Origin of the sequence: Bradyrhizobium sp. BR13661 (assembly GCF_029892425.1) — a bacterium.
GTDB lineage: Bacteria > Pseudomonadota > Alphaproteobacteria > Rhizobiales > Xanthobacteraceae > Bradyrhizobium.
This window is the reverse complement of sequence record NZ_JARXWB010000029.1, coordinates 55,286-105,516: the sequence shown is the minus strand read 5'-3', so window position 1 is coordinate 105,516 and position 50,231 is coordinate 55,286. Positions and strand designations below refer to the sequence as shown.

The window sequence follows — 50,231 nt, the reverse complement described above, 5'->3', positions numbered from 1 at the left end:
GTTCGGCTCCTGCTCGAACTTCACCAACTGATTGTCGACGGTGTCCAGGCTCTCGCTGGTCTCCGTCAGAAACTCCCGCAACAGATCATCCATGAGCTACCCCTTGCATGAGCTACGCCTTGACTGTGCTGGACCTCGACGCCTGCGCCGCGCTTGGGATCGGCGGAAGTCCGCTCCTAAATCGTTAGACAAGCCATTTCACGGTCCCGTTAATTTCATCCTCCGTGCTAATACGGATATTGAAGAGAAGTTTGCCGTTCGCACACACGGGTCCCTCGGTTTTCGGCAAATCCGCTGCGAGACGCGAGGCCGGACGCGCGACAGGTAAACGCACGGATAACGGCGCTACGATGGGCGTAAAAAAATCCCGCCGATCTCGGGGGATTTGCACGGCTCGAGCGAATTGAATCAAATCACGCGCAATCGGCGGTGTCCACGCGTGGTCTCTCGCGTCTGACGCGCCGCATGCGTGCAAGCCCCACGCAGCGTAAACGAATGCTTACGCGGGGGCCGTGACTGTCACGATCACCTAACGCAAGCCCACAACCAAGCGACCTCTGCGGCAGGCGTCGCGTTCGCGCAGGCATTCGTTGATGGTGGCGAGCAGGGTGTCAGGCGTGAACGGCTTGCGCAGGCAACGCGCGGCGCCGAGCTCGAGCGCCATGCGCAGGAAGTCCGGCGCCGAACCGTCGTGGTCCGCGAAGACGTAGCCGGACATCGCGATCAACGGCACGTCCGGCGCGGTCTCGTGAAACACGCGGATCGATTCGAAGCCGCGCATGTGTGGCATGAAGATGTCGACCAGCATCAGGTCGAAGTGATGTCGCTCCAGTGCGCGACGCCCGGTTTCTCCGCCCGAAGCAATCGTCACCTTGAAATTGCTTCGCTGAAGCGATGCCTCGATGGCCATGCACATCATCGCGTCGTCGTCGATGACGAGAATATGGTGCTGGTCTGACGCCCGCGGTTGAGCTTTCAGTATCGGCGATTCAAGGATCGGACCCTGGGACACGCCGGTCTCCTGTGATCTGGATCGAAATATTGATCGGTGCAAATGCGTACGACGGCGTGAGGGAATGCGCGCGCAGGGAACAGGACATCCGCGCCGTGTTGCACCATGACGCCAAGCGGTTGATCAATGCGCGTGCGACGCGCGAAGCCTCGGCAATCCACGGGCGGGAGCAACGGTTCCGGCTCATAGGCGTCCCTCTTGCCACTCCTTCCCGGTTGATGACGCAGGACCAGCTCGCCGGGCTCGCGCGCGAATCAGCGTGCGCTTTCTTATTTCCGCCGCAAATGTGGCTGGCTGTCTGCCTCCCAACGGGTATATGGACAGCAACACAACCAATACAATATGATCTTGAATTCGCACAACTGGACCACGAGCGCATAAATCTCACGTCTCATTGATGCTCACAGGTCTCATTGAACGCGCTGGATTGATCCCGCATGACCGCGAGCAGCCCACCGCCCAACCAGTTGCTTCGGATGCTCGACCCGGCAGACTTCGAACTGTTGCGGCCTCATCTCATGACGATTGAATTGGTCAGAGAGACTGTCTTGAGTGAAGCGGGGTCGGCGCTGCGGCAGGTGTACTTCCCGCACGACGGAACCGTTTCGATCACGGTGGGCCTCTCTGAAGGACAGACCATCGAAGTGGCAATGCTCGGACGCGACAGCATCGTCGGCGGCGGCGCGGCACTCGCCGACGGAATCGCGGCGTCAGACGCCATTGTGCTGTTTTCCGGCTCCGCATCCGCAATTGAAATTTCGGCCTTTCGAGATGTGGCTGCTGCCAGCGGCCCGTTCCGCAGCCTGGTGATCAGGCATGAGCAAGCCCTGTTCGCACGTGCGCAACAGTCCCTGCTCTGCAACACGCTGCATCCCGTCGAGGCGCGGCTGGCGCGCTGGCTGCTACGGGCCCGGGAGCTCTCCGACACGGAAACCCTCGCACTGACGCAGGAGACTTTGGCCCAGATGATGGGCGTCCGGCGCAACGCCGTTTCGCTGGTCGCGCATGCGCTGCAACGCGCCGGTATCATCCGCTACAGCCGGGGCCAGATCGAGATCACCGACCTGCGCGCGCTGGAAGCGACCGCATGCGAGTGCCATTCGACCGTCAAGGCGCACTACGCGCGTCTGCTGGCGCGACGGCCCTGATGTGAGCGCTACCATCGCCGGTGGTCGTCCCGAATGCGCGCGAGGCGAGATCAAAAAAGGGCGAAAGTCGAGGCGATCCGTAAAGTCCGCAATTGCCAACTTATCCTGCCGGCAACAAGATGGAACTCATTGCACCTGAAAGGAATGGATTCATCGCCGAGATCTATTCATTGACGAGACGGGAGGCAGCTTTGGAAACGATCGTACGGCCATCCAACGGTTTCCTGTCGGCGCTGTCGACAGACGATTATGAATTGCTCCGTCCACATCTGCGCACGGTCGATCTGCCGCATGACGCGGTGTTGGTCGAGGCCGGCGAGACACTCAGGCGCGCTTACTTCCCACATCGCGGTGTGATCTCGCTGGTCGTGAAACTCGCCAAGGGCGAGCATGTGCAGGTCGCCATGATCGGCCGCGACAGCCTGCTCGGGGCATTCTCCACCATGGGCGATGCTTGCGCGCTGAACACCGCGGTCGTGCTGGTTCCCGGCGTCGCATCGGTGATCGACCTCGAGCGGCTGCGCATCGCGGCCGAGCAGAGCTCCACCCTGCGGACGTTGCTGACGCGCCACGGGCTTGCGGTCTATGCGCAGGTTCAGCAGACCGCGGGCTGCAATGCGGCGCATCCAGTGGAGTCGCGGCTGTCCCGCTGCTTGCTGCACACCCATGATCTGTCGGGCGACTATAGGCTGCTGCTGACGCAGGAGGCCATGGCGCAAATGATCGGGGCGAGGCGCAACAGCGTGTCGCTGGTCGCCAATACCTTGCAGCAAGCCAATTTCATCCACTACAGCCGCGGACACATCCAGATCCTCAATCTGGACGGTCTGCGCCAGGCGGCGTGCGAATGCTACGCAACGGTTAAGGCCCAGTGCGACCGGCTGCTCGGGCCCTGACGGCGCATGCACGGCACCGCATGGTAAAGCAAGTGCTGACGGCGGCCTGCAAACACCGCACGTCTCGCGACCAGAACTGAAATCGGAATGGCATAGACGTTCCCGGAGGCCTCGCCCGCCAGGGCCGGGGCATGCAACGGGGAACGGGACAATCATGGCCGACGCCGCTTTCGCGCCCGCGCAGGGAGCGCCCGATACCGCAGCGCTGCGCGAGCCTGGCGCCTTCGGCCTGCTGGTGCGCGAGATCGGCGAGGATGGCGCGAGCGAAGTGCGCGCGGTGTTCTGGACCGAGACCAGCGCGCGGCTCGCACTGTTTCGCACGCTCGCGCTCAACCAGCACCGGGCCAGGATCGCCCGCGAGGCGCATTCGCTGAAGAGCACGGCCAAGACGTTCGGCTATGCCAGGCTCGCGGGGCTGGCCTTGCTGCTGGAAAGTACGGCCGACGCCCTCGGGGATGCCGAATTTGACGATCTGCTGCAGCGGATGGATGCGGCCTTCGCTGCTGCAAAGGCGCAGGAATCGCAGGATTGACGGTCCCGCGAGGGCCCCGCCGTACTTATACGGTTTCCAATTTTCACAGATGACTAATCATAGGTGGCGATAGTCGCCGGAAACCAGGAGGGTTTCCATGTTCACCTATGAGACTGCGGACCAGAAAGAGGTCCGTCGCTTCCGCATCGCCCAGTTCAACGGCCGGATGGCTACGGTGAAGGCGGGTGAGTCCACGGTGACGGGTTTTGTCCGCTCGGTACTGGAGCAGGAATCGACCATTCCGCCGCGCTGGACCATCACCATCATCCCCAACGCACCGAAGGACGAGCCGAAAGCACTGCGGCCCAATTCGCGCGTGCGCCCCTTCGCTGAAGACTATTTCTAGAGCGCGTCCTGGCCGCGAGCGCACCGCCCGCGAAGGCGGCGCAACACGAAGGCCTCAATCGATTGAATGCAGCAGCGCTGCGCGGACGAGGTCGGCGGTGTTGCGCGCACCGAGCTTGCGCATCGCTTCGGCCCGATGGCTCTCGAAAGTGCGCGGGCTGATCTGCATCCGCAACGCACCCTGCTTGTTCGAAAATCCCTCGCTGATCAGCCGCAGCACTTCACGCTCGCGCTTGGTCAGCCGCTTGCCCGACAGGCTCGAAAGTTCGGAGGCGCCCTCGCGCGGCGCCGGCAATGCCCGGCCGGCCTTCTGTTCGGCATCCTCGGTCGTGGACGGCGTGGGCAGGCCGCCCCTCTGCGTCCCGGCGAGCTGCTTCACGAGACCGCAGACGCGCTCGGTCTGCGCCAGCGCATTCTCCACGACCTGCTGCAAATAGGCACGGTCCGCAGTCACGGGCGCGAGCTGGTCGCTGTGATGCTTGATCTCGCCCATGTAGAGCAGCAGCGCAGTCAGGGGGCCATTGAGCTCGCGGGCGATGGCCGCAGCCATCTCGTCAGCCGTCTTGGCGCGGGCGGCATTCAGACGGGCGAAATCGAGCTCTTCAGGCGCAGAAGCGCTGCTTTCGAACCATTCCGACGGCCGCGAATCAGCAGCCGTATCGTTCTGTGACCCCATGTGACTCGTTTAGCGGAACCCGGGGGGGTCTGTAGTTAACTTTTCGCTCCGTAAGACTACGGTGATTTTGTCAGTTATATGTGGAAATATCGACTTCGGCACAATTTGTGCTTGCACATATCCACTCCGGACCACGCAAGGGTTGACGAATCCGCCTGAATCTCGGGCAGGCCTCCAAAAGCATGCTTAACGAGAGGCGCCGCAGCCGATCTCAAGATTCCCCATCTTACGGATATATTAACGGCGCCTTGCTTCTCTGTGTGACAATTGAGAGCGCGCAAATGCCTCCATGCATTGGACCGACAGGCCCGCTGGAAACGTTGCAAGAGACTGCGTGCCATGGACGAGATCGACGAGTTGACGGAGTTCCTGCAGAAGCTGACGCCTTTGTCGCGCAGCTGTCTGCTCAGCGAACTCGAACGGCTCGAACTGTGCGGCATCGACATGCCGGGCTCGGCCAGCGTCCAGGCCAAGCTGCGGGCCGAGTTTCGCAAGGACGGATCGACCCAGGCGCGCGCCACCAATCCCTCCCGCTATTTCTTCGCACCGCTCGAACTGCTGCTGATCGACGGCGCGCCCGAGCACGCCAATGCGGGACGGATCTCGCGCAATACGCTCACCCCGATCTGGGAGTGGATCTGCCGTGACCTGCTGCCGACCATGGCGCGTGACTATATCAAGGCGATCAACGACCAGGTCACGGCCAACAATCCGAAGGAAGTGCAGAAGATCGCGACGACCTTCCAGGTCAAGGTCCTCAAGGTGCTCGAAAATACGCTGGCATCGGCGGAGAGTGCCGAGCTCGCGCGCAGCAAGCTTGCGCAATACACGGCCTCGCGCAACGCCTTCGAGGACGTGAAGAAGATGCAGCAGGTCCTGCGCGCCGGCGATAAGCTATCGACGTTCAACGAGAAGCTGCCCGCCACGATCGCGAAATTCGACGACGGCCAGGTCGCGCAGGTCACCGCGCAGCTCGACGGCTTCAAGAAGGCCAATCCCGAGGCGCTCCCCTTTGCGCTGGCACTCGTGGCCCGGCGCCTGAAAAGCTCGTGGCAACTCGTGCGCCTCGCCACCAAGGCGGCGCCGAGCAAGAGCGCGGCCGATGTCGCCGCAACGCCTTACGCCGGCGTCGTCCACATGGTCCTCGACCGGCTCGACGACAAGCGCCTCGCTCTCCGGATTGCGCTCCGGCACAACCGCGTGCTGGTCGCACGCGACCTGCTCGCCGAAATCTACGATACCGAATATGCGCTCAAGGTCCGCATCGACGGCATCGAAAGTTGCGAATGGGGCGTCCGGCTTCAGCAACTGATGGACGCGATCGCGGCGCTGGTCTCGGCCGAGGTCAGCCGCTTCCCCGCCAATGTCGGTCACATCCTCGGCTCGCGACGGCTACGCAGTCAGGACACGCTGGGCGGCAAGCTGACCTATCTGGCCTGGAAGGGCCGCGACGCGGTGCAGGACGGCGCCGCGGCGTTTCGGAAATTGATCGGGGCGACGTGATTCTTGCGAATCTTGCGCGCTCTATTCGGGCGCATTCGGCATGTACAGGAAGCGATCGAGAAATCGCCCTGACATCACGATCCAGAACCACCAATAGATCAATCGCCGCGTCGTCATAGCTGTAATCCCTGACAGCCCACCACCGGCTCCGCCGAGCAATAGCGCAGGTGCAGCAATCCTCGTGTGAAGTGCTTCACACTTGTCTGCCCGGCTGACCGACGCGTTGTCGCAGAACCGTCACGCGCGATGCAGGAATATGCGTGCATCGCGCGGAAATGAATTCGTGGACCGGACGTAACGCAGCTATTCTCCGATGCATAGCATGCTGCATTGGAAGGACATGGCGTTGGAAGGACATGGCGATGGAAGGACATGGGCGATGAGATCGATCGGAATGACTTTGACGGTGATGGCGTGGCTCGCGGGCGCGTGCTTTGTGACGTCGGCAACGATGGCGCAGACCGCACCGCCGCCCGGCAGCGCCGCACCGACCGGTGACAACGCCGTGCTGCTCACCGTGTTCTTCAAGCACGACCAGTCGCGTCCTCTCAGCGAGCTCAACGCGCAGCTCGACAAGCAGGGCTTTCGCAAGGCGTTTCCGCCCGCGGGCGTGGAGGTCGTGAGCTGGTACGTGGTGATGGGCATCGGCCAGGTCGTCACGCTGCGGCTGCCGGCTTCGCGGCTGCGCGAGGTCAACCGCATCATCGAGGACACCGCGTGGGGCCCGTACCGCACCGAGTTCTATCCGACCTATGACTACAAGGCGGTCGGCATGGCCGAACACGACAAAGCCACAAGCAATTGAGGCGCCGTTATTCAATTGGGCGAAGCGCGAAACGCTTCGTCCAATTGCAGGACACCGCGCACAGGCGCCTGCAAGGCGGTCCGGCGCAAATCCTCGCGGGATTGGCGCGTATGACAGCGCCAGTCGCGGACGAGCGTGAAGACTTTACGAAGGCGATCCGTACAATTTTACGAATGATGGGGGCTTTAAGGTTATCAGGACAATTCAACAATCGCGTTGAAGCTCTCCATATTTGAAGCCTCTCCCATCGCTAACACACCGTCACGGAACGGGAGTGGTTTGCGATGGACGATGGAATTGGTGAGCTCGCCGGACGGAGGCCCAGGACCTTCGGACGGCGGAAGATGATGCCGCGCGCATGCGTGGCTGACGGCAAGCGGCATCTGCGCGCCTTCATGAGCGAAGTGCTCGAGGATCTCGGCTTCGTCACCAGCGAATGCAGCGGTGCGAGCGAGCTGCAGACCGTGCTCGCGACTGAACTGCCCGACCTGATCCTGCTCGGCATCGCCGCCGACGGCATCGAGCCCGGCCATTTCCTGGAGATTCTGGTGCGCGAGGGCTTCGACGGCAAGGTGCTCGCCGTCGGTGCGCGCGACTCGATCATCGTCAAGGCGGTGCAGCAGGTCGGCGAGGAATACGGGCTCGCGATGCTGCCGCCGCTGACGACGCCTTTTGCGGCGGAGACGCTGCGCGAGCGCGTCGCGATGCTGCTGCCGGACGAGCCGGCCCCGAGCCCGGCCGTGCATGTCGGCGAGGCCCTGCATGCGGGCTGGCTCGAGCTCTGGTACCAGTCGAAAATCGACGCGCGCTCGCTGGTCCGCCGCGGCGCCGAGGCGCTGGTGCGGATGCGCCACCCGACCTGGGGCGTGGTGCCGCCGGCCTATTTCATCCCTGATACAAACGATCCGCATTTCCGCGACCTGTCGGAGTTCGTGATCGAGCGCGCCTTGCAGGACTGGCATTATCTGCTGGAGCGGCAGAGCGCGGTCGATCTGTCGATCAACCTGCCCGCGCCCTATCTGAAGGAGCCGCAGGCCGTGCGCGATCTCTGCCGCCGGATGCCTGTCCATCCGGCCTTCGGTGGGCTGACGATCGAGATCGCCAGCAATGAGGCGATCCACGAGCTCGATTTCCTGGCCGAGATCGCGCGCGAAATGAGCTTCCACAATATTGGGCTGTCGATCGACAATCTCGGTGCCAATTGGCCCGAGCTGATGGGGCTCGACAGGATCCCCTTCATCAAGCTGAAGGCCGACCGGCAATTCGTCACCGGCTGTGGCAGTGATCGCCTGAAGCGCACGGTGTGCCGTCACATCGTCGAGCTCGCGCAAGGCTACGGCGCCCGCGCCGTCGCGGAAGGCGTCGAGAGCCGCGCCGATCTGTTGGCCGCGAGCGAGCTCGGCTTCGACCTCGTCCAGGGCTATCTGTTCGGCAAGCCGATGCCGTTGAAGAAGTTTGCCAGAAGCGCGCTGACGCGAACGGTGATGGGACAGCCATGAGGATCCAACCCCTCACGCAAATCGAGCGCGAAAACAACCCCATGCACAGTAGAAATGAGACGCAAGATCAATGACTTGCGCGATCGACGGATCGCGCGAAGAACACGCAGGCGACGACCACAGCGGTCGCGGCGATCATGCTCCAGGCGACCGGCTCGTGCAGAAGGAAGCCGGCGAGCGCAAGGCCGAAGAACGGCTGCAGTTGCTGCAACTGACCGATGCGCGCGATGCCGCCGATCGCAAGGCCGCGATACCAGAAGATGAAGCCGACGAACATGCTGAAGATTGAGACATAAGCGAGTCCTATCCAGGCCGGCAGACTGACGCCGCTCCAGGCCGACGGCCAGGTCCAGATCATCACAGGCAGCATCAGCGGCAGCGCCAGCAGCAGCGCCCAGGAGATCACCTGCCAGCCGCCGAGCCGGCGCGACAGTGCAGCCCCCTCGGCATAGCCGAGCCCGCACAGCACGATCGCGGCCACCATCAGCAGATCGCCGGTGACCGACGCTGTGCCGTCATTCGACAGCGCGAAGGCCACAACGGTGGCGCTGCCGAGAACGGCAAACAGCCAGAACAGCGCTTGCGGCCGCTCGCCGCCGCGCAGCACGGCGAAGATCGCGGTCGATAGCGGCAACAGGCCGATGAAGACGATCGAGTGCGCCGAGCTGATGTGCTGGAGCGCCAGTGCCGTCAGCAGCGGGAAGCCGATCACGACGCCGAGCGAGACGATGGTGAGCGAGATGAGATCCTTCCGCTCCGGCCACGCCTGACGCAGCAGGCTGAGCACGGCCGCGCCGATCAGCGCCGCGATGATCGCGCGTGCCGAGGTCAGGAATAGCGCCGAGAAGCCGCCGACCGCGACGCGCGTCGCCGGCAACGAGCCGCTGAAGATGATGACGCCGAGAAGCCCGTTGCCCCAGCCGCTGCTCGCAGATTGCATGGCCATCCCACTTTTCTTGAGGCGCGATCCTCGGCGCTCTGCTGTAGCAAGACCAGTCACAATCCAGTACAATCCGGACAAACTGTATGGGTTCGGAAGGCAATACACCTTGGCCATCGAAGCGCAGACGAGGGGTCGCGGCGCGACGCGGACCATCGACGTGATGAGCGCGGTCCGCGCCAAGCTCGCCGCGCGCACGCTCAGCGCCGGCGACCGGCTGCCATCGATCCGCAGCCTTGCCACCACGATGGGAGTTTCGCCCTCCACGGTGGTCGACGCCTATGATCGCCTCGCCGCTGAAGGGCTGATCCGCGCCCGCCGCGGCTCGGGCTTCTACGTCTCGCCAACCGCAGCGCCGCCGCTTGCGTTGACCGAGGTCGAGCCACGCCGCGATCGGGCGGTCGATCCGTTCTGGGTCTCCAGGCAATCGCTCGATGCCGACGATGCCGTGTCCAAACCCGGCTGCGGCTGGCTGCCGCCGGCGTGGATGCCTGAAGCGGCACTGCGGCGCGCCACCCGCGCGCTTGCCCGCGCTGATGCCAGCGTGCTGACGAATTACGGTTCGACCTCGGGCTCCCTCGCGCTGCGCCGGCTGCTGCTCGCGCGCCTTGCGGAAGACGAGATCGAGGCCACGATCAATCAGCTGATGCTGACGGGTTCGGGGACGCAGGCAACCGACCTGATTTGCCGCTTCCTGCTTCGTCCCGGCGACACCGTGCTGGTCGACGATCCCTGCTACTTCAATTTCCGTGCGCTGCTGCGCGCGCATCAGGTGAAAATCGTCAGCGTGCCCTACACACCGTCGGGCCCCGACATCGCGCGCTTCGAGCAGGTGCTCGCCGGCGAGCGGCCCCGGCTCTACATCACCAATTCAGCGCTGCACAATCCGACCGGCGCGACGCTCTCGCTACAGACCGCGCACCGGCTGCTGACCTTGGCTGCGGCGCACGACCTCACCATCATCGAGGACGACATTTTTGGCGACTTCGAGCCGGAGCGATCGCCGCGCCTTGCCGCGCTCGACGGATTGAACCGCGTGATCCGCATCGGCAGCTTCTCCAAGACGCTTTCCGCCTCGGTGCGCTGCGGCTACATCGCCGGCCGCGCCGACTGGGTCGAGCATCTCGTCGACCTCCAGGTCGCAACCAGCTTTGGCGGCCCGAGCCCGGTCGCGACCGAGATCGTCGCAAAGGTTTTGGCCGGCGGCAGCTATCGCAAGCATATGGACGAACTCCGGCAAAAGCTCACGCGGACGCGCCGCGATGTCGCGCGAAAGCTCGGGGCGCTCGGCATCGAGCCCTGGCTGATGCCGCGTGGCGGCTTCTTCCTGTGGTGCCGCCTCGCCGATGGACAGGATGCCACCGCTGTCGCCCGCGCCGCGCTCGACGAGGATGTGGTGCTCGCACCCGGCAACGTGTTCAGCGTGGCGCAGACCGCACAAAGCTTCCTGCGCTTCAACGTGGCACACATGAATGACCCTGGGATGTGGGACGTGCTGCGGCGGGCATTGAAGACTCAGCGCTAGAGCATGATGGGGTTAGGTTGAATTGAGTTCGGCCGATGGCAGCGCTCTCTCCGTTCCCTCCCCCCTTGTGGGGGAGGGAACGCACCTCAGTCGGAGGCCTAGTCGAATCTCATCCCATTACGCTCTAGTACAACGGCTCCTCGTACACGGGCTCGCCGTCGAGCAGCAGCCGCTTGATCGCGGCGCGGCCGGAGGGGAGCACGGCGGCGACGACGCGGAGTTTCCGCTCGTTGCGAAGCTGCTCGAGTTTTCTCCCCTCGCCTTCCGGCACGAAATAGCTTTCCAGACCGTATCTGATCGTCAGCCTGTCGCAGAAAATGCGGTCGTTTGCACCACAGGAATAGGTCACGCGGCCGCGGATCAGGACCTCTAGCCCGGTGACCGCGACGGGTGCGGCATGCACCGAGACGGCCTCGTAGACGCCGTCAGCCTTGGGCGCGAGCTTAACGAACACGACCGGATTGCGCTCGGCGGAGGGCTGACCGGCGAGCGCACCCGCCGGCAGCTGCGTGATGTCGTAGCCGAGCACGACATAGTCGCCGCGCAGGAGATCGCGCGGATCGACCGGCCGTGTCTGCAAGGTCACCTCGCGGCCTTCGCGCAGGATCTGCACGCGATCGGCAACCATCAGGACCAGCAATGCGCATTGCACCAGGATGGCGGCGCCAAACAGCACGGCCTTCGGGATGCGCTGCCAGAATGTTGTGAGAGTCTCGATCATCGCTCAGCCCTCGGCAGCATGCGATTAAGCGCGGATGCAAACACGACGGCAATGATTCCTGCGGCCGCAAGGAAGGCCGAACGCCGCAGCAGCGAGCCTTTCACCGCCCAGGTGATGCCGCCGATGACGCCGGCGATGCCGAGCCAGCCGGCGACGATGCGCGGGCGCACGTCATCGAGCACGCCCGAGACGACGAGGCAAAGCATGGCGCAGAGCAGCGCGGCATAGGCGAACCAGGATTCGTCGGCCGCGGAGGCCGGCCAGATCGGCGCCGCGACCAGCACGAGGCCGATCGCGCAGGCCGCCAGGATTTCGCCTGGACGTTTGGTGATGCCGGCAGACGCAAGCGCGAGGAGGACACCGGCAATCCCGCACAGGATCGCCCACAGCGGCTGCGCCGGCACGGCGGTGCGCAGACGAATGAGATCGTCGACCGTGATCACCTCCAGGAACGCGACCATGGCCAGCGACAGCGCGCCATAGATCGACAGCACGCCGCCAAGCAGGCGCGCGCGCGGCGATGGACTAGCCGCGATCGCAAGCCCGGCGCCGAACAGCAGCGCCGCGCCGTTGGCGAGCACGAAGGACGGCTGGGCCCCCGCGATGTCGAAGCGAACCGACGTCGCGACCCACCATGGCAGCACCGCGACGGCAACGAGGTGGGCGGCGACGCGGGAATTCCAGACGAACGCAAGCAGAGCGGCGATCAGCCAGACCGCCACGAACGGAAGATGAAGGTTGTCAGGCGCATCATAGACGCGCGTGCAGGACCAGATGCAGGCGGCGGCAAGGCCGACCGCGAGCGCGCCGCGCGAGCTGGTCAGAGCCGCGGCAGCGAATGCGCCGATCGCCCACAGCAGCATGCCGCCGGCAAAATCGTCGCCGAGATGATACATCTGCCCGACCAGCGCTATCCCTGAGCCAAAGATGAGGGCGCCGATGCCGGCGCAGAGATCGGCCAGCACAAGGCGGCGCGTTGTCGCGAACCACGCCCCGAGACCGCCGGCGACGACCATGCCGGCCAGCAGGATCGCAAACCGCGCCAGGCGCGCGATCTCCATCCAGTGCGCGGCGACAAAGGCCAGGAAAGCCGCCGCAATCAACAGGCCGCCGACGATGCCGACGACCACTGATATGTTGATGCCAGGCGAGAGCGGCGGCAGCGCATTGCGGATCGCGCCGGCCGCCGCCGGCGCGATCACGCCATCGGCTTCCCATTGCGCAAGGTCAGCCTCGAGGCGCTGGCGGTAGGTCTTGTCGAACATGGTCGTGGATCAAGGCTCGCTGTCGGATGCGAGGTATTGGTCGGACCGCGGCGGCGACAGGTTCAACTTATCACCGCTACGCGAGCTGATGGAGGAGTGGGCACAATATCGCGAGCGGCCCAGTGGAAACATTGTGCCCATCAGGAAGCAAAAATACCCAACATCGTAACGGGCAATTTGCTCTCGAAAGCGGTTAAGAGCGTCGGACGCTCAACTTTGCCGACTTGTCTGAACGCTTCGAAAACTTGTTCAGAATCTTTTTCGTATCCGGCAGTTTCGGCATTTCTGGACCGCCGGGGACCGAGCCTGGAAGCCTAATTTTCTTGAGCCGTTCCCCCTTGATGTCCTTACGCTTCGCAACGATGCGGTATGAGAACTTCAGCTTGCTTTTCCCTCCTTGCTGTTCGCGTACCTCAAATAGCTTGTCTGTCTTTCTCTTGACGTAGAGGCCCCGCGAGTCGCCGTTAGGCGTCAGAAAAACATGGTAGTTCCTGGATTTTATGAGAGCAGCGAATTCGGGGTCCAAAGTTATCTCCGCTGCGCCGTCAACGAGAGAGCCTTCGCCGAAATCTTCGAACCAGCTTTCTGGCGACTCCACTGCGTATAAGAGGCGATGAAAACCATCAGCGTGGGGCACGGCAGCACTTTTGGCTCCCGAAACAATCTGGTCTCCAACAACGACCACTTGTCCAATGAAGTATCCCGCTGCCGAAAAAAACCCGCTCGCGGGCCCTTGGGCTACTATTCCAAAGCCAGCCGCAGAGGTGGCGCGAACGCCAATGAATCCAGAACCAGAAACGCCGGTCCCTACTTTACCCGACGTGGCCCCCACAACTCCGGTATCACCGACAGCAAGTAAGCCAACACCTCCGGGAATATCGGCTATGGCCAAGGTTCCTACCTGGCTCCCTCTGGATCGAACGCCAAGCTGCCCGCCAGATCCATCCAGAGCAATCAATCCACTCGTACCCTGAACGCCAATTTTTTCTCCCTGTCCTTGAACGCCGATCGAGCCCTCGCCGAACACACCCGTATCGCCGCCGTGACCGGACACCCCAAAGAGGCCGGCAATTCCGCGGATGGCTCCAACACGTGGGGAAACAGCTTCGTGCTTGACCTGCAGAATGTAATCGTTGGCGTTGCCGAGTTCGACTTGATCGACAACTAACTCGGTACCGCTCTGCGCTTTATTGGTTTGTCCAGCAGTTAAATCGTCGCCGTCCACGTCGGAGCTCATGATCCAATTCCTTCCAGTTTACCCCCGCGAGAGGTGGGGCTGAATGAATTTACAAACCGACTTGCAGCGCGAGACATAACAATGCGCCATTGCGGCTTCTTGGCGGCGGCTTCCACCCAAGGTAGATCGATCTGACGCTGGCGACGTGCAATGATCGCGATGTCGAGGGGCTGGAGGCGAGGGTGATCAATCCGCTTGGGGGCGGCGGAGATGGGAATTGATCTTGGTCTCGTATCCGCTCAGGCGAATTGAGAATAGCGGGACAGCTGAAAGAAGGGTTCTGCCTGGTAGGACGGATCGGTGGCGAGGCGAGCAAGCCTTTGCCCGATGGCGGGCGCGAACTTCGCACCATGGCCTGAACAGGCGGAGCAGACGATCAGGCGGGACTCCGGCCAGCGATCGATGATGAATTCCTCGCCCGCATCGGGCCTGATGTCGGCGGGCGCGGTGTTGGTGTAGAGGCAGACGTCGCGATCGATGATCGGCCCGGCCGCGCCCGGGACGAGGGCGGCCAACGCTTCGCTCACGGTGCGGAGTTCGGCATCGGTGGCGGGCGGACCCCAGTCGTCGGGGCCGACCACGGGGCCGTGGTTGTGAGGTGCAGCTTTGACGCCGCGCTGTTCGAAGTCCGGAAAGCCGTAGACCGTGTTATCAGGACCTCGGTCCAGAATGAAGATCGGGAAACGACCTGAAACCACGGTGTTGGGGCTGACAGGCTTGAACCAGCCGACCGCCTGCCGGGTGACGTTCAGCAGCGCGCCGAGTTGCGGGAGTGCGCGACCAAGCCATGGGCCCAGCGCCAGAATCGCGCGCTCGGCGAAGAACTCTTCGCTCGCCGTGCGGATCGACACGCCGTCCCGGCGCGGCGTAAAGCTCGCGCGTTCGGCAATCACGCGCGCGCCGGCGCGTTCGCGCATCAGTCTCATGACGATTTCGGTGTGCAGGATCGCGCCACCGTCCTGCACGACGACGTCCCAGTCGTCGGGCAGGTTGAAAGCCGGAAATTCCTTGTTCGCTTCGGCCGCGGTCATCTTCGGATCCGGGCGCCCTTTCGCGATCGCGGCCGCGCGCGAGGACGCCACCATGGCGGAGCCGGGGCGGCCGGCCTCCAAAACGGGGGTTTCCGTCAGAACCGTTTGACGGCTTTCGGTCTGCAGCCGGATCCAGCCGGCATGAGCCTCGTCGCTCAGGCTGGTGTAGTTGGGGTTTTCGAAATTGAAGCGACGGAAAATGCGACATGAGCCATGTGACGAGCCGCGATCCGAACCTGCTGCGACAGGGTCGAAGCCGAGCGCATCGACGCCCGCATCCAGCAATGCGCCCAGCGCTGCTCCGCCCATGAGCCCCAGACCCAGCACGGCGACTTCGCATTTTCGCATGAAGGCCTCGCGAGCGATGCTACGACGCGCCGATCATCGGGAGGATTTCGCGGGTTTGCAAGGTCTGCGGGAGGGCCGCCTCCGGCGGCCCTCCAAATGCGAACGATGAATCTAAGCCGCTTCCTGGTTCATTAGCTCATTGAAGCCTTTGATCTTACTCCCGAGAGTGCGTCGGATCTGGCTGCACATCCAGTAGCGCTGCATTACAACCGTCGTCAGCGCCTCTCGCGACACCGCTCGCTCAAAATCATCCACATTCCAGTGCTGGCGGTGACGGAGAGACAGAGCTCCCGCGACGCACTCGATCAATACTTGTTCGAACGCCTCCTTCACCACATCTTCGATCACTTTCAGCAGTTCCGGCATGTCTTGGTGGTGCTTCGAAAAATGCGTGATCAGATCGCGCAATCCCTGGAAGTTCTTATTTGCCACGATCAGGTTGTCTGACGGAAGAAATTCCGCCGCCCGATCTCGGAGCGACTCGGTTTCTTCCGACCACTTACACTGTGGGAACGGATCAGGGGAAACTGCATCGACGGTCACGCCGCTGTCGTCTTCTACTAATTCGCTCAGGAGTGACGTCGCCAGCCCACCTGGTCGCGCTCCCTTGCCTGCCTTTTCGGAAGACAAGCCTTGCCCTCCGCTTTTCGTATGACCCGTGCCGAGTGGCATTTCGCTGTCGGGATTTGCCAAAAGTGCGCCGGTCGGAGAACGACGATATCGACTTATGCGAAACAATTCTCTCAAGGACTTCAATCGCTCGCGGATGGTATCCGAATGGGAATCCTTTGAATTCTCATTGATCAGTTTGTCTAGGAACTCTCGCAATACTGGCGGCATATTCTGCCGGAATTCGTCTTGCCAGACGTCCCACTTTAACGGAGAGCCATCCGGGCGCACCAAACCCGTCCTAGACGTGTTCTGTTCTGCGTTGGAAGGTTCAACATAGATGACAACGCGATCACGGCCGAAAATGACGCCGAAGTAGGCCAGTCGATTTGAGCGGGCGTCGCTAATGTCGAAGATCTCGTCTTCGTGCAGCAGAGCAGAGTGGCCTTTAACCAGCTCTCTTCCATGCCCATCCGCGCCTTGCGGCATGATCCACCAATAGATCTTAGCTCCCGTGACTGCAAGTTCGCCGGAGCTCTCTGCCCAGCTGTCCAGAACTGCCTTTTGGCCTATCACCTGAAGGAGATAGTTATGCTTGGTGTTCGCAATATCGCGGTAATATCCAATCCGACCAAAAAGCTCGACGCCTTCAGGAATCCTAAAAAATCGGGTGTTAAGGTAGCGAATGATCCAAGATTCGCGGATGCCGCCGATGCCCTCAGGGGGTAGCATCGTGTCTTGATCAGGCAGCATACCCAGTAGGGTCACCCGCGTGCCGTGTTCACTTACGATTTTCGGGCGTTTTGCGTTGGAAATCTTGGGAGCGTATTCAGTTTTGCCACTGGAATGCACAACCCCTTGAAGACCATAAACGTCTTCATCCTCATTAAAGCGGATTGCCGCGGTGTGTCCGACGCTGTCGCGCCAGGACTCATACAGAATCCCTTCGTGATTACGTGTCAGCGCACTGATCTTTGCACCAACGCCATAGTTTTTGTGATGGTTTGTTGCACCAGTTGCCGAGAGATTATTGAGGAGACTGACCATCTGGTCAGAAGTCATCCCATCTCCACTGTCGGTGAAGGTTATTTTGTAATGGCCGGTTGACGCATAGATCGCATCGTTGAAATCGACCTCAACCCTGCCCCCACCGACCCGTTGGCAGGCCTCGAATCCGTTTTTGACGAACTCTCGAATGAACTGGGTAGGTGTGCAGTCCCGTCCAAGATTCTGGATCAGGGCCGTCAGGCCGCTTGAATTTACACCGGTAGGTTGGAAGCTATTTGACATGGAGACCTCATTACATTGAAGAATGAGGATCCCGGCCCAAAAGTCAGGCGAGCTAAGGCGCTAGATTTGCGCCAAAGAAAATGACCATTGACCTTTCAGGGGACAGAATCCGCGGAAAGTTGCCCCCGAAGCAATTGGTTTGTGTGAGGCAAGGGCCTGGGACTCACCAATTGCACCGTAAGCATTCACAGCCTAGGCACGAAGTTTGACTGACGCAAGCCCATCCAACGCGGCTGACTAGCGAAGTCTGCTATCAGCACAAATCTTGAAAATTAGATCCGCCTGCGAAATGGGGTAATGCCTCCCTTCGGAGGTGTCTCGGTCTTCGTTGCAGACTCTTCGGTCGGCGACGAAAGCTTCGCCAACTCACCGAGCGTTAGATCGGCGATCTTGATGTTGCTGATCATCTTCTTTTGGAGCGCGTCGGAGACGGTGAAACCTTAGTCGTCCAGGAAGACGCACCAGTGAGGCGGAATTGGTCGAGCCCTATCTTATGTCACGCGCGCGGGGATGAAGGTGGAGACACCGGCCGTGAGGCCGTAGGTATCAATGGCTCAAGGCAAAATGGCGGAGAGGGAGGGATTCGAACCCCCGATAGGCTTGCACCTATGCCGCATTTCGAGTGCGGTGCATTCAACCACTCTGCCACCTCTCCTGAAGGCGCCATATAGAGGCAGGGCCCCTGTGGTTGGGGGCGTTCATAAGCGAGGATGGCGGGCCAGACAAGGCGCGAAAGGGGAAAATCCGCTGCCTGTTTCAGCCCCGCACCAGCCACATTCTCGTTTGACGGGGTTTCCATGGCCCGTTTTCCTGGCGCGAACCGGTCGCCACTTCGCTTGAAAACCCTTCTCAGCAAGGAACTGCCATGGAGCACCTGACAATCTCGGCCAATGGCGCCAAATTCCACGTCGTCCGCGCCGGACACGGACAACCGCTGCTTTTGCTGCATGGTTGGCCGGAGATCTGGCTGACCTGGGAGCCGGTGATCTCGCGGCTTTCGGACCGATTCGCGCTTGTTACGCCCGATTTGCGCGGCTTTGGCGACAGCGACAAGCCTGAGGGACCTTACGGGCCTGATGGCCATGCGGCCGATATGCTGGCCCTGATGGACGCGCTCGGCATCAGCCGATTCGGCGTGGTCGGCCATGACGTCGGCGGCGCCGTGATGCAGCAGCTCGGCCGGCTGGCGCCCGAGCGGCTCGCCGGGCTGTTCTTGTTCGATTTCGTCTATCCCGGCATCGGGCCGCGGATGGCGGCGCCTGAGCGGCTCAATCACATCTGGTATCAGTCGTTTCACCAGATGGAGATGGCGCCGCGGCTGGTCGGCGCGAGCCGCGAGAGCTGCCGGCTCTATATCAGCCACTTCCTGAAGGGCTGGGCGCATCGCAAGGACGCCTTCGACGATGTGCTCGATCTCATCAGTGACACCTATTTCAGGGACGGCAACCTCGCCGGCGGCTTTGCGCATTATCGGGGCTCGCATGAAGGGCGCGTCGCGATGATGAAGGGCGAAGTGTCGCTGCTGCCGCCGATCGACGTGCCGACCTGCGTGCGCTGGGCCGAGCACGATCCGCTGTTTCCCTATGAATGGACTGACAGGCTGGGGGAGACGTTTCGCGATCTCGATCTGGCGATGTTTCCAGGCGTCGGGCACTTCCCGCATCGGGAGGATCCGGATCGCGCGGCGGAGGAGATCGCGGGGTTTTTTCGGCGGGTTGGATGGGGGTGAATGGCGGGAGCCGCACTCTCTCCGTTCCCTCCCCCCTTGCGGGGGTCCGAGGCGAGCGAAGCTCGCTCTCGAGGTCAGGGAGGGGGGTACCACACGGGGATTCTTTCCGTCGCGCGCGTGCCGCCGCGCTATCAACCACCGACACCTTTTCCTGGGCCACCCCTCTCCCTAACCCTCCCCCGCAAGGGGGGAGGGAACGCACCTTCGTCGGGGTACGTGTCGAGTCTCGTTACAGGGTGTTTTGAAAAAAGGGTGGGACCGCCAGACGCGGTAAACACTGGCGGTCCCGTGCCGCTCATCGAAATGCGGGCCAGGAAGGGCGGCTTCGCAGGCCTGCGTGAGACGACGTCTCGACCGTAGCGTGCAGGCAGCGTCCCGCAACGCAATCCGGCCCTTAACCTAACCAGTCAAGGTTACTCCTTGTCGCCTTTACCATTGTCCTTGTTGTTTTCTTTGGCCTTCTTCTTTCCATCCGCAGAATCCCGGTCCTTGCCGTTGGCCCCTTCCTTGCGCCTGTTCGTGAAGCGCGCGTTGCCGAGGCCGGTGCCGATGGTGAGCACGCCCCAGCGCTCGACGTCCTGCATGAACGGCACCTCGGAGAGGCCCTGAACCACGCCGTCATTGTGCATCAGGATCGCGGTGTCGTGCTCGCCGATGACGGGGATGCCCTCGATCAAGCTCGCCGGCAGGTTGAACTTGCTGCTCTCCCAATTGCCCGGCAGGTTCTGCGCACCCTTCTCGATCGACCCGTCCGCGTTGATCACGCCGGGACAGGCGATGCCGATGAAGGGCGCGAGCTTGAAGCCTTCGGCTTCGGCTTCGCTGATCAGCCCCTTCAGCATCTTGGTCAGACGTTTCACCGCGCCTTCGCGTGTCGGCTCGTCGTCGGCATGACGCCACAGCTCGGACTTCGCCACCTTGGCTTTCGACAGGTCTTTCGCCTTCTTCCAGCCCGTCTCCACCAGGCCGCAGCGGATGTTGGTGCCGCCGATATCAACGGCGAGAATGCTGTCATAGGCCTCGAAGATCCATGACGGCGCCAGATGCAGCGCGCCGATCAGGCCCGCCTCGTCGGGGTGATGCCGGATCGGCACCATGTCGATCTTGAAGTCCTCGGCTTTCAGGATGATCTCGGTGCGCGCGATCGCGAGTTCGCCGAGCCTGGAATCGCGAAAGCCGCCGCCGACCACGATGCGCTCGGTCCTGGCCCAGGCCTTGGTCTTCAGAAACCGACGCGTGACGTAGGCGAGTTCCTGGGCGAATTCCTCGATGGCGCTGTGCACCACGGCGGAAGCTTCGACGTCGTCGCTGATCAGGATCGAATCCAGCGTTTTCTTGCTGATGCTTTCCGACGGCTCCTTGCCGAACGGATCCTCCCCCGTTTTGCGCAGCGGCTTGCGCCAGCGGTCGAGGATCTCGCGGAACGCGCCCTTGCTGGCACGGTCGCCGAGAAAGCCGTCGTCGTCCTTCATCTCGATGTTGAAGCTGTCGACATCCACCGACGGCAGCCGCTCGGCGCCGTGATGGGCGATGCCCGTCGTCTTGACCAGTTCGTCCGTTGCCATGAGAGCCCTTGCCCGAGTGCCAATTCGGGAGGACTAACTGCGCGGGAACCCGTTGGTTGCAGCGCAGGGCCGAGATTCCGCGAGCGCCGGACACGGCCCAAATCCTTCAAATCCGGGCTGTTTTTGCCGGTTTTCCTTGACTCCTGAGCCTCGGCGGCTATAAGTCCGCACAACCGGCGCGGGGCGTTTCTCGCGCCGCTTGTTTTTGCGTGGGGTTTCAAAGGGATAACTCCCGCCCGCGCAAAACTCGCATAAACCCATAGCGACTGATCAAAAAGCCGGCCCGGACGATTTTTCGTCGCGAGGCCGGGATTGAACACGGAGAAAAAACGATGTTCGCAGTCATCAAAACCGGCGGCAAGCAATACCGCGTCGTGCCGGATGATGTTCTCGAAGTTGGCAAGATCGAAGGCGAAGTCGGCTCGATCGTGCAGTTGAATGAAGTTCTGGTCGTCGGCGGTGACACGCCGGTGCTGGGCGTTCCGACGGTGGCCGGTGCCTCCGTTGCGGTGGAGATCCTCGACCACAAGCGTGGTCCGAAGGTCATCGCGTTCAAGAAGCGCCGCCGCAAGAATTCGCGCCGCAAGCGTGGCTATCGCGACGAGATCACGGTGCTGCGCGTCAGCGAGATCCTGACCGACAACGCCAAGCCGACCAAGGGCCCGCGCCCGAAGAAGGCGAAGGTCGAGAAGGAAGAAGCAGCCGCCGCATGATTTGATCACGCCAATTCAAAGAATTGATGCGTGAGAAATCGTGAAATGATTCCGTCAAGGAATTGATCTAGAGATACGCAGGATTTCGGAGACGAGCCATGGCTCACAAAAAAGCAGGCGGTTCATCGCGCAACGGTCGCGATTCAAAGGGCAAGCGCCTTGGCGTCAAGGTGTTCGGCGGGGAACGCGTGATTCCCGGCAACATCATTGCGCGTCAGCGCGGCACCACCTGGCATCCCGGCCTTAATGTCGGCATGGGCACGGACCACACTCTGTTCGCCAAGATCGAGGGTCACGTTGAATTCCAGGCCAAAGCCAACGGACGCACCTTCGTAGCGGTACTCCCGCTTGCAGAGGCAGCTGAATAACGGTGGATCTTATTTGGAGTCCGCCGGGTCCTTGACCGAACCGGCGGAGTTCCAGAGATCGAAAGATCAAAGGCTCCAGGGGAGGCAGGGAAACCGGCCTCCCCTTTCGTTTGTCGTGTTCACTTTTTCCCTTAGTGACTTTGACGGAGCCGGACATGTTGCAGGATTTTTCGAGCGTGACCTTGCGGGAGGCGAGACCCAGCGTCGTCGCCACCGAGCGGCTGACCTTGCGGCGGCCGACGCTTGCCGACGTCAAGACCATCGCTCACCTCGCCAATGACCGCCGTGTCGCGGAAAACACCCGCCGCCTCCCCCATCCCTATTCGCAGGACGACGCCGTCGAATTCATCCGCGCCACATCAGCGCTCGGAGCTGAGAGCGTGTTCCTGATCGAGCACGACAGCGGGCCGGTCGGCATGGTCGGCATCGATCGCTCCACGCCTGGCAATGCCGAGCTCGGCTATTGGCTCGGCGTCGCGCATTGGGGCCGGGGCTTTGCCACCGAGGCCGCGCGCGGCGCCATCGACTTCTTCTTCGAGGAGTTCGAGGACGACCATCTCTATGCGGGCGCGCGTGTCACCAATCCGGCCTCGCGCAACGTGCTGGAGAAGTGCGGCTTCCAGTGGAGCGGCGTCCAGCTGCACCGTTTCCTGGCACTGGGCTCGTCGACGCCGGTCGACTGCTTCCGCCTCTCGCGCGGGGTGTGGTCGTCGCTGAAGAGCTGGAGCAGCGCGCGGCGGATGAAGTGACTTACCCTCCCCTGGAGGGGGAGGGTCGATCGCGCGCAGCGCGAGCGGGGTGGGGTGACAGTCCCTCCACATCGAACGCTGCCCGATTGGAGAGATCACCCCACCCCGGCGCGTTGCGCCGACCCTCCCCCTCCAGGGGAGGGTAAGCCTCACGCCGGCGGATTGACTTCCACGCTGGCGCGGCCGAGATCGCGCTCGCGAAGAAAGATGTAGAACCCGGCGCCGATGATGATCGCGGCGCCGACGAGGGTGGCCATGGACGGCACGTCGCCGAACACGACGAAGCCGAAGATCACGGCCCAGACGATCATCGAATATTGGTAGGGCACCACCACACTCGCCGGCGCGAGCTTGAGCGAGCGGTTGACGCAGAACAGCGCCGTCACCGAGATGCATCCGGCCAGCGCGAAGAACACCAGGCTGCGAGGCGTCGGCGGCACCCAGTGGAACGCCGACAGCACCGCGCCCAGCGAGAACGTGCCGATGAATTGCGAGGACGCCATCACGATGTCGGGCGTCTTGCGCAGGCTGCGCGTGATCAGCATCAAGGTTGCGAAGGAGAGACTGCCGCCGAGCGCAATCAGCGCAGGCAGGCTCACCGTCTGCGCCGACGGCCGCAGCGCAATCAGCACGCCGCAGAAGCCGATCAGGATCGCGGTCCAGCGCCGCCAGCCGACCTTCTCGCCCAGGAAGATCGCCGACATCGCGGTGACGAAAATCGGACCGGCGAGATAATAGGTGACGACGTCGGCGAGCGGCAGATAGACCGCCGCGAGGAAGAAGGCAGCGACTTCCAGCGTCGACAGCACGACGCGAAACAGCTGCAATCGCGGCCGCTCCAGATGCAGGAACTGGTGACGCTGCCGCCAGATCATCGGCGACAGCAGCAGCAGCGCGGCGCAGGCGCGCAGGAACAGCAGCTGCCCCACCGAATAGGTCCCGACCAGGAACTTGCCCATAGCGTCGCCGAACGAGAACATGGAAATCGACAGCACCATGAGGGCGATGCCGGCGAGGCGCGCCGAGCGATCGTCATAGGCGGAAGGATTCTTGAAGATGGGCATCGGGCGCCGTTTTAATGAAGCAGGCGAGCGCGACAAGCCCGTACAAGCCGAATTGAACGGATTGTCGCACTCTCCGCATCGCGGTAGCGATAGGCCGCCCGCGAACAGAGAGCCAGGAAAGAGCCAAGGGAAAGAGCTAAGGCATGACCGATTTCGACCCGGCCCAGCATCGCATGATGTCAGCGCAACGCTGGTTTGAGGATTTCGTCGTCGGCGAGCGCTTCGTGCTGCCGAGCCGCACCCAGACCACGGCGGTGTTCGCGGCATTCCAGACCGCGAGCGGCGACACCCATCCGGTGCATTATGACGTGGAATATTGCCGCAGCCGCGGCATGCCGCATCTGCTCGCGCATGGCTTCCAGACGCTGATCCACACCGCGCCCGGCGCCGGCCTGTTTCCGTTCATGGTCGAGGACTCGCTGGTCGGCTTCCTCGAGCAGTCGAGCCGGTTCCTCAAGCCTGTCTACGCCGACGACACGATCTATCCGGCGCTCGAGGTCACCGAGCTGGTGCCGGGACGCACGACAGGCGCGGTGACGCTTCGGAGCACCGTATTCAACCAGCGCAAGGAGCTGGTGCTGGAAGGCATGCAGAAATTCCTGATCCGGCGGCGGCCGGCTGGTTAAGCAAGCGCCGAAAATCGCCGAAATTCGGCCGATTTGCGGGGTCATCCGGGTTGCCGCGGGTGTCAGGCTGGCCTACCTATGGCCCATGAAATTCCTCGACGAAGCAAAGGTCTATATCCGCTCCGGTGACGGCGGGAACGGCTGCGTGGCGTTCCGCCGCGAGAAGTTCATTGAGTTCGGCGGTCCCTCCGGCGGCAATGGCGGCCGCGGCGGCAACGTGATCATCGAGGTCGCCGACGGCCTCAACACGCTGATCGACTACCGCTACCAGCAGCACTTCAAGGCCCAGAAGGGCGAGAACGGCTCGGGCTCAGACCGCCACGGTGCCAACGGCAAGAACATCGTGCTGAAGGTCCCCGTGGGCACGCAGATCTTCGACGAAGACCGCGAGACGCTGATCCACGACTTCACCAATGTCGGCGAAAAGTTCGTTCTCGCCGAGGGCGGCAATGGCGGCTTCGGCAACGCGCATTTCAAGACCTCGACCAACCGCGCCCCGCGCAACGCCAATCCCGGCCAGCCCGGCGAGGAGCGCTGGATCTGGCTGCGGCTGAAGCTGATCGCGGATGCCGGTCTCGTCGGCATGCCCAATGCCGGCAAGTCGACCTTCCTGTCCAAGGTCAGCGCGGCGCGGCCGAAGATCGCGGACTATCCTTTCACGACGCTGCATCCGCAGCTCGGCGTCGTAAATGCGGATGGGCGCGAATTCGTGCTCGCCGACATTCCCGGCCTGATCGAAGGCGCGCATGAAGGCACCGGCCTCGGCGACCGCTTCCTCGGCCATGTCGAGCGCTGCCGCGTGCTGCTGCATCTGGTCGACGCCACCTGCGAGCACGCCGGCAAGGCCTACAAGACGGTGCGCAAGGAGCTCGACGCCTATGGCGGGCTGCTCACCGACAAGATCGAGATCGTGGCGCTGAACAAGATCGACGCGGTCGAGCCGGACGAGCTGAAGAAGCAGAAGGACCGGCTGAAGCGCGCCGCCAAGAAAACGCCGCTGCTGCTCTCCGGCGTCACCGGCGAAGGCGTCAAGGAAGCCTTGCGCGCACTGGTGGATGTGATCGGCGAGAGCCCGGTCTCGGCCAAGGCCAAGAGCGCCGCCGAAGCGGAGCCGTGGTCGGCTTAGGCTCTCTCCATTGTCGTCCCTGCGAACGCAGGGACCCATACCGCGTGATCTGTCGGTTGCGGATGGTTGTAATACTGAACTAGGATTCTTCGTCAATCCACTCCCTGTGGTTATGGGTCCCTGCGTTCGCAGGGACGACAGTGGAGTGCATGGCTGGGAACACGCGCTTCACTAGCTTGTCTTCGCTACCGCGATAGCGCAGCATCGAACGATCAAGAAACGACAGGGGCGAGGCATGGCGCGCGCGAAGAACGTTCTCTGGATCATGTGCGACCAGCTTCGCTATGACTATCTCGGCTGCACCGGCCACCCCACGCTGAAGACCCCGAACATCGACGCCATGGCCAAGCGCGGCGTGCTGTTCTCGAAGGCTTACGTGCAATCGCCGATCTGCGGCCCCTCGCGGATGTCGTTCTACACCGGCCGCTACATGCGCTCGCACGGCTCGCACTGGAACGGCTGGCCCTTACGCGTCGGCGAGCCGACGCTCGGCGATCACCTCAAGAAGATCGGCGTGCGCAACGTGCTGGTCGGCAAGACCCACATGGCGCCTGACCTCGAAGGCATGAAGGCGCTCGGCATCCCGCCTGAGTCTGTTATCGGCGTGCACGTCGCCGAATGCGGGTTCGAGCCGTATGAGCGTGACGACGGCCTGCATCCGACCGGCCGCGCGCGCCCGAAATACGACGACTATCTCCGCCAGCACGGATTTGACGCGACGAACCCCTGGGAGCATTGGGCCAATTCAGGCGCAGCCGAAGATGGTTCGTTGCAGAACGGCTGGCTGCTGGTGCATGCCGACAAGGCCGCGCGCGTGCCGGACGAGCATTCCGAGACGCCCTACATGACGCGCCGCGCGATGGATTTCATCAGCGAGGCCGAGACCGACGGCAGGCCGTGGTGCCTGCATCTGTCCTACATCAAGCCGCACTGGCCTTACATCGCTCCCGAGCCCTATGCGAGCATGTACTCGACATCAGACATGATCCCGGTGATCCGCTCCGAACGCGAGCGGCAAAACCCGCATCCGGTGTTCGGCGCCTATATGGACATGCGCTACTCCCGCAACATGGCGCGCGACGAGGCGCGGGAGAAGGTGATCCCGACCTATATGGGTCTGATCACCCAGATCGACGACCAGATGGGCGTGCTGATGAAGTTTCTGGAGGAGCGCGATCTGCTGGAGACGACGATGATCGTGTTCACCTCCGATCACGGCGACTATCTCGGCGATCACTGGATGGGTGAGAAGGACCTGTTCCACGAGCAGTCCGCGAAAATTCCACTTGTTATCATCGATCCCTCACAGGAAGCGGACGTCACGCGCGGCACGCGCAGCGATGCGCTGGTCGAGGCCATCGACCTCGCGCCGACCTTCGTCGATTATTTCGGCGGCAAGGTGCCCGGCCACATCCTCGAAGGACGCTCGCTGCTGCCGCTGCTGCGCGGCCCGACGCCATCAGATTGGCGCAAAGTGGCATTCTCCGAATACGATTACGCCATGCAGGACGTCCGGCTGAAGCTGAACCAGCCGATCGAACGCTGCCGCCTGTTCATGGTGTACGACGGCCGCTGGAAATACATCCACGCCTCCGGCTTTCGCCCGATGCTGTACGACCTCGAAACCGACCCGGACGAATATGTCGATCGCGGCGACGATCCGGAATGTGCCGGCATCATCGCGCGGTTGCAGGCCGAGCTGTTCGACTGGGCGCTGCATCCGAACGACCACATCACCACGCCGCGCGAGAAAATCGCGAACTATGCCGACAACCAGCTCCAGGTGAAGGGCGGCATCTTGATCGGCATCTGGGATGAAGCGGAGCTTGCATCGATCAAGGACGGCATCGCGCAGCGCGCGAAGCTGTGAGTGTGGAGCGAGGCCCGCTCGGTTCGTCATGCCCGGGCTTGACCCGGGCATCCACGTCTTGCGTCGATTGCTGATGCATGGATGGCCGGGACAAGCCCGGCCATGACGACGGAGCGTGGAGTGCGAGTGGAGACTCAATTCTCGATCTTATACCCCGTCGCCTGCACGATCGGCTGCCAGAACGCCGTGTTCGCGGCGAGCTCCTTGGTCAGCTCCTCCGCGCTGCTGCCGACGGGAATCAGCCCGATCGCCGTGAGCTTCTCCTTCACCTCGGGCTTGGCGAGCGCAGCACTCGCGGCCGCACCTAACTTGCTCGCGAACTCCGGCGGGCTGCCGGCAGGAAGCCACATGCCGTACCAGGCATCGGCGACGAGATCGATGCCGCTCTCCTTCAGCGTCGGCACCTCGGGCGCGAACGGCGACCGGTCCGCACTCGAGACCCCAATGATCTTCAGGCCCTTGGCGCGATGCTGCGGCAACGCGTCGGCAAGCGTCGTGATCCCGAACGAGATGTGGCCGCCGATGATGTCGTTGAGAACAGGCGCGCTGCCGCGATAGGGCACGCGCGTCAGGGGAATGCCGATATCCTTCTCGAGCTTGGAGCCCATGAAATGCGGAATGGTGCCGTTGCTGGGCACGCCGAACGACGTCTTGTCGGGATGCGCCTTCAGCCAGGCGACGAATCCCTTGAAGTCGGAGGCATCGATCTCCGGGCCGATCACGACGGCGAATTCAAACCGTGCGAGCAGCGACACCGGCATGAAGTCCTTCGCCGTGTCGAAGCTCGGAATCGTCTCCACCATCGGCAGCAGGTACATGGTCGGCCCCGTCGTCACCAGCACCATGCTGCCGTCGGGGCTCGCACCCTTCACCGCTTTGATGCCGATCAGGCCGTCGCCGCCGGTGCGGTTCTCGACCACGATGGTCCGTTGCAGCACCGGGGCAATCTCTTGCCCAATCAGCCGGCAAAGCGTGTCGCCGCCTGCTCCCGCCGCGAACGGGAAGATGATCTTGGTCAGCCCGGCTTGCGCTTGCGCTGCACCCGCGTGCGCCAGCAGCGGTAGACCGAGACATCCGGCCATGAATTTACGGCGATCCATTCGTTTTCTCGTCCAGCCCGTTGTTGGTTGGCGGCATTAGAGCCAGGCTGGCCGGCAAGACAAGGCCGACCTTCGCCGATTGCCGGCCAGCCGCCTTGCGCCAGCCATCGTCCTGCTGCAAAAGCAGGCCTCAACCGGCGCCGCCTGTCGCTCCGCCGCCTTTCAGAACAATTCGTCACACGCGCCAACACATACGCACCATGGCCAGCCCCGAACTCAGTCAATTCCGCCGCATCGTCGTCAAGGTCGGCTCCGCGCTGCTGGTCGATTCCGACAGGGGCGAGGTGCGCGCCTCCTGGCTCGCTGCGCTCGCGGACGACATGGCGAAGCTGCACGAGCAGGGACGCGACGTCCTGGTCGTCTCGTCGGGCTCGATCGCGCTCGGCCGCAGCCGGCTCAAGCTGCCGCGCGGCCCGCTGAAGCTCGAGGAAAGCCAAGCGGCCGCGGCCGTCGGCCAGATCGAACTGGCAAGGATCTGGTCGGAGGTCCTCGGGGCGCACGGCATCGGCGCCGGACAGATTTTGGTGACGCCGGGGGATACCGAGGAACGCCGCCGCTATCTCAATGCGCGCTCCACCATCGGCAAGCTGCTGGAGTGGCGGGCGATCCCCGTCATCAACGAGAACGACACCGTCGCCACCAACGAGATCCGCTACGGCGACAATGACCGTCTCGCCGCGCGCGTCGCCACCATGGCGAGCGCCGATCTGCTGGTACTGCTCTCCGACATCGACGGGCTCTACGACGCTCCGCCGAAAAATAATCCGAACGCCAAGCTGATTCCGGTGGTGGAAAGCATTTCCTCCGAGATCGAGGCCGTCGCCGGAGACGCCGAGTCCGAGCTGTCGCGCGGCGGCATGCGCACCAAGGTCGAGGCCGCCAAGATCGCCACGACCGGCGGCACGCACATGCTGATTGCATCAGGCAAGATCGAGCATCCGCTGCAGGCGATCGCCAATGGCGGCCGCTGCACCTGGTTCCTGACCCCGGCCAATCCCATCACCTCGCGCAAGCGCTGGATCGCGGGCACCCTGGAGCCGAAGGGCACGCTGACCATCGACGCCGGCGCGGTGACCGCGCTGCGCGCCGGCGCCAGCCTGCTGCCGGCCGGCGTGATCAAGGTCGAAGGCCAGTTCGCCCGCGGCGACGCCGTGATCGTTCGCGGCCCCGACACCAGCGAGGTCGGCCGCGGCCTGATCGCCTATGACGCCGAGGTCGCAGAGAAGATCAAAGGCCGCTCCTCCCCTGACGTGATGACCATTTTGGGCATTAGCGGGCGCTCGGAGATGATCCACCGCGACGATCTGGTGGTGGGCGGGTAAGGCTTTTCCGTCATGGCCGGGCATAGCCGTCCGTAGGACAGCTATGCCCGGCCATGACGCTGGGGCTGGGCCAATGACCGATCTCGAACCCGCCTTCCGAAGCCCTGCCATACCCGCGCCGCCCTTCGCAAAAGCGGGATTTCCGTGCTACGAGACCGTCTTAGCAGAAGGTTGAACTTCCATGGCCGCCCCCCTCAAAGCCGTTGACGGCAATGCCGATCTTCAGGCGCTGATGTCCGATCTCGCCACACGTGCTCGCGCGGCTGCGCGCGTGCTGGCGCTGGCGCCGCCGGAGCAGAAGAACCGGGCGCTGGAAGCCATGGAGCGGGCGATCCGCGCCAACGCCGCTGCTATTCTCGCGGCCAATGCCGAGGACGTTGCCGAGGCCCGTGCCTCCAGCACCATGATCGCCTCCTTCATCGACCGCCTGACGCTGACGCCGGCGCGGGTCGAGAGCATGGCCGAGGGGATTGCCGTCGTACGCGGCATCGCAGATCCGATCGGTGTCGTCACCGAGAGCTGGCAGCGACCCAACGGCATGACCATCGAGCGCGTGCGCGTGCCGCTCGGCGTCGTCGGCGTGATTTTCGAGAGCCGGCCCAACGTTGCGGCGGATGCCGGCGTGCTCTGTTTGAAATCGGGCAATGCGGTGATCCTGCGCGGCGGCTCCGACAGTTTCCGCTCGTGCCGCGCCATCCATGAATGTCTGGTGCAGGGCCTGCGCGAGGCAGGTCTGCCTGAAGCCGCCATCACGCTGGTGCCGACGCGCGACCGCGCGGCGGTCGGCATGATGCTGTCGGGATTGAACGGCTCGATCGACGTGATCGTGCCGCGCGGAGGCAAGAGCCTCGTCGCGCGCGTCGAGCAGGAAGCGCGCGTGCCGGTGTTCGCTCATCTCGAAGGCATCAACCACGTCTATGTCGACGGCAGCGCCGATCTCGCCATGGCGAAGTCGATCGTGCTCAACGCAAAAATGCGCCGCACCGGCGTATGTGGCGCCGCCGAGACGCTGCTGGTCGATCGCGCCGCTGCGGCTAAGAACCTGAAGCCGCTGGTCGAGATGCTGCTCGAGGCCGGCTGCGAAGTGCGCGGTGATGAAACGGTGCAGGGGACGGATGCGCGCGTAAAACCTGCCAGCGAAGACGATTGGGACACCGAATATCTCGACGCGATCATCGCGGCGAAGGTGGTGGACGGCTTGGACGGCGCGATCGCGCACATCCAGACCCACGGCTCACAGCACACCGATGCGATCGTGAGCGAGGATCAGGCCGCGGCGAAACGTTTCCTCAGCGAAGTCGATTCCGCGATCGTGCTGCACAACGCCTCGACGCAGTTCGCCGATGGCGGCGAGTTCGGCTTCGGCGCCGAGATCGGCATCGCTACCGGTCGCTTCCACGCCCGTGGTCCGGTTGGTGCCGAGCAATTGACGAGCTTCAAGTATCGCGTTCACGGCACCGGACAGACGCGGCCGTAACGTCGCGAGGCGGGGGCATTGAGTAACAAATTCGTCGTGCCGCGTTCCGTGGCGCAAGCGGTCCCGCCCCACACCCAGGGCATGCGCATCGGCCTGCTCGGCGGCTCGTTCAATCCTCCGCATCAGGCCCACCGTGCGATCAGCCAATTCGCGCTCAAGCGATTGCAACTCGATCGCGTCTGGTGGCTGGTCACTCCAGGCAATCCGCTCAAGGAGAACGGCAATCTGCATGAGCTCGGCGAGCGCATGCAGGCCGCGCGCGACGTCGCCAACGATTCCAGGATCGAGGTGAGCTGTCTCGAATCCGTCATTCGCACCCGCTATACTATCGACACGATCAACACCTTGCGCCGCCGTCTCTCGGGCTTGCGCTTTGTCTGGATTATGGGCGCCGACAATCTCGCTCAATTCCATCGTTGGCAGCACTGGCGGCGCATCGCCGACCTGGTGCCGATGGCGGTCATCGATCGCCCGCCGCAAAGTTTCCGTGCCCTTGCCTCGCCCGCCGCCCAGGCGCTGGCGCGCTATCGCTTGCCGGAGAATGAGGCAGCCTTGCTTGCGGATCAGCCGGCACCGGCCTGGGTGTTCCTGACCGGAATGAAGCTCAACCTCTCCTCGACGGGCCTGCGGAACCCGGACGGGAGCTGGAAAGGTACGAAGTGAGACGGAGTGTGGGGATTTACGGGCTCTCTGGCATATTGAAACCCTTAACCCCACATGATGTAGTGTAACCAGCGAGGGCCGGATTCGGTCTTCGCGATACAGTGAAAGGAATGGTCCCTGGCCACGTCTGTATTGTCCAAGTCAGCTTCGACAAAGTCTGTTTTACCCAAGGCTACGAAACCGACGCGTAAAACATCGACCCAAGCTGCGGCCTTGAAGGCGCAACCCGACGCCGACAAGACGCTGAGCCTGATCCTCTCCCGCCTCGACGACATGAAGGCGGAAGACACGGTCACCATCGACCTTCGCGGCAAATCGGCATACTCCGACTACATGATCGTCACCACGGGCCGTGTGAACCGGCACGTTGGCGCGATCGCGGAGAACGTGACGAAGAGCCTCAAGGAAACCGGCATCAAGAACATCCATGTCGAGGGCTTGCCCAATTGCGACTGGGTGCTGATCGATTCCGGCGATGTGGTCGTGCACGTGTTCAGACCCGAGGTCCGTGAGTTCTACAATCTCGAGAGATTGTACACGCAGGGCCCTGGGGCGGCGAAGGCGATCTGAACGCGTTCTTGAAGGCTGCTGGCCGATTTCGAATCGGCCGACGCGCATGCTAGCGTCGTGCGCGCGCGGAATGCGCGCGATCTGGAAACGCGACCCTAAAACCTCATGCGTGTTGCTGTCATAGCGGTGGGCCGGCTGAAGCAGGGCCCCGAGCGGGAGCTTGCCGACCGCTATTTCGAGCGGTTCGACGAGGCCGGCCGCAAGCTCGGATTCCGCGAGCTCAGCATCCACGAAATCCCTGAGAGCCGCGCGCGAGACACCGCGACACGCATGTCCGAAGAGGCTGCGGCGATCTCCGCGCATGTTCCCGAAAAATCGATTCTGGTCGCGATGGACGAGCGCGGACAAAACCTCGATTCCACCGTATTCGCACGGAATCTCGGGCGCTGGCGCGACGAGGGCGCCGGTCATACTATCTTCGTGATCGGAGGGGCGGACGGACTTTCGCCCGAATTGCGCCGTAAGGCCAAGCTCGCGATCGCGTTCGGCTCTGCGACCTGGCCGCATCAAATGGTCCGCGTCATGCTTCTGGAACAGCTGTATCGGGCCGCCACCATTCTGGCCGGCCACCCTTATCACCGCGCGTGATTCGCGCGACAACGAGCACCTTGCCCAACAGATGCGAGCGCCTGTCCTCAATTTGCTGCTGATGGTGAGCTGCGCCGGCACAAGCCTCCTCGCCGAAGCAAGCCTCGCGCAAGCTCAGACGGCAGCGCCGGCGCCGCAGACCGCAGCGATCTCGCCCGACGCCATCAAGCAGCGCGAACAGGAGCTGGAGGCGGCGCGCGCGAGCAAGAAAAGCGCGGAAGAGGCGCAGGCCAAGCTGAAAGCCGAGATCTCCTCGCTCGGCCAGGACCGCACCCAGCTCAATCAGCAATTGATCGACACAGCCGCCAATGTCCGCACTGTCGAGACCAAGATCGACGAGGCCGAGGCGCGGCTGAAGACGCTGAACGGCCGCGAGCAGGAGATGCGTGCCTCACTCGATTCGCGCCGCGCCGACATCGTCGAAGTTCTGGCGGCCCTGCAGCGCGCCGGACGGCGCACACCACCGGCACTGCTGGTGCGGCCCGAAGATGCGCTGCAATCGCTGCGGACCGCGATGCTGCTCGGCGCCGTCGTGCCTGAATTGCGCGGCCGCGCCGAGAAGATCGCGAGCGAGCTCGGCGACCTCGTGGCCTTGCGCAAGAGCATCGCGGCCGAACGCGACCAGCTCGCTTCCGACCGCGACAAGATCCGCAACGACCAGACCCGACTCACCGCCCTGGTCGACGAACGGCAGCGCCAGCAGGCCTCGCGTGAGAAGGACCTCGACGCCGAGAATTCGCGCGCCATCGCGCTGTCACGGCAAGTCGGCGACCTCCAGGGGCTGATCGCCAAGATGGAGCAGGACCTGCAAAGCGCCGCCAAGGCCGCGGAGAAGGCCGCCGAGGCTGCAAGGCAGGCCGCGGCTCAGGAGGCCAAGGCGGCGGCCAGCGCGGCGGCCAAACCCGGCCCGGCCGTGTTCAAGGATCGCTCCCGGACCAGCCCCGCGATCCTGTTCGCCTCGGCCAAGGGGCTCCTGCCCTTGCCGGTTAACGGTAACAAGATCAGGGACTTTGGCGGTTCCGACGGGGTTGGCGGGGTCCAGAAGGGCATTTCGCTGGCCACCAAGCCCGGTTCGCAGGTCACGACGCCGTGTGATGGCTGGGTGGTCTATGCCGGCCCGTTCCGCAGCTATGGACAACTCTTGATCCTCAATGCCGGTGGCGGGTATCATGTCTTGATCGCCGGGATGGAGCGCATTTCGGTCAACATCGGTCAGTTTGTTCTCACGGGGGAGCCGGTCGCGACCATGGGGTCGACATCTCAAGTCGCCTCCATTCTCGCCACCAACGCGAGTCAACCTGTGCTGTATGTCGAGTTCCGCAAAGACGGCACTCCAATCGATCCAGGCCCATGGTGGGCCGCAAATGAAGGCGAGAAGGTTCGCGGATGATGCGCAAGACTTCAGTTATCCTCCTCAGCGCGGCCACCGGTGCAGCGTTGACCCTGTTCGTGACCCAGCCGCGCGCGGTGTTCATGGGCTCCAGTGCGCGAGCCGCAACCGCTGACACCTATCGCCAGCTCAATCTGTTCGGTGATGTCTTCGAGCGCGTGCGCTCCGACTATGTCGAGAAGCCCGACGACACCAAGCTGATTGAATCCGCCATCAGCGGCATGCTCACCGGCCTTGATCCGCATTCGAGCTACATGGATGCCAAGAGCTTCCGCGACATGCAGGTGCAGACCCGCGGCGAGTTCGGCGGCCTCGGCATTGAGGTCACCATGGAAGACGGCCTGATCAAGGTGGTCTCGCCGATCGACGACACGCCCGCTTCGCGCGCCGGCGTCATGGCCAACGACATCATCACCAATCTCGACGATGAAGCGGTGCAGGGCCTGACCCTGAACCAGGCGGTCGAGAAGATGCGCGGACCCGTCAACACCAAGATCAAGCTCAAGATCATCCGCAAGGGCCAGGACAATCCGATCGACGTCACGCTGGTGCGCGACAACATCCGCGTCCGCTCGGTGCGTGCGCGCGTCGAGGCCGACGACATCGCCTATATCCGCATCACCACCTTCAACGAGCAGACCACCGAAGGCCTGAAGAAGGAAGTCGCCAACCTCTCGACCCAGATCGGCGACAAGCTCAAGGGCTACATCATCGACCTCCGCAACAATCCGGGCGGCCTGCTCGAGGAAGCCGTCACCGTGTCCGACTCGTTCCTGGAGAAGGGCGAGATCGTGTCGACCCGCGGCCGCAATGCCGAGGAAACCCAGCGCCGCACCGCGCATGCGGGCGACCTCACCAAGGGCAAGCCTGTCATCGTGCTGGTCAATGGCGGTTCGGCCTCGGCGTCGGAAATCGTCGCCGGCGCGCTGCAGGACCACAAGCGCGCGACCATCGTCGGCACACGCTCGTTCGGCAAGGGCTCGGTGCAGACCATCATCCCGCTCGGAAGCGGCAACGGCGCGCTGCGCCTCACCACGGCGCGCTACTACACGCCGTCGGGCAAGTCGATCCAGGCCAAGGGCATCGTGCCCGATATCGAAGTGCTGCAGGACGTGCCGGACGAGCTGAAGTCTCGCACCGACACCAAGGGCGAAGCTTCGCTGCGCGGCCATCTCAAGAACGACGGCGACGAGAAGACCGGTTCGCAGTCCTACGTCCCGCCGGACGCCAAGGACGACAAGGCGCTCAAGATGGCCGATGACCTGCTCCACGGCATCAAGAACAGTGCCTCCGCCGCGCCGACGCCCAGCACCACCGACAAGGCGGCGGCCGACAAGCCGAAAGCCGCGAACTAAGCGCAAGGTCTGCAATCCAAGGAAAGGGCGGCTTCCTGGGGCCGCCCTTTTTGCTTGGGAACTCCTGATGTCCCCGGCCTATCCCGGCCTGCCGCCGCTTGACCGCGCCGTGGTATCGTCGGTTTGAGTGATTCGGGATCTCGCATGACTGAAACGGCCGATGATCTGAGCGCCCCGCTCGGACAGGACAAGCCGCGTCGGAAACGGCGGCTGCGGTTGCCGTTCACCGCCATGCAGGCGCTGGCCGTCATGCTCGGCCTGTTCCTGGTCGCCTTTGCCGGCTTTGCCATCTTCAACAAGGACCCGCTCGGCGGCGAGCCGATGACGCGGATGGCGATTCGCGATCCCAAAGCCACCGATGAGAAGCCCGCCGCGGGCCACGGCGAGGAGCATCCCCAAGAGAGCAAGCATGCGACCAAGGAGGCGCCGAAAGAGGCCTCCGGCGAGCGCAAGACCGTCACCATGATCGACGGTTCGACCGGCGAGCGCCGCGACGTGGTGATCGGTGCAGGCGAGGCCGCCGACAAGGGCGAAGCTTCCGCAGCGCCGGCGGTCACGGCCGGGATCGATCCAAAGCTTCTGGAGAAGTCCCGCTACGGCATGATCCCCGCGATCTCCGGCGACCTCAAGCCGTTCAACGTCTACGCCGCCGAAGCCGACCGGGCCAAGGCAGCCAAGATGCCTGTGGTGGCGATCGTGATCGGCGGCCTCGGCGTCGGCGCTGCCAAGACCACCGATGCGATCATGAAGCTGCCGGGCGCGGTGACGCTGGCTTTTACACCCTATGGTGCCGACCCCGGCAAGCTCGCAGAGCGCGCCCGCGCCCAGCGCCACGAGATCTTCCTGCAGATCCCGATGGAGCCCTACGACTTCCCCGACAACGACCCTGGCCCGCAGACGCTGCTGACCTCGCTCACCCCCGATCAGAACACCGACCGCCTGTACTGGCACCTCAGCCGGATGCAGGGCTATGCCGGCCTCACCAATTTCATGGGCGCCCGCTTCATCGCGACCGACGCGGCGATGCAGCCGATCATCCGCGAGGCCTCCAGGCGCGGGCTCGGCTTCTTCGACGACGGTTCCTCGCCCCGCAGCATCGCGCCACAGGTCGCAGGGAGCCTGGCGGTGCCGTTCGGCAAGGGCGACATCGCCATCGACGTGGTCCCGACCCCGATGGAAATCGACCGCGCCCTGAACAAGCTGGAATCGACCGCGCGGGAGCGTGGCGTGGCCATCGGCACCGCCTCGGCGCTGCCCGTCTCGATCGAGCGGGTCGGCACCTGGATCAAGACATTGAGCGACCGGGGTATCCTATTGGTGCCATTGACAACCGCGATGCTGAAATCAAAATCCAGCTAAATCAAAGAATTGATACGGCACGGGCGCCGACAGCCCCGGCCGGCAGCACGCGAGAGGTTTGGCGGAATGGCGCGTTACGAGGATCTGCCCTACCGGACCTGCGTCGGGGTGATGCTGATCAATACCAAGGGCCTGGTGTTCATCGGCCGCCGCGCCGGTGGCATCGAGCATGTCGACGACAGCCATGTCTGGCAGATGCCGCAGGGCGGCGTCGATCCCGGTGAGGACAATTGGGAAGCCGCCAAGCGCGAGCTCTATGAAGAGACCAGCGTGCGCTCGATCGAGCGGCTCGGCGAGGTGCCGGACTGGCTGATCTACGACATCCCGCGCACGGTCGCCGGGCGTGCCTGGAAGGGCCGCTACCGCGGCCAGCGCCAGAAATGGTTCGCGGTGCGCTTCACCGGCAAGGACAGCGAGATCAATGTCGAGAGTCCCGGCGGCGGCGGCCACAAGGCCGAATTCGTCAGCTGGCGCTGGGAACCGATGAAGAACCTCCCGGAGCTGATCATCCCGTTCAAGCGCCCGGTCTATGAGCGCGTGGTGAAGGAATTTTCTGCACTCGCGGATGACTAATTCAAATTGTCATCCGGGGTTCGGTGCTAAGGCATCGCCGGGCTGACAACGAGAGATCCAAGCGTGACGAACGAAAAACCCTATCGTCCCAATGTCGGGATCGCGCTGTTCAATGCCGGCGGCCGGGTGCTGATCGGGCACCGCTTCAAGGGCGACGGCCCCGAGATCATCCTGCCCGGCCTCGACTGGCAGATGCCGCAGGGCGGCGTCGACGAGGGTGAGGACCTGCGCGATGCCGCCATGCGCGAGCTCTGGGAAGAGACCAACGTCGTCAGCGCCGACTACCTCGGCGAGACCGATTGGCACGCTTACGAATTCCCGCCCTATGACGGACCGCCGACGCATCGGCTGGCAAAATTTCGCGGCCAGCGCCAGAAATGGTTCGCACTGCGCTTCACCGGCCAGGATGACGAGATCGATCCGCTGACGCCGCGCAACGGCCAGCCGGCGGAGTTCGATGCATGGCGCTGGGAGCGCCTCGACTGCGTCGCCGACCTCGTGGTACCGTTCCGCCGCGAGGTCTATCGCGCGGTGGCGAGCGCGTTTGCGCCTTTCGCGACCTGAAAGCGCGAAAACAACCCCATGCACAGTAGAACGGGGGTTGAAATCATTAGAGAATTCTTGTCGAAAATTTGCGCGTGAGGAAGGTAGCATTCTCTCGTTCCCTCCCCCTTGTGGGGGAGGGGCAGGGAGGGGGGTGCCACACGGGGATTCTATCCTGCGCGCACCTGCGCAAGCGCAGCGTCAACGATCGCCACCATTTGCTGGGCCACCCCTCTCCCTAGCCCTCCCCCGCAAGGGGGGAGGGAACGCACCGTCCTCGGCGCGCCGGTTCGAATCTCATCGCATCAGTTCGTCGGCCCGACCGTAAACGGACCGATCGCGATCACGTGGCAGTCGCTGTCGTGCTTGGCACAGTCGGCGAGCGCGGTGGTGACGGCGGTCTGTTCGTCTGCGGCCTTCAAGCCGAGACCCGGACGGCCTGCGGTGCCGACCGCAACCGCGTTCCAGCCAGCGCCGTCGCCGAGCTTGCGGACGACGTCGTCGCGCGCATCAGCCACGATCGAGGCATTGCTCGCGGCGTGGAAGAAGCCGTTGGCCTTGAGCAGGGTTGGAACCGGCACGACGAAGACGTCGTCGACCGCCACGATCATGCAGGCAGAGCCCGCGAACGCGCCACAGGACTCCAGCGAACGTCGCGTCGTCTCCTCGACTGACGAGGCGCCCAACACCATGAAGTACTGGCCACCCGGACCAATCGCGACCGAGCGCGACTTCGCCGCCGGCATGTAAATGTTTTCGATGCGATTCTTGGCCTGGTCACGCAGCATCGGAAAATCCTTCGATGCGACGGGACGCTCCGTCACGGTGTCGTGCCGCACCCAGGGCTGCGGCGGCATCGGCGGGCTGCCATGGCTGTAGACGACCTTGTTGCCGACCGCATAGAGCTCGCAGCGTCGCGGCGATTGCGCAGCGTCCGCGTGCTTCTGACACTGGTCGAGCGCGGCAGTGCGCGCGGCTTCCTCGTTCGGTTGATTGACCGACGAGCCGGTGAAGCCGCCGATGTTCAGTGCAAAGGCCTTGTAATCGCCGGCGGCGGAATATTCGTTGAGATTGCCGCGCTGGCGCTCGGCGACGAACGGCACCGCGTCCACGGCGAACTTGCCGCCTGATGTCGCCGGCGGCGAAGGAATTGGCGCCGGTGTCGCGGCAGCCGTTTGGGTCGGCGTCGCTGTCGGCAGCGGCGAAGGCGCCTTCGCAACCATCGTGGGCGTCGGGCTGGGTGACGGCGCAGTGATGCTCGGCGCGGGCGCAGCGGCCGTGGACGTTGGCGGGCGGGACGCGACCTGCGCGGTCTCGAGCTTGGTGAAATAGAGGAAGCCGCCGACGCCGATGGCGACGACGGAGACCACGCCGACCACCAGCGGCCACATCCAGTTCGGGCCGGGCTGCGCCTTTGCAACCTTCTTCACCTGCGGCGTGGCATAGGTCCCGTCCTCGCGCCGCATCGCCACCATGTAGGCGTGCACCGGCGTCGGGATGTTCTTCACTTCCTGGGCGCCGATGTCGGCGAACTGCACCGACAGCTTGTTGGCGACCTGCTCGTGCACCGCGCGGGACACGCAGATGCCGCCGACCTCGGCGAGACCTTCGAGGCGCGCCGCGATGTTGACGCCGTCACCCAGCAGATCGCCATCGCGCTCGACCACATCGCCGATGGTGATGCCGATGCGGAACGACATCTGCCGGCTCGGCGGATAGGCCATGTTGCGGGTTCGCAAGGATTCCTGGATGTCGATCGCGCAGCGCACCGCTTCGACCGCGCTCGGGAATTCGGCGAGCACGGCGTCACCGGCGGTGTTGAAGATGCGCCCGCCGGCCTTGGCGATGAAATCGTCAATGACCAGACGATAGGACGCCAGTCGCCGCAGCGTCTCTTCCTCGTCTTCCGCAACGAGCCTCGAATAGCCGGCAATATCGGCCGCGAAAATCGCCGCGATCTTGCGCTTCATCTGCGACCTGCCCTGGAACTCTTCTAGCGGCCGCAGAATGCCGCTATCTCCGGCGCGGTGCAACAAAGTTTCAGCGCCCGCCACGGTGGTGACGAGCGCTGATTTTGTTACAGTTTTTTGAGAGGCCGGCGACTTGTGCCGAACTAGTGCATGGCGGTCGAATTGACCTGCTGCTGAATGCTCTTGTAGTGGTCGAGCCGCGCGAGGGCCTGATCGAGCTCGCTGCCTTCGTGCTCCTTCAGGCCTTCTTGCATCTCCGAGATGGTCTCGGCGAACTGGGCGCGGTCGAGTTCGTCCAGCGAGGTCGCGACGTCGGCGAGTACCGTCAGCCCCTTTTCCGAGACCTCAGCAAGGCCGCCGAGCACGATGATCTTCTCGTGCTTGCCGCCTGATGTGACGGTGAGGATGCCGGGGCGGATCGCAGCCACGACCGGCGCATGACCTGCCAGCACGCCGAAGTCACCCTCGACGCCGGGAATGTCGACCTGATCAACCTCGCCCGAGAATGCGAGCTTTTCCGGAGAGACGAGATCGAAGTGGAAGGTGGCCATGATGTTTCCGCTTGCTTTGCTTGTCACCCGCGGGCCTGACCCGCGGGTCCATCCATCAACGAAAGTTCTCTCTCGATGGATCGCCGGGACTTCAGTTTGAAGACGCGCTTCGCGCTTTAGCCCGGCGATGACGAGGTGGAGAGCTTAGGCAGCTTCCGCCGCCAGCTTCTTGCCCTTCTCGACCGCCTCTTCGATGGTGCCGACCATGTAGAAGGCAGCTTCCGGCAGGTGGTCATACTTGCCTTCCACCAGGCCCTTGAAGCCCTTGATGGTGTCGGCGAGGTCGACGAACTTGCCCGGCGAACCCGTGAAGATTTCAGCGACGAAGAACGGCTGCGACATGAAGCGCTCGACCTTGCGGGCGCGGGCCACGGTCAGCTTGTCCTCTTCCGAAAGCTCGTCCATGCCGAGAATGGCGATGATGTCCTGGAGCGCCTTGTAGCGCTGCAGCACCTGCTGGACCTGACGGGCGACCGCATAATGCTCCTCGCCGACGACCAGCGGGGAGAGCATGCGCGAGGTCGAGTCGAGCGGGTCCACCGCCGGATAGATGCCCTTTTCAGCGATCGAGCGCGACAGCGTGGTGGTGGCGTCCAAGTGCGCGAACGAGGTCGCCGGCGCCGGGTCGGTCAAGTCGTCGGCCGGAACGTAGATGGCCTGCACCGAGGTGATCGAGCCCTTCTGCGTGGTGGTGATGCGCTCCTGCAGCGCGCCCATGTCGGTCGCGAGCGTCGGCTGATAACCCACGGCCGAGGGAATACGACCCAACAGCGCCGACACTTCCGAGCCGGCCTGGGTGAAGCGGAAGATGTTGTCGACGAAGAACAGCACGTCCTGGCCCTTGTCGCGGAAGTCTTCCGCGATGGTCAGACCCGTGAGCGCGACGCGGGCGCGGGCGCCCGGCGGCTCGTTCATCTGGCCGAACACCAGCGCGCACTTCGACTTCACACCCTCGTCCGGCTTCTTCGGATCGGCGTTGACCTTGGACTCGATGAACTCGTGATAGAGGTCATTGCCCTCGCGGGTCCGCTCGCCGACGCCGGCGAACACGGAGTAACCGCCGTGCGCCTTGGCGACGTTGTTGATCAGCTCCTGAATCAGCACGGTCTTGCCGACGCCGGCGCCGCCGAACAGGCCGATCTTGCCACCCTTCGCATAGGGAGCCAGAAGATCGACGACCTTGATGCCGGTGACGAGAATTTCAGCCTCGGTCGACTGGTCGGTGTAGGTCGGCGCTTCCTGGTGGATGGCGCGCAGGCCGTCCGACTTGACCGGGCCGGCTTCGTCGATCGGCTCACCGATGACGTTGATGATGCGGCCGAGCGTGCCCTCACCGACGGGAACGCGGATCGGCGAACCGGTGTCGGTCACTTCCTGGCCGCGGACCAGACCTTCGGTGGTGTCCATCGAGATGGTGCGGACAGTGGACTCGCCGAGATGCTGGGCGACTTCCAGCACCAGGCGGTTGCCGCCGTTCTTGGTCTCGAGCGCGTTGAGAATGGCCGGCAGGTGGCCTTCGAACTGCACGTCGACGACGGCGCCGATGACCTGGGTGACGCGACCGAGCTGGGCTGCCATTGAATGTCTCCTTCGATCCGAACTTCTAAGCAACGGTCAATCTGACCGGGATGTTGCGTTGATGGGTACCGATGCGTCCTTGCTAGACGGCTTCGGCGCCCGAGATGATTTCGATCAGTTCCTTGGTGATCTGCGCCTGACGCGTGCGGTTGTAGACCAGCGTCTGCTTGCGGATCATCTCACCGGCGTTGCGCGTCGCGTTGTCCATCGCGCTCATCTGCGCACCGTAGAACGAGGCGTTGTTCTCGAGCAGCGCGCGGAAGATCTGGACCGCGAGGTTGCGCGGCAGCAGGCGGGTGAGGATCTCGTCCTCTTCCGGCTCGTATTCGTAGGACGTCGTGCTGGCGGCAGCGCCCTCCTCCACGACCAGCGGGATGATCTGCTGGGCGGTCGGGATCTGCGCGATCACCGACTTGAAGCGCGAATAGAACAGCGTGCAGGCGTCGAACTCGCCAGCCTCGAAACGCGCCAGAACCTTCTTGGCGATGTCCTCGGCATTGACGAAACCGAGCTGGCGCACGCTGCGCAGGTCGAGATGCTCGACGATCTGCTTGTCGAACAGGCGGCGGAGCTGCTCGTAACCCTTGCGGCCGACGCAGAAGAATTTCACTTCCTTGCCCTGGTTCATCAGGGCCAGCGCGCGCTCGCGGGCGAGACGCACGATCGACGAGTTGAAGGCGCCGGAGAGTCCGCGCTCGCCGGTGCAGACCAGCAGCAAATGAACCTGATCCCGGCCGGTGCCGGCCAGCAATTTCGGCGCGCCGGGCGAACCGGCGGCGGCGCTGGCGATGTTGGAGATCACCGCGCTCATCTTGTCAGCATAGGGACGTGCAGCTTCCGCGGCGGTCTGCGCGCGGCGCAGCTTCGAGGCCGCGACCATCTGCATGGCCTTGGTGATCTTTTGCGTCGCCTTGGTGGAGGCGATGCGGACGCGCATGTCTTTAAGTGACGCCATTCTTCGTTCACCCCGGCGGTTCGACGCTACGTCGGCCCGCTAGCCTATCCCAGTCGTCATGCCCGGGCTCGTCCCGGGCATCCACGTCTTTGTCTCCACGCGTTAGCACGTGGATGGCCGGGACATCATTTGCGAAGACGCGCTTCGCGCTTTAGCCCGGCCATGACGGCAGTTTAAGCGAAGCTCTTCGCAAAGCCTTCGACCACCGACTTCAGCTTTGCGGCGCTGTCGTCGGAGAGGTCGCGGCTGTCACGGATCGCGTTGAGAATGTCGACATGCTTGCCACGCAGCAGCGACAGCAGACCGTCCTCGAACCCACGCACCTTGTTGACCGGGAGCGGATCGAGATAGCCGTTGGTGCCGGCCCAGATCACGCAGACCTGCTCTTCCATCTTCAGCGGCGAGAACTGCGGCTGCTTCAGGAGCTCGGTCAGGCGCGAACCGCGGTTGAGCAGGCGCTGGGTCGAGGCGTCGAGGTCGGAGCCGAACTGCGCGAACGCCGCCATTTCGCGGTACTGCGCGAGCTCGCCCTTGATCTTGCCGGCGACCTTCTTGGTGGCCTTGGTCTGCGCCGACGAACCGACGCGGGACACCGACAGACCGACGTTCACCGCGGGACGGATGCCCTGGAAGAACAGGTCGGTTTCCAGGAAGATCTGACCGTCGGTGATCGAGATGACGTTGGTCGGAATGTAGGCCGACACGTCGTTGGCCTGGGTTTCGATGACCGGCAGTGCGGTCAGCGAGCCCGAGCCATGGTCCTTGCTGAGCTTCGCCGCGCGCTCGAGCAGGCGGGAGTGCAGATAGAACACGTCGCCCGGATAGGCTTCGCGGCCCGGCGGACGGCGCAGCAGCAGCGACATCTGGCGGTAGGCGACGGCCTGCTTGGACAGATCGTCATAGATGATGACCGCGTGCATGCCGTTGTCGCGGAAGAACTCGCCCATGGTGCAGGCGGTGAACGGCGCGATGTACTGCATCGGCGCCGGATCCGAGGCGGTCGCGGCGACGACGATCGAGTATTCGAGCGCGCCCTGCTCTTCCAGCACCTTCACGAACTGCGCGACGGTCGAACGCTTCTGGCCGACTGCGACGTAGACGCAGTACAGCTTGATGTTCTCGTCGGGCTGCGCGTTGAGCGGCTTCTGGTTCAGAATGGTGTCGAGCGCGATCGCGGTCTTGCCGGTCTGACGGTCACCGATGATCAGTTCGCGCTGGCCGCGGCCGATCGGGATCAGGGCGTCGATCGCCTTGAGGCCGGTCGCCATCGGCTCGCTCACCGACTTGCGCGGAATGATGCCGGGCGCCTTGACGTCGACGCGCATACGCTTGTCGGCCTGGATCGGACCCTTGCCGTCGATCGGGTTGCCGAGCGCGTCGACCACGCGGCCGAGCAGGCCCTTGCCAACAGGCGCGTCCACGATGGCGCGGGTGCGCTTGACGGTCTGGCCTTCCTTGATCTCGCGGTCGGCACCGAAAATAACGACACCGACGTTGTCAGTTTCGAGGTTCAGCGCCATGCCGCGGGTGCCGTTCTCGAACTCGACCATTTCACCGGCCTGGACGTTGTCCAGACCATAGACGCGGGCGATACCGTCGCCGACGGACAGCACCTGTCCGACTTCGGAGACTTCAGCTTCCTGGCCGAAATTCTTGATCTGGTCCTTGAGGATCGCGGAAATTTCCGCGGCGCGGATGTCCATCAGCCTGCCTCTTTCATCGCGTGCTTGATCGAATTGAGTTTGGTGCGAAGCGAACTATCGATCATGCGGCTGCCAAGCTTCACGACGAGGCCACCGATGATCGAGGGATCGATCTTCACGTTGAGCGCGACGTCCTTGCCGGTCACCGACTTCAGGGCAACCTTGAGGGCGTCGAGATTCTTGTCCGACAGCGCTTCCGCCACCGTGACGTCCGCCGTCGCCTCGCCCTTGAACCTGGCGACGAGGGCGCGATAGGCGCGGATGACGTCAGCCACCGCGAACAGGCGGCGGTTGGCGGTGAGCACTTTGAGGAAATTGGCGGTGATGCCTGCTATGCCCGCCTTGTCCAGCACGGCCGCGAGGGCCCTGGACTGGGCGTCAGCCGCGAAAACCGGACTGCGGACGAGGCGCTTGAGATCGGCGCTTTCGTTCAGCAGAGCCTCGAACCTGTCGAGATCGGCTTTGACCTCGTCGACCACTTTCTGGTCGCGGGCCAGTTCAAACAAGGCCGTTGCATAACGGCCGGACACACCTGAAACGGACGTATCTTCTGCAGCCACAGACGCGCTCTTTTAGCTGTCAAACTCGCAAGGGAAAAACCGTCGCCACGAAGCGGCGCCTAGCGATCCAAGCCCTTGGAATTCAAGCGGGACTTTGATTCTCGGCCGACACGGGAAGTGCCGGGTCCGTTAAAATCGCGGCTTTGCTAACATAGCAGGCGCGCACGTGCAACATGACGCCAAATTAAAGGCACGACGTTCTGTCGCCAGTTCGTCGCAGTTCGCGACGCCGTCACGGCCGAGAGCGCGATGACCTGCCACGTCACGGAATTGCCACGCGCCGGACGGGCCGCATCGGACCCATTCGTTCCCGCCCTCAGCGCATAGCGGCCATGAACACGGCTCGCTGAGGCGTGACCAGTGCCGCGCAGACCGCGTCCGCCGAATACTTACCCAATTCTGAACTCGAAGAATAACAACTTCGCTTTACAGTATTGCTGAGTAATCGATTAGTTAACGAATCGTTAAAGCACAAGATTACGGAACATCGTCTGAATATCGATTCGGATCACAAGTTATTTCATGGCGAAACGGAACGGATTTACTGCCCAATTCATGCCTCATTGGGAAAGGAAACGCCAACCCGCTCGCAAACTGATGGGGGCTCCACTGGCCACATATGTGGCAATACTAGCTTAGGGACCACTAAATGCTGTCTTTGAAGACGCTGGGCACTTTGACCCGGCCTCGTACGGCGATCGCTTTCGTCGCCGCAACTCTCCTCGTCGGTGGAACTGCCACCGAAGCTTCCGCCAAATCCAGGCATCACCGGCACCACCACGCCGCCCAGGACGGCTCAAATTCCTCCTCCGATTGGCGCAATGCCAATGCGGCCATGACGCCCTCCTCGGGCACGGGCCACAGCTTCTCGGGCATGGCCTCCTATTACGGCAACGAGTCCGGCAGCCGCACCGCCTCCGGCGCGCGCTTCAACCAGAACGCCATGACCGCGGCGCACCGTTCGCTGCCGTTCGGCACCAAGGTGCGCGTCACCCATGGCGGCCAGAGCGTCATCGTCACCATCAATGACCGTGGCCCGTTCGTGCGCGGCCGCGTGCTCGACCTCTCCACCGGTGCTGCCCGCGCCATCGGCCTCACCGGTGCCGGCGTCGGCCGCGTCACCGCGGAAGTGGTGTCCTAACGGCGCCTGAGGCGCCTCACCTCACGAGCGCAGTTTCGATCATCGTCCTCAGGACATGAGCAGTTCGATGCGCGCGTGAAACAAGCCCGTGGTCTTGGGGGACCACGGGCTTTTTCGTCATTCCGGGGCGCGCGAAGCGCGAGCCCGGAATCCATCGGGCGACAGAGATAGTGGATGACTGGATTCCGGGCTCGCGCTTCACGCGCCCCGGAATGACGGTAGGGGATGAGGCGACAGCGGCGCTATAAAAAGCTCTGCGGGTCGACGTCCACTTCCAGCTTCTGATTGCCCTTCGGCTTCGGGCACACCGCGAGCCAGTTGCGCAAATAGTCCGAGAGATCAAAGCCGCGCGCCGATTTCACCAGGATGCGAAAACGATATCGGCCCTTGATGACGGCGAGCGGGGCTTCCGCAGGGCCGAGCACCACGACGCGCTCATCGCGCGGCGCGAGTGCAACGAGCTTGCGGCCCAGCCCTTCCGCGCTCGGACGATCGCCGGCAGAAATGATCAGGCTCGCAAGCCGGCCGAACGGCGGATAGAGCGTCTTCTCGCGCAAATCGATCTCGCTGTCGTAGAAGGCCTCGCGGTCGCAGGCGATCAGCGCCTTCATGACAGGGTGATCGGGCTGATGGGTCTGCAGATAGCCGACGCCGCGGCCCTGCTCGCGCCCGGCGCGGCCGATCACCTGGTTGAGCAATTGCCAGGTGCGTTCCGCCGCGCGCGGATCGCCATTGCTCAAGCCCAGATCCGCATCGACGACGCCGACGAGATTCAGCCGCGGGAAATTGTGGCCCTTGGCGACGAGCTGCGTGCCGATGATGATGTCGACGCGGCCTTCCGCGATCTCGTTGAGCTCACTCCGCATCGTCTCGATCGAGGTGATGAGATCGCTCGACAGCACCATGGTGCGCGCCTCTGGAAACAGCGCGGCGGCCTCTTCCTGGAGGCGCTCGACGCCGGGGCCCACCGCGACCAGCGATTCCTCAGCGGCGCAGTGCGGGCAGGTCGGCGGACGCGGCATCGAGAAACCGCAGTGATGGCAGACGAGGCGCTGGCGGAATCTGTGATCGACCAGCCAGGCATCGCAGATAGTGCAGGCGAAGCGGTGGCCGCAGGCACGGCACAGCGTCAGGGGGGCATAGCCGCGGCGATTGAGGAACAGCAGCGCCTGCTCGCGCTTCTCGATGGCCTTTCTGATCTCACCGGCCAGCCGCGGCGAGATGTAGCGGCCGCGCGCCGGCGGCTCACGGCGCATGTCGATGGCCTCGATATGCGGCATGTGCTGGCCGCCGAAGCGCGAGGGCAGCGCGATGCGCTGATAGCGGTTCTTGCGCGCGTTGACCTCGGACTCGACCGACGGCGTCGCGGACGCCAGCACGATCGGGATTTTTGCGATATGCGCGCGCACCACCGCCATGTCGCGGGCATGATAGTGCACGCCCTCGTCCTGCTTGTAGGCCTGGTCGTGCTCTTCATCGACGACGATGAGGCCGAGATTGGCGTAAGGCAGAAACAGTGCCGAGCGCGCGCCGACCACGACGGGTGCCGTGCCTTCCGAGATTGCCGCCCAATTGCGCGCGCGGGTGCGCGGCGTCAGCTCGGAATGCCATTCGATCGGGCGCACGCCAAAGCGCTGTGCGAAGCGATCGAGGAACTGGCCGGTCAGCGCGATCTCCGGCATCAGGATCAGCGACTGTTTGCCGCGGCGGATGGTTTCCGCAACGGCCTCGAAATAGACCTCTGTCTTGCCGGAGCCGGTGACGCCGTCGAGCAGAGCGACGTGGAACGTGCCGTTGGCCGCGAGCGCGCGCATCGCATCCACGCCGGCGCGCTGCAGCGGCGAAAAATCCGGCCGGCCGAACTCCGGATCGGGCGCCGGCGGCGGCGCTGGTGGCGGCATCGGCTCGACCGTCAGCGTGCCTTCGTCGACGAGGCCGTCGATCACGCCGGCCGAGACGCCCGCTTCCTTGGCGGCTTCGGACTTGGTGTGCAGCAGCCGGTCCGAGAGCACCTCGATCACACGCGCCCGCGCCGGCGTCAGCCGCCGCGGGGGGTCCCCGACCAGGCGCACACCGGCGCGCACCCGCTCGGGTCCGAGGTTCTCGCCCATGCGCAGGCACATGCGCAGCACCATGCCGCGCGGGCTCAGGGTGTAATTGGCGACCCAGTCGACGACCGCACGCAGCTCGGGCTTCAACGGCGGGACGTCGAGCTTTTCGCTGACCTCCTTGAGCCGATTGTGCAGGCGTGGATCGGGATTGGCATTTTCGCCCCAGACCACGGCGAGCACCTCGCGTGGCCCGAGCGGCACACTGAGGAGATCGCCGGCCTTCAGCTCCATGCCGCGCGGGACCTTGTAGGAATAGGTTTGGTCGAGCGCGACCGGCACCAGCACGTCGACCATGCGGGTCGCGTTGGCGGAGGCGGTGGTGCTGCGCGACGTGTGATCCATGTCGGGAGAATCGGAACCTTGGAGGTCTCTTGGGGCCTTGAGGCTAACGCCCCGAAGCGGCCTTAGCGAACAGTAAACGGGTCTGATGCGATATACTGTGCGGAATCATTCCGTCCAGAGCGCATGAGCAAAGCCGCCGCCCCTCGAATCGAGCTCGCCAGCGCCGATCCCTCGATCGCGCAGCAGATGACGCGCTGGCTCGCGCATCTCGGCGCCGAGCGACGGCTGTCGCCGAAGACGCTCGAGGCCTATGCCCGCGATCTCAGGCAGTGCCTGGATTTCCTGTGCAGCCATTGGGGCGAGCGCGTGACGCTGGAGCGATTCGCCTCGCTCGAAGCAACTGACGTGCGCGCCTTCATGGCGATGCGGCGCGCCGACGACATTGCCGGCCGTTCACTGATGCGCGCGCTCGCGGGCCTGCGCTCGTTCGGCCGTTTTCTCGAGCGCGAGGGCAAGGGCAAGGTCGGCGCGCTCTCGGCGATCCGCGCGCCGAAGGTCGCAAAGACCTTACCGAAGCCGTTGCCGATGGCTTCCGCAAAGCGCCTGGCTGACGCCGACGAGCGCGCCGGCGAGGATCGCGAGACCTGGATCCTGGTGCGCGACGCCGCGGTGATGGCGTTGCTCTATGGCTCGGGCTTGCGCATCTCCGAAGCGCTCGGCCTGAAGCGCCGCGAGGTGCCGAAGCCGGGCGAAGGCGACGTGCTCGTCGTGACCGGCAAAGGCAACAAGACCCGCATGGTGCCGGTGCTGCAGAACGTGCTGGCGCTGGTGCAGGACTACGTTTCGATGTGCCCGCACACGCTGCCACAGGACGGGCCGATCTTCGTCGGCGCGCGTGGCGGACCCTTGAGCCCGCGCATCATCCAGCTCGCGATGGAGCGCCTGCGCGGCGCACTCGGCCTGCCCGACAGTGCCACGCCACACGCGCTGCGGCATTCCTTCGCCACGCATCTGCTCTCGCGCGGCGGGGACTTACGCGCGATCCAGGAACTGCTCGGCCATTCCTCGCTCTCGACCACGCAAATCTACACTGGCATCGATTCTGAACGATTGCTGGAAGTCTATGCGAGCGCGCATCCAAGACGCTGAAAGAGCCGCTGACGGGCGCGGTCATTCCTGACATCAAGCTGTCATCCCTTCCATGCCTCTTGCGCAGGCCGCGCGGTTCGGTCAATCGTGGCGGACCGA

The 50,231-nt window shown here is 63.7% G+C and carries 45 protein-coding genes and 1 tRNA gene; 27 read left to right on the top strand and 19 right to left on the bottom strand.

Going from position 1 to position 50,231, the window contains the following annotated elements; all coding sequences use genetic code 11:
• Positions 1 to 529: 529 nt before the first annotated feature.
• Positions 530 to 979: a response regulator gene (locus M2427_RS33550; protein WP_280711101.1), complete on the bottom strand. Its 450-nt coding sequence runs from the start codon at positions 977 to 979 to the stop codon at positions 530 to 532.
• A 470-nt stretch (positions 980 to 1,449) separates the two neighbouring features.
• Here M2427_RS33550 and M2427_RS33545 point away from each other — a divergent pair, with 470 nt between their 5' ends.
• From M2427_RS33545 to M2427_RS33530, 4 genes are all read left to right on the top strand, one after another.
• Entirely contained in the window at positions 1,450 to 2,160 is a 711-nt protein-coding gene (locus tag M2427_RS33545) for a Crp/Fnr family transcriptional regulator (protein WP_280711096.1), read from the top strand.
• 191 nt (positions 2,161 to 2,351) lie between these two features.
• Entirely contained in the window at positions 2,352 to 3,056 is a 705-nt protein-coding gene (locus tag M2427_RS33540) for a Crp/Fnr family transcriptional regulator (protein WP_280711095.1), read from the top strand.
• A gap of 154 nt (positions 3,057 to 3,210) precedes the next feature.
• Positions 3,211 to 3,588 carry an Hpt domain-containing protein gene (locus M2427_RS33535; RefSeq protein WP_280711094.1) on the top strand — a complete coding sequence of 126 codons (378 nt, stop codon included), beginning with the start codon at positions 3,211 to 3,213 and terminating at the stop codon, positions 3,586 to 3,588.
• 97 nt (positions 3,589 to 3,685) lie between these two features.
• Positions 3,686 to 3,934 (top strand): hypothetical protein, encoded by a 249-nt coding sequence (locus M2427_RS33530; protein WP_280711093.1) that lies wholly within the window; start codon positions 3,686 to 3,688, stop codon positions 3,932 to 3,934.
• A 54-nt stretch (positions 3,935 to 3,988) separates the two neighbouring features.
• On the opposite strand, the gene M2427_RS33525 is transcribed toward M2427_RS33530, so the two are convergent.
• Positions 3,989 to 4,609: a helix-turn-helix transcriptional regulator gene (locus M2427_RS33525; RefSeq protein WP_280711092.1), complete on the bottom strand. Its 621-nt coding sequence runs from the start codon at positions 4,607 to 4,609 to the stop codon at positions 3,989 to 3,991.
• A 339-nt stretch (positions 4,610 to 4,948) separates the two neighbouring features.
• Between M2427_RS33525 and M2427_RS33520 the strand changes: the two genes are divergently transcribed.
• The 3 genes from M2427_RS33520 to M2427_RS33510 all read left to right on the top strand — a co-directional run bounded on the left by M2427_RS33520 (position 4,949) and on the right by M2427_RS33510 (position 8,416).
• Positions 4,949 to 6,112 (top strand): hypothetical protein, encoded by a 1,164-nt coding sequence (locus M2427_RS33520; protein WP_280711091.1) that lies wholly within the window; start codon positions 4,949 to 4,951, stop codon positions 6,110 to 6,112.
• 394 nt (positions 6,113 to 6,506) lie between these two features.
• A complete protein-coding gene (locus M2427_RS33515; RefSeq protein WP_280711100.1) occupies positions 6,507 to 6,917 on the top strand; it encodes a hypothetical protein in 411 nt (136 codons plus the stop codon).
• A 284-nt stretch (positions 6,918 to 7,201) separates the two neighbouring features.
• On the top strand, positions 7,202 to 8,416 hold the full coding sequence (locus tag M2427_RS33510) for an EAL domain-containing response regulator (RefSeq protein ID WP_280711090.1): 1,215 nt from the start codon (positions 7,202 to 7,204) through the stop codon (positions 8,414 to 8,416).
• Between the two features lie 67 nt (positions 8,417 to 8,483).
• Here the strand turns inward: M2427_RS33510 and M2427_RS33505 are convergent, their stop codons facing one another.
• Positions 8,484 to 9,356: a DMT family transporter gene (locus M2427_RS33505; protein WP_280711099.1), complete on the bottom strand. Its 873-nt coding sequence runs from the start codon at positions 9,354 to 9,356 to the stop codon at positions 8,484 to 8,486.
• A gap of 109 nt (positions 9,357 to 9,465) precedes the next feature.
• On the opposite strand from M2427_RS33505, the gene M2427_RS33500 reads away from it, so the two are divergent.
• Complete coding sequence (locus M2427_RS33500) at positions 9,466 to 10,881, top strand: PLP-dependent aminotransferase family protein (protein ID WP_280711089.1); 1,416 nt, start codon at positions 9,466 to 9,468, stop codon at positions 10,879 to 10,881.
• A 124-nt stretch (positions 10,882 to 11,005) separates the two neighbouring features.
• Here the strand turns inward: M2427_RS33500 and M2427_RS33495 are convergent, their stop codons facing one another.
• The 6 genes from M2427_RS33495 to M2427_RS33470 form a co-directional block, all read right to left on the bottom strand.
• A complete protein-coding gene (locus M2427_RS33495) occupies positions 11,006 to 11,602 on the bottom strand; it encodes a GDYXXLXY domain-containing protein (protein ID WP_280711088.1) in 597 nt (198 codons plus the stop codon).
• Positions 11,599 to 12,867, bottom strand: a complete 1,269-nt coding sequence (locus tag M2427_RS33490) for a DUF2157 domain-containing protein (protein WP_280711087.1) — start codon at positions 12,865 to 12,867, stop codon at positions 11,599 to 11,601. Before M2427_RS33490 ends, M2427_RS33495 begins: the two co-directional genes overlap by 4 nt.
• A gap of 193 nt (positions 12,868 to 13,060) precedes the next feature.
• Positions 13,061 to 14,104, bottom strand: a complete 1,044-nt coding sequence (locus M2427_RS33485) for a hypothetical protein (protein WP_280711086.1) — start codon at positions 14,102 to 14,104, stop codon at positions 13,061 to 13,063.
• A gap of 239 nt (positions 14,105 to 14,343) precedes the next feature.
• Entirely contained in the window at positions 14,344 to 15,483 is a 1,140-nt protein-coding gene (locus tag M2427_RS33480; protein ID WP_280711085.1) for an FAD-dependent oxidoreductase, read from the bottom strand.
• Positions 15,484 to 15,594: 111 nt separating this feature from the next.
• Positions 15,595 to 17,382 carry an ATP-binding protein gene (locus tag M2427_RS33475; RefSeq protein WP_280711084.1) on the bottom strand — a complete coding sequence of 596 codons (1,788 nt, stop codon included), beginning with the start codon at positions 17,380 to 17,382 and terminating at the stop codon, positions 15,595 to 15,597.
• Between the two features lie 565 nt (positions 17,383 to 17,947).
• Positions 17,948 to 18,037: transfer RNA gene (locus M2427_RS33470), tRNA-Ser, on the bottom strand.
• Between the two features lie 210 nt (positions 18,038 to 18,247).
• On the opposite strand from M2427_RS33470, the gene M2427_RS33465 reads away from it, so the two are divergent.
• A complete protein-coding gene (locus M2427_RS33465; protein ID WP_280711083.1) occupies positions 18,248 to 19,111 on the top strand; it encodes an alpha/beta hydrolase in 864 nt (287 codons plus the stop codon).
• Positions 19,112 to 19,524: 413 nt separating this feature from the next.
• Here the strand turns inward: M2427_RS33465 and M2427_RS33460 are convergent, their stop codons facing one another.
• Positions 19,525 to 20,676 (bottom strand): ROK family protein, encoded by a 1,152-nt coding sequence (locus M2427_RS33460; protein WP_280711081.1) that lies wholly within the window; start codon positions 20,674 to 20,676, stop codon positions 19,525 to 19,527.
• Positions 20,677 to 21,008: 332 nt separating this feature from the next.
• Between M2427_RS33460 and rplU the strand changes: the two genes are divergently transcribed.
• The 3 genes from rplU (at position 21,009) to M2427_RS33445 (ending at position 22,506) form a co-directional block, all read left to right on the top strand.
• Positions 21,009 to 21,389: a 50S ribosomal protein L21 gene (gene rplU / locus M2427_RS33455; protein ID WP_280711080.1), complete on the top strand. Its 381-nt coding sequence runs from the start codon at positions 21,009 to 21,011 to the stop codon at positions 21,387 to 21,389.
• A 98-nt stretch (positions 21,390 to 21,487) separates the two neighbouring features.
• Positions 21,488 to 21,757, top strand: a complete 270-nt coding sequence (rpmA, locus tag M2427_RS33450; protein ID WP_148778423.1) for a 50S ribosomal protein L27 — start codon at positions 21,488 to 21,490, stop codon at positions 21,755 to 21,757.
• A gap of 155 nt (positions 21,758 to 21,912) precedes the next feature.
• A complete protein-coding gene (locus M2427_RS33445; RefSeq protein WP_280711078.1) occupies positions 21,913 to 22,506 on the top strand; it encodes a GNAT family N-acetyltransferase in 594 nt (197 codons plus the stop codon).
• A gap of 149 nt (positions 22,507 to 22,655) precedes the next feature.
• Here the strand turns inward: M2427_RS33445 and M2427_RS33440 are convergent, their stop codons facing one another.
• Positions 22,656 to 23,570 carry a DMT family transporter gene (locus tag M2427_RS33440; RefSeq protein ID WP_280711077.1) on the bottom strand — a complete coding sequence of 305 codons (915 nt, stop codon included), beginning with the start codon at positions 23,568 to 23,570 and terminating at the stop codon, positions 22,656 to 22,658.
• Between the two features lie 143 nt (positions 23,571 to 23,713).
• On the opposite strand from M2427_RS33440, the gene M2427_RS33435 reads away from it, so the two are divergent.
• The 3 genes from M2427_RS33435 to M2427_RS33425 all read left to right on the top strand — a co-directional run bounded on the left by M2427_RS33435 (position 23,714) and on the right by M2427_RS33425 (position 27,192).
• Positions 23,714 to 24,196, top strand: a complete 483-nt coding sequence (locus M2427_RS33435) for a MaoC family dehydratase (RefSeq protein ID WP_280711076.1) — start codon at positions 23,714 to 23,716, stop codon at positions 24,194 to 24,196.
• An 85-nt stretch (positions 24,197 to 24,281) separates the two neighbouring features.
• Positions 24,282 to 25,322 (top strand): GTPase ObgE, encoded by a 1,041-nt coding sequence (obgE, locus tag M2427_RS33430; protein WP_280711075.1) that lies wholly within the window; start codon positions 24,282 to 24,284, stop codon positions 25,320 to 25,322.
• 235 nt (positions 25,323 to 25,557) lie between these two features.
• Positions 25,558 to 27,192 (top strand): alkaline phosphatase family protein, encoded by a 1,635-nt coding sequence (locus M2427_RS33425; protein WP_280711074.1) that lies wholly within the window; start codon positions 25,558 to 25,560, stop codon positions 27,190 to 27,192.
• A gap of 134 nt (positions 27,193 to 27,326) precedes the next feature.
• Here the strand turns inward: M2427_RS33425 and M2427_RS33420 are convergent, their stop codons facing one another.
• The gene (locus tag M2427_RS33420) at positions 27,327 to 28,292 is read right to left on the bottom strand and encodes a Bug family tripartite tricarboxylate transporter substrate binding protein (protein WP_280711073.1); all 966 of its coding nucleotides are present in this window, start codon (positions 28,290 to 28,292) and stop codon (positions 27,327 to 27,329) included.
• A gap of 200 nt (positions 28,293 to 28,492) precedes the next feature.
• On the opposite strand from M2427_RS33420, the gene proB reads away from it, so the two are divergent.
• The 10 genes from proB to M2427_RS33370 all read left to right on the top strand — a co-directional run bounded on the left by proB (position 28,493) and on the right by M2427_RS33370 (position 38,153).
• Positions 28,493 to 29,614 carry a glutamate 5-kinase gene (gene proB, locus M2427_RS33415; protein ID WP_280711072.1) on the top strand — a complete coding sequence of 374 codons (1,122 nt, stop codon included), beginning with the start codon at positions 28,493 to 28,495 and terminating at the stop codon, positions 29,612 to 29,614.
• Between the two features lie 181 nt (positions 29,615 to 29,795).
• Positions 29,796 to 31,091, top strand: a complete 1,296-nt coding sequence (locus M2427_RS33410; protein WP_280711071.1) for a glutamate-5-semialdehyde dehydrogenase — start codon at positions 29,796 to 29,798, stop codon at positions 31,089 to 31,091.
• A gap of 18 nt (positions 31,092 to 31,109) precedes the next feature.
• Entirely contained in the window at positions 31,110 to 31,754 is a 645-nt protein-coding gene (locus M2427_RS33405; protein WP_280711070.1) for a nicotinate-nucleotide adenylyltransferase, read from the top strand.
• Between the two features lie 213 nt (positions 31,755 to 31,967).
• Positions 31,968 to 32,324 carry a ribosome silencing factor gene (gene rsfS, locus M2427_RS33400; RefSeq protein WP_280711069.1) on the top strand — a complete coding sequence of 119 codons (357 nt, stop codon included), beginning with the start codon at positions 31,968 to 31,970 and terminating at the stop codon, positions 32,322 to 32,324.
• 105 nt (positions 32,325 to 32,429) lie between these two features.
• On the top strand, positions 32,430 to 32,912 hold the full coding sequence (gene rlmH / locus M2427_RS33395) for a 23S rRNA (pseudouridine(1915)-N(3))-methyltransferase RlmH (protein WP_280711068.1): 483 nt from the start codon (positions 32,430 to 32,432) through the stop codon (positions 32,910 to 32,912).
• A 31-nt stretch (positions 32,913 to 32,943) separates the two neighbouring features.
• A complete protein-coding gene (locus M2427_RS33390; protein ID WP_280711067.1) occupies positions 32,944 to 34,302 on the top strand; it encodes a peptidoglycan DD-metalloendopeptidase family protein in 1,359 nt (452 codons plus the stop codon).
• The gene (locus M2427_RS33385; protein ID WP_280711066.1) at positions 34,299 to 35,657 is read left to right on the top strand and encodes a S41 family peptidase; all 1,359 of its coding nucleotides are present in this window, start codon (positions 34,299 to 34,301) and stop codon (positions 35,655 to 35,657) included. The genes M2427_RS33390 and M2427_RS33385 overlap by 4 nt, the downstream gene beginning before the upstream one ends.
• Before the next feature lie 144 nt (positions 35,658 to 35,801).
• On the top strand, positions 35,802 to 37,016 hold the full coding sequence (locus M2427_RS33380; protein ID WP_280711065.1) for a divergent polysaccharide deacetylase family protein: 1,215 nt from the start codon (positions 35,802 to 35,804) through the stop codon (positions 37,014 to 37,016).
• Between the two features lie 66 nt (positions 37,017 to 37,082).
• Positions 37,083 to 37,589, top strand: a complete 507-nt coding sequence (locus M2427_RS33375; protein WP_280711064.1) for an RNA pyrophosphohydrolase — start codon at positions 37,083 to 37,085, stop codon at positions 37,587 to 37,589.
• A gap of 63 nt (positions 37,590 to 37,652) precedes the next feature.
• Complete coding sequence (locus M2427_RS33370) at positions 37,653 to 38,153, top strand: RNA pyrophosphohydrolase (protein ID WP_280711063.1); 501 nt, start codon at positions 37,653 to 37,655, stop codon at positions 38,151 to 38,153.
• Positions 38,154 to 38,437: 284 nt separating this feature from the next.
• Here M2427_RS33370 and M2427_RS33365 read toward each other — a convergent pair whose 3' ends face one another.
• The 6 genes from M2427_RS33365 to M2427_RS33340 all read right to left on the bottom strand — a co-directional run bounded on the left by M2427_RS33365 (position 38,438) and on the right by M2427_RS33340 (position 45,449).
• Positions 38,438 to 40,102: an adenylate/guanylate cyclase domain-containing protein gene (locus M2427_RS33365; RefSeq protein ID WP_280711062.1), complete on the bottom strand. Its 1,665-nt coding sequence runs from the start codon at positions 40,100 to 40,102 to the stop codon at positions 38,438 to 38,440.
• Between the two features lie 143 nt (positions 40,103 to 40,245).
• Positions 40,246 to 40,653: a F0F1 ATP synthase subunit epsilon gene (locus M2427_RS33360; protein ID WP_280711061.1), complete on the bottom strand. Its 408-nt coding sequence runs from the start codon at positions 40,651 to 40,653 to the stop codon at positions 40,246 to 40,248.
• 144 nt (positions 40,654 to 40,797) lie between these two features.
• The gene (gene atpD, locus M2427_RS33355) at positions 40,798 to 42,231 is read right to left on the bottom strand and encodes a F0F1 ATP synthase subunit beta (RefSeq protein WP_280711060.1); all 1,434 of its coding nucleotides are present in this window, start codon (positions 42,229 to 42,231) and stop codon (positions 40,798 to 40,800) included.
• Positions 42,232 to 42,313: 82 nt separating this feature from the next.
• A complete protein-coding gene (locus M2427_RS33350; protein ID WP_280711059.1) occupies positions 42,314 to 43,186 on the bottom strand; it encodes a F0F1 ATP synthase subunit gamma in 873 nt (290 codons plus the stop codon).
• Between the two features lie 173 nt (positions 43,187 to 43,359).
• Positions 43,360 to 44,889, bottom strand: coding sequence for a F0F1 ATP synthase subunit alpha (gene atpA / locus M2427_RS33345; protein ID WP_280711058.1), 1,530 nt, complete (start codon positions 44,887 to 44,889; stop codon positions 43,360 to 43,362).
• Positions 44,889 to 45,449 (bottom strand): F0F1 ATP synthase subunit delta, encoded by a 561-nt coding sequence (locus M2427_RS33340; protein WP_280711057.1) that lies wholly within the window; start codon positions 45,447 to 45,449, stop codon positions 44,889 to 44,891. The genes atpA and M2427_RS33340 overlap by 1 nt, the downstream gene beginning before the upstream one ends.
• 649 nt (positions 45,450 to 46,098) lie before the next feature.
• Between M2427_RS33340 and M2427_RS33335 the strand changes: the two genes are divergently transcribed.
• Positions 46,099 to 46,590 (top strand): septal ring lytic transglycosylase RlpA family protein, encoded by a 492-nt coding sequence (locus M2427_RS33335; protein ID WP_280711056.1) that lies wholly within the window; start codon positions 46,099 to 46,101, stop codon positions 46,588 to 46,590.
• Between the two features lie 242 nt (positions 46,591 to 46,832).
• On the opposite strand, the gene M2427_RS33330 is transcribed toward M2427_RS33335, so the two are convergent.
• Positions 46,833 to 49,043 (bottom strand): primosomal protein N', encoded by a 2,211-nt coding sequence (locus tag M2427_RS33330; RefSeq protein WP_280711055.1) that lies wholly within the window; start codon positions 49,041 to 49,043, stop codon positions 46,833 to 46,835.
• 123 nt (positions 49,044 to 49,166) lie between these two features.
• Between M2427_RS33330 and M2427_RS33325 the strand changes: the two genes are divergently transcribed.
• A complete protein-coding gene (locus M2427_RS33325; protein WP_280711054.1) occupies positions 49,167 to 50,132 on the top strand; it encodes a tyrosine recombinase XerC in 966 nt (321 codons plus the stop codon).
• The last annotated feature ends 99 nt before the right edge of the window (positions 50,133 to 50,231 follow it).

Excerpts from the sequence above, each read along its gene's own strand:
- M2427_RS33545 (WP_280711096.1), top strand. The coding sequence starts at position 1,450 with ATGACCGCGAGCAGCCCACCGCCCAACCAGTTGCTTCGGATGCTCGAC.
- M2427_RS33535 (WP_280711094.1), top strand. The coding sequence starts at position 3,211 with ATGGCCGACGCCGCTTTCGCGCCCGCGCAGGGAGCGCCCGATACCGCA.
- M2427_RS33530 (WP_280711093.1), top strand. The coding sequence starts at position 3,686 with ATGTTCACCTATGAGACTGCGGACCAGAAAGAGGTCCGTCGCTTCCGC.
- M2427_RS33525 (WP_280711092.1), bottom strand. The coding sequence starts at position 4,609 with ATGGGGTCACAGAACGATACGGCTGCTGATTCGCGGCCGTCGGAATGG.
- M2427_RS33520 (WP_280711091.1), top strand. The coding sequence starts at position 4,949 with ATGGACGAGATCGACGAGTTGACGGAGTTCCTGCAGAAGCTGACGCCT.
- M2427_RS33515 (WP_280711100.1), top strand. The coding sequence starts at position 6,507 with ATGACTTTGACGGTGATGGCGTGGCTCGCGGGCGCGTGCTTTGTGACG.
- M2427_RS33510 (WP_280711090.1), top strand. The coding sequence starts at position 7,202 with ATGGACGATGGAATTGGTGAGCTCGCCGGACGGAGGCCCAGGACCTTC.
- M2427_RS33505 (WP_280711099.1), bottom strand. The coding sequence starts at position 9,356 with ATGCAATCTGCGAGCAGCGGCTGGGGCAACGGGCTTCTCGGCGTCATC.
- M2427_RS33495 (WP_280711088.1), bottom strand. The coding sequence starts at position 11,602 with ATGATCGAGACTCTCACAACATTCTGGCAGCGCATCCCGAAGGCCGTG.
- M2427_RS33490 (WP_280711087.1), bottom strand. The coding sequence starts at position 12,867 with ATGTTCGACAAGACCTACCGCCAGCGCCTCGAGGCTGACCTTGCGCAA.
- M2427_RS33485 (WP_280711086.1), bottom strand. The coding sequence starts at position 14,104 with ATGAGCTCCGACGTGGACGGCGACGATTTAACTGCTGGACAAACCAAT.
- M2427_RS33480 (WP_280711085.1), bottom strand. The coding sequence starts at position 15,483 with ATGCGAAAATGCGAAGTCGCCGTGCTGGGTCTGGGGCTCATGGGCGGA.
- M2427_RS33475 (WP_280711084.1), bottom strand. The coding sequence starts at position 17,382 with ATGTCAAATAGCTTCCAACCTACCGGTGTAAATTCAAGCGGCCTGACG.
- M2427_RS33465 (WP_280711083.1), top strand. The coding sequence starts at position 18,248 with ATGGAGCACCTGACAATCTCGGCCAATGGCGCCAAATTCCACGTCGTC.
- M2427_RS33460 (WP_280711081.1), bottom strand. The coding sequence starts at position 20,676 with ATGGCAACGGACGAACTGGTCAAGACGACGGGCATCGCCCATCACGGC.
- rplU (WP_280711080.1), top strand. The coding sequence starts at position 21,009 with ATGTTCGCAGTCATCAAAACCGGCGGCAAGCAATACCGCGTCGTGCCG.
- rpmA (WP_148778423.1), top strand. The coding sequence starts at position 21,488 with ATGGCTCACAAAAAAGCAGGCGGTTCATCGCGCAACGGTCGCGATTCA.
- M2427_RS33445 (WP_280711078.1), top strand. The coding sequence starts at position 21,913 with ATGTTGCAGGATTTTTCGAGCGTGACCTTGCGGGAGGCGAGACCCAGC.
- M2427_RS33440 (WP_280711077.1), bottom strand. The coding sequence starts at position 23,570 with ATGCCCATCTTCAAGAATCCTTCCGCCTATGACGATCGCTCGGCGCGC.
- M2427_RS33435 (WP_280711076.1), top strand. The coding sequence starts at position 23,714 with ATGACCGATTTCGACCCGGCCCAGCATCGCATGATGTCAGCGCAACGC.
- obgE (WP_280711075.1), top strand. The coding sequence starts at position 24,282 with ATGAAATTCCTCGACGAAGCAAAGGTCTATATCCGCTCCGGTGACGGC.
- M2427_RS33425 (WP_280711074.1), top strand. The coding sequence starts at position 25,558 with ATGGCGCGCGCGAAGAACGTTCTCTGGATCATGTGCGACCAGCTTCGC.
- M2427_RS33420 (WP_280711073.1), bottom strand. The coding sequence starts at position 28,292 with ATGGATCGCCGTAAATTCATGGCCGGATGTCTCGGTCTACCGCTGCTG.
- proB (WP_280711072.1), top strand. The coding sequence starts at position 28,493 with ATGGCCAGCCCCGAACTCAGTCAATTCCGCCGCATCGTCGTCAAGGTC.
- M2427_RS33410 (WP_280711071.1), top strand. The coding sequence starts at position 29,796 with ATGGCCGCCCCCCTCAAAGCCGTTGACGGCAATGCCGATCTTCAGGCG.
- rlmH (WP_280711068.1), top strand. The coding sequence starts at position 32,430 with ATGCGTGTTGCTGTCATAGCGGTGGGCCGGCTGAAGCAGGGCCCCGAG.
- M2427_RS33390 (WP_280711067.1), top strand. The coding sequence starts at position 32,944 with ATGCGAGCGCCTGTCCTCAATTTGCTGCTGATGGTGAGCTGCGCCGGC.
- M2427_RS33385 (WP_280711066.1), top strand. The coding sequence starts at position 34,299 with ATGATGCGCAAGACTTCAGTTATCCTCCTCAGCGCGGCCACCGGTGCA.
- M2427_RS33380 (WP_280711065.1), top strand. The coding sequence starts at position 35,802 with ATGACTGAAACGGCCGATGATCTGAGCGCCCCGCTCGGACAGGACAAG.
- M2427_RS33375 (WP_280711064.1), top strand. The coding sequence starts at position 37,083 with ATGGCGCGTTACGAGGATCTGCCCTACCGGACCTGCGTCGGGGTGATG.
- M2427_RS33365 (WP_280711062.1), bottom strand. The coding sequence starts at position 40,102 with ATGAAGCGCAAGATCGCGGCGATTTTCGCGGCCGATATTGCCGGCTAT.
- M2427_RS33360 (WP_280711061.1), bottom strand. The coding sequence starts at position 40,653 with ATGGCCACCTTCCACTTCGATCTCGTCTCTCCGGAAAAGCTCGCATTC.
- atpD (WP_280711060.1), bottom strand. The coding sequence starts at position 42,231 with ATGGCAGCCCAGCTCGGTCGCGTCACCCAGGTCATCGGCGCCGTCGTC.
- M2427_RS33350 (WP_280711059.1), bottom strand. The coding sequence starts at position 43,186 with ATGGCGTCACTTAAAGACATGCGCGTCCGCATCGCCTCCACCAAGGCG.
- atpA (WP_280711058.1), bottom strand. The coding sequence starts at position 44,889 with ATGGACATCCGCGCCGCGGAAATTTCCGCGATCCTCAAGGACCAGATC.
- M2427_RS33335 (WP_280711056.1), top strand. The coding sequence starts at position 46,099 with ATGCTGTCTTTGAAGACGCTGGGCACTTTGACCCGGCCTCGTACGGCG.
- M2427_RS33330 (WP_280711055.1), bottom strand. The coding sequence starts at position 49,043 with ATGGATCACACGTCGCGCAGCACCACCGCCTCCGCCAACGCGACCCGC.
- M2427_RS33325 (WP_280711054.1), top strand. The coding sequence starts at position 49,167 with ATGAGCAAAGCCGCCGCCCCTCGAATCGAGCTCGCCAGCGCCGATCCC.